The following is a 57,671-nucleotide window of genomic DNA, read 5'->3' on the forward strand; positions in this document are numbered from 1 at the left end:
TGTTCGGTCTTGCCGGACCCAGCCCGCATCCGCAGCGTTGCCGCCTGCTCCTCCGTCAACTCAACCTTTACCCGAGCGCCCATCCTGACCTCCTAAACTGGAGGCCAGTATATAGATTTATTTCAAGGACGCAACACTAGAGGGGCATCGTCAAGCATGGCAGCAAGCGGCCACGGCTTGGTGGCCAAAGAACTCCCTGGCCCGAGGTAAAGTCCGCAAGGCCCTGAGGGGCGTAGCCAAAACCGAACCGACCAATACCCCGGACGACGCCCGGGATCTGGACCTGCTCATTGGCGTCCGGGACCTGGACGCCAAGCTCGCCGCCTTCGAGGACCTGAAGGATCCTGCCGTGAATGCCTGGGCCTGGAGCGAACGCCAAACGTCCTGTCAGGCCGCATTCGACCGCTTTTGGCAACGGTTGAATCGAGCGGCCGTCGTTTTTAATGTCCTGATCAAGATACGGGACCTGGACACGAAGCTCTCGACCTATGTCGGGCTGGGGCAGACGACGTGCGGACTCTGGAAAGGAGCGGAGACTAGGGCCGAGGACCTCGTCCTGGCCCGTAAGTTGGGGGAAGGGTTCAAGGACAGCCTCGCCGGTCTCTATGACCGTCCCGAGGCGCTCAAGGCCGGCGTGGAAGCCCTCCAGCAGCTTGTTGGTGAAAATAACCTTCTGCTTTCCCCTTCCGGCGCGGTGGCACGGGCTGGCATCGATTTCGCGGCCAAAGTTGCCCGTATGCGGACCGTCCTTATTACGCTGAATGAGCGACTTGGCAGTGACACAGCTGGTACGCGCCGCCTGGACGCCCGGACTCCCTCTCGGCTTGCTAACTGTTGCCGCGATATCTTGGCACGCCCCCAACTATTGCACCTCTGGTGCGCCTGGAATCGGGTCGTGGAAGAAGCGCATGTCGTCGGGCTGGGTGTGTTGGCCGAAGCCCTGGAAAAAGATTCCATTGCTGCCAAGCAGGCCAGGGAGGCCTTTGCGGTCAATTATTGCCGCTGGTGGCTGCGAGCCGTGGTGGACGGCGATGCCTTGCTCCGACGCTTTGTCTCGGTGGAACACGAACAGGCAATTGAGGATTTCCGTCATCTGGACCGGGTATTGGCCGACCTGGCTAGGGATTGTATTCGGGCCATTGTCCGCAAGGATGTGCCCGAGGCCGAGGAGACCAAACGCGTCTCGGAATGGGGGGTATTGCGCCGTGAAATGGCAAAAAAACGCCGTCACTTGCCCCTGAGGCAGCTTCTCGAACAGTTGCCTACAGCCTTGCCCCGGCTGACGCCCTGTCTCTTGATGAGTCCGCTGTCCATTGCCCAGTACCTGCCGCCAGGCCGAGCCCTGTTCGATCTGGTGGTCTTCGACGAAGCCAGTCAGATTCCGGTATGGGACGCCATCGGTGCCATGGCCCGAGGGAAACAGGTCGTGGTCGTGGGTGACCCCAAACAACTGCCGCCTACCAACTTCTTCAACCGGGCCGAGGACGAGGATGCTGACGATACCGTGGAAATTGGCGGCGACATGGAAAGCATCCTCAACGAGTGCCTGAGCGCCGGCCTGCCCTGCCAACGCCTGAATTGGCACTACCGCAGCCGTCACGAGAGCCTCATCGCCTTCTCCAACCGCCGCTATTACAAGGGCACTCTTGTCACCTTTCCTTCTCCGGTAACCGACGACTGCGCGGTCTCCTTGCATCTGGTAGATCACGGGCAATACGACAAGGGGGGCAGCCGCACGAACCAAATCGAAGCTAAGGCGGTCGTGGCGGATATCGTCAGTCACCTTAAGGACCCAAACTTTGTGGCCAGCGGCAAGTCCGTCGGCGTGGTGACCTTCAACTCGCAGCAGCAAAAGCTGATCGAGGACCTTCTCGACGAGGAGCGTCGCCGAGACACCGAGCTGGAAAGGTTTTTCTCCGAAGATCTGACAGAACCGGTCTTCGTGAAGAATCTGGAAAACGTCCAGGGTGACGAGCGCGACCTGATCTATTTCTCCATCACCTACGGCCCGGACCTGTCTGGCCGGGTGTCCATGAACTTCGGGCCCCTGAACAGAGACGGCGGCGAGCGGCGACTGAATGTGGCCGTCACCCGGGCCAAGTACGGGTTGCGGATTTTTACAAGCCTCTTGCCAGACCAGATCGAGCTGGCGCGCGCGCCGAAGGCCAAGGGAGTGGCCGACCTGAAGGTTTTCCTCGATTATGCCCAGCGTGGCATCAGGGCCTTGGCCGAGGAGACAACCGTTCCACGTGGTGACTTCGATTCGCCTTTTGAGGAAATTGTGGCTGCGGCTCTGTCCCGTCGGGGATGGACGGTTCACCCCCAGGTGGGAGTCTCGGCTTTCCGCGTGGACTTGGGTGTGGTCGATCCCGAACGGCCCGGCCGATATCTGGCTGGCGTTGAGTGCGACGGCGCGACCTACCACCGAGCGGCTACGGCGCGGGATCGTGACTGGCTTCGCGAGCAGGTTCTGCGGGGTCTGGGCTGGAGGATCGTGCGCACCTGGTCCACGGACTGGTGGCACGACGCTGAAACGGCAGCGAAGAACGTCGACACCAAGCTGAGAAAACTCCTTGAGGAAACTCGGGCGGAGCGGGCCAAGGACGAGTTGGAAAGAGCCCGTCAAGAGGCAGCCCGACGTGAAGCACAAAAGACCGCTTCAGACGAAGTGATGGCATCCCCAACGGGTGAAGACGACAACCCGCGCCAGCATGCTGTTTTCCCGTCCCAGACAGCGGACATGGCATCTGAGTCTGCTCCCGAAGCGGCTTATGCCTACCGTAGCGTTGCTCAAGAGACAGGCAGCGCAGCTACTCTGGAGGCGACGACAAGTCCAGACCTCCTGGCCGATGGTCAGGAAGCAGCACTTGCCGCCGCCATCCGGGAAATTGTGGCCGTGGAAGGTCCTATTCGGGGTGATGTCCTGGCCAGGCGCATTGCCAAAAGGTGCGGACTCTACAAGGCCGGCAGCAAGATTCGGGAGAAGGTCCTTAATGTTGCATCTCGGGAATTTACGGGCGTCGCAGAGGAAGACGGTGTCATATTTTTCTGGCCTGCCGGCACTAATCTCGGCCAGTGGGACCGTTTCAGGATGGAGGTGAACGGTGAGTCCCGGTCAGCGGACGAAATCAGTTTGGCCGAGCTCGCCGCACTCGCACGTGTTGTCGCCGCCTCCCTCGCCCCGTCTGAAGACCCTGTAGCAGTCATGGCACGCACCATGGGATTACAACGTCTTCGCACAGTTACTAGAGCCAGGCTTGAACGAGCTTGGGAGACGAGGTGATCGATACCTATTTTGTGATTTATATCGACAAGATATATTGTAAAAGTAAGTATTTTAATTGGATTCAAGTCAATCGTACAGCAGAAATTTGTTGCAATTTTTCCAAGTAAGACTTTGGTCGCAGAAGGAATTGCTTGAGCAGCTATTCTCGACGCACGATAAGCTCGATGAAGATTTGAAGGCCGAATTTACGTTGAAGTGGATATGGACTGTTACTCCTCAAGATCAATAATGATGCTCTCGGAGTTCAATACTGAGAAGTTTGTGGAGGTTCTGCGAACTATTTTTTTAGATTTTCCCGTAAAGAGCGCTGCAATCTGGACAACCCCTGGATAGCCTGGAATCCCCTGGGCACTGTTATTTTTGTTGGGGAGATGCTCTCTTTTTTTAAAAAAGTTCAATAAAATTAGGTGAATAAGACTTCCCTGGCGGCTGCACCTGGAGGATGCTGTGCAGTTGATGAGTCGTCGTGGGGCGAGGCAGGGCAGGGGCCCTGGCCTTTTCCCCTGGGCCGACGCTGCAATATGGATAACCCCTGGAGAACCGTTCCCCTTCGTCGCCAGGCAGGGTATGTCCGGGGGGGTTATCCGATCATCTTAAAAATATTAGTAAATTCAGATGGATGCTGGGTTAAGAATGGCCTTCTAAGCAGACGGCCGCAGGTTCGAATCCTGCCGGGCGCACCAAAAAATAAAATCAAGGGGTTAGGTCGCATTGGGCCTGACCCCTTTTAGCATGTGGATAACCGGGTGGGTAACTTGAAGTAAGGCGGTCGAGCTGCCTGCTTCATCTTTCAGTCCTGCTTGATGCCGCAAGCCGCTAGCCTAAGCATATCGCGGCCCCATCGGGCGTTTGCCCGGTGCATAGCCTCCATGAGGCGTTCTGCTTTTGACGTGGCGGCGTTCCTCGGGGCATCCCATTCAAGAAGGCGGCTCCCCGGTTCAGTCGGTGCCGATCATGCTGTCATAGCCGTGGCGTCATTATATGCCGGGACACGGCTGGGGCACACCTCATTGCAGAGCCCGCGCCAGCGGACCGGGCCTCCCGCCGGCCATGAAGCAGCAGGCTCGTCATGTCCTATTTTCTGGACAGCAGCCAACCGAACAGCAGGCCGGCGAGGCAGGCCCCGCCCATGGCGTAGTATGGTCTCTCGCGGATAACCGCGTCCGTTGCCCGGACTTTTTCAAGAAATCGGCCTTCAGCCCGGCTGACGGCATCCTTTGCGGACTCCAGTCGGCTGGCCAGGGCATCCCGGGCGGACTTGATCCGGGACTCCTGCTCCCCGGCGGTCGCATCGACCAGGGCCTGAGCCTGGTCCAGAAGGTGATGGATTTCTCTGGCCGCGGTCTTCGAAACATCTTGAACAAGAGCCATAAGATACTACTCCCCTTGCATCGAGTTGCAAAGAAAATCCCTTCAAGATCGACTGCAAAATTGAGGGATTTTTCAAACAGTATCACTGGAGAATCCTTTGTGTCGAGGGTCTTCGCCATATTTTGTGCATATCAACAAATATAGATTCCAACGTGCTGCTATTGTTTGGTAAGTTTATTGAGGCGGTGTGGGCTTGTCGATTGTGCAATGCTTGGCTGGTTTTTAGGCACGGCATTGACAAATGGACCTAACTCCTCGGTGAGTCAGGAGATCGACTGAGCGGCAAGGCGTCTCCGGGTTTGGCGACGCGGATGAGCGCCTTGCAGACCTCCCGCGGCATGGGGAAGCCTCCCCCGGGAAGGAAGACCGGTGACGCAAAGACGAGTCGGGGCATCCCAAGCCAACCGGACGATTCTCCTGCCCTGCGCGGCCCCGCCCTTCGGGTGGGGGAGCCCCGGGTTCATCCCGGGCCTTGCCAGCCAATGCGAATCCCTACGAATCATGCTTCGCCCAGACTCTTTGGGATTAACTTGCCGACAAACGGCTTTTCTGCTGGCAAAATTTCAAAGGATGAGTATAACAGTTTTTGTATGGATTTCTGTTTCTCCATGCAATTGCGCAAAACAAGTATGTTTTCTGCAGTGCCATACCCAACCTTGCAGCAAGCATAGACTGTGACCATGAAGAATCATCCTGAGAATGATGCCGAAAGATTGAGGGCCGTCATCGAGACTGTTGGCAGTATTATGAACTCGATATCTGGCCCCCTGGCGCTCCTGAATTCCGATCTCGTCATCGTCAAAGCCAACGTATCGTTTTGTCATACGTTTGGCCTGCCGCAGAACAAGGCAGAAGGAACATCAATACTCGATTTTGGCCAGAGTGATGGCGAACGCAAGCGACTCAAGGAGTTATTGGATCGTGTCCTGAAAGGAAAAGCACAATTTCAGTCCATTGATGTTCCTTATTATGCCAAAGGATCTGGTCATAAAATCATCCATTTGAGTGCAAATGTCGTTCACAAAACAGAAAACTGTTTGCATCTCATCATTGTTTCTGTGGATGATTTGACGTATATAGAGCAACTTAAAGAAGACAGCCTGACAATATCCAAAAAAATTTGCTTGAGCGTTGCTGCATCACAGGAAGAATCAGAGAAAAGACAAGCTTCTTCCGATGCGGCGTTTGCAGAAATTAAAAAGCTTAAGGATCAGCTCGAAGCCGAGCGAGCCTATTTGCAGGACGAGATCAAACTGGAATACAATCATGACGATATTGTCGGCAAAAGCGATGCCGTCAAAAGTGTCTTCTATAAGGTCGAAATGATCGCCGGGACAGACACCAACGTCCTGGTCCTGGGCGAAACAGGCACGGGCAAGGAACTGGTGGCCCGGGCCATTCACAGCCTGAGCCTGCGCAAGGACCGCGCCCTGGTCAAAATGAACTGCGCCGCCTTGCCTTCCAATCTGATTGAAAGTGAACTTTTCGGCCATGAAAAAGGCGCTTTCACTGGCGCGTATTCCAAGCGATTGGGCCGTTTCGAGGTGGCCAACGGCGCCACCCTGTTCCTGGATGAAATCGGCGAACTGCCCCTGGAACTCCAGCCCAAGCTGCTTCGTGTAATACAAAACGGCGAGTTCGAACGACTCGGCAGTTCCAGCACCATCAAGGTGGATGTCAGGATCATTGCCGCCACCAATCGCGATCTCGAAGAGGAAGTGCGGAAAGGCCATTTTCGCGACGACCTTTGGTACAGACTCAATATCTTCCCCATCACGGTGCCCCCGCTTCGCGAACGCACCGAAGACATACCACTTCTTGTGGACTACTTTGTCAAAAAAATTGCCAAACGGCTTGGCAAATCAATCGAATTCATACCACTCAATGTCATGGACGCCTTGCAGAACTATCACTGGCCAGGAAACATCCGTGAACTGGAAAATGTCCTTGAGCGCGGCGTCATCAATTCTTCAGGACCGAAACTGCGACTCATTGATGAGCTCAAGAAACCCTTTAAATCCCTGCCCAGCAACCAGAGGACCCTGGAAGCGGTCGAACGGGAATACATACTGCTGGTGCTTGCCCAGACCAACTGGAAAGTCGGCGGCAAGGACAGCGCCGCCGAAATACTTGGACTCGACAGAAGCACCTTGCGCGCCCGTATGCGCAAGCTCAATATCCATAAGCCATGACGCCGCATCCTCCCGTCCTTCCGGTTCCTTGCCCTGGCCCGTGCCGACGCGCGCACGTGATGGTTGCAACGTCGCCTGTCGCGGCGTCGCCCTGTCTTGGGGCCCCCACCCGCAGGCAGCGCCACCTTGCCGTTGGGGCACACCATGACACGCCCCCCTGGCCCGCCCGACGCTGATCCTGCCGGACCGTCGGCATTTGGCGCAAAGGCGGCAAAGATCCTGCGCGTTCGGCGGGCCATCAGAAGAAAGGACAAAGACAATGAAAAGCGCAGCAAACCTTATGAAGCGCATCCGTTCGATGCCGCTCCGCGGGCTTGCCGGGGCGCTGGCCGCAGCCGTCTGCCTGACCGGGGCCTTTTTCCACACTCCGGCCGCCCTGGCCGCCACAACGCCCTTCACCCTGGAAAATGTGGAGCAGGCCGCCAGGGAACTGGCCGCGGTTCCTTTCCAGGCGCCGCCGCCCATTCCGGAAGCCCTGCGCAACCTCGATTATGACGCCTGGCGGAAAATCCGCTTCAGGCCCGACCACGCCTTCTGGGCCAAAAGCGCCTCGCCCTACCAGCTCCAGTTCTTTCATCCGGGCTTTCTCTACGACCGCACCGTCAAGCTGCATGTCGTCGACGGCAACACGGTCGTCTCCCTGCCCGTGACCAAGGACATGTTCGATTACAGCCAGGTCAAGGAACTTCCGGAAAAGCTTCCGGCGGAAATCGGGGCTGCCGGCTTCCGCGTCCATACCGCCATCAATACCAAGGCCTATCTCGACGAGTTCGTCGTCTTCCTGGGCGCCTCCTACTTCCGCGCCGTGGCCAAGGGTCAGGTCTACGGCCTGTCGGCCCGGGGACTGGCGATCAACACCGCCGAAGCCGTGGGCGAGGAGTTCCCCTGGTTCCGCGAATTCTGGATCGTCAAGCCGACCCCGGGCAACGCCGCCAAAGGCCTGACCGTCTACGCCCTCCTGGACAGCCCCAGCCTGGCCGGGGCCTTTGCCTTCACCATCATGCCCGGCCGGGAAACCGTCATGGACGTCGCCTCCCGGATCTACCTGCGGACTCCGGTCAAGAAGCTCGGCATCGCCCCCCTGACCAGCATGTTCCTGTATGGCGAAAATTCCCTGCCGAGCGCCGCATGGACTGGCGGCCCGAGGTGCATGATTTCGACGGCCTGCTGCTCCATTTCGCAAGCGGCGAATGGCTCTGACGACCGGCCCAGAATCCCGCCAATCTCCTGGTCGGCAGTTTTGAAGCGGATGCCGTCAAAGGCTTCGGGCTGCTCCATCGCGACACGGATTTCAACAGCTACCAGGATACCGAGGCCCGCTACGAGAAGCGCCCGAGCCTTTGGATCGAGCCGCGCGGCAACTGGGGAGCGGGGCGGGTGGAGATGGTGCTGATCCCGTCCGAGCAGGAAATCCACGACAATGTCGTGGCCTATTTCAGCCCCAAGGAACAGGCTGCGCCAGGGACAGCCATGCGTTTTGACTACCGCATGCGCTGGCTGGACGCCCCCGGCGGACTGCCGCCCGGGGTGCGGACCACAGCCACCCGGTCCTCCCAGCCCGACAAGAACAGCCGCCAGTTTGTCATTGACTTCGCGGGCGGCAAGCTGCCCGCCCTCAAGGCGGACGCCAAGGCCGAAGCGGTCGTCAGCGTCGGCCCGGGAGCCACGCTCCTTGAGCAGCAGTGTTTCCGCAATCCCGTCACCGGCGGCTTTCGCTTGACATTTAAAATCGGTTTCGACGGCGGCTCCACCTTGCAAGGCATCCTGCCGGAAAAACGCGGTCCCATCGAGCTGCGGGCGTTTTTGAAGTTCGAAGACAAAAGCGTCAGCGAGACCTGGAGCTACGCCGTAACGCCGGGGAAATCATGAGCCGGGGCGCGATTCCCCCGCCCGACCAGGCAAAGCCCTGGCTCGACGGACTGGGGGCGCGGCTGGTCGCCTATGCGCGCCGGCTCCCCCTGTCCGAGGCGGCCCGGCTGGAGACGGCCCTGGACACCCTGGGCAGGCTCCCGGTCGGACCCGGCGATCCCGACACGGCGATCCGGCTGGCCATGACCGATCTGATGACGCGCCTTGACGCCCCGCGTCCCGATCCCGAACTGCGTCCCACGCCGGTCCTTTTGCGTACGCCCATGGCCCCGGAAGCCATGGGGCTGCGGGTCTGGCGCAAGGCCGTGGCCAAGGCCGTGGGCAAGCCGCCTCCTCGGGAGGGACATGCCCCCAAAAGCTCCACGGCGCCCCGCGCAGCTTCCAACCAGGCCTGGAGCGCCGTCGCCGGCCGTCGCCGCGTCGTGCTCGCCTTTCTCGTTTTCCTGCCGACCGCGTTCGCGGTTCTGCGCATGGCCTCGGTCCTGCCCCACGAAGGCGGCACGGTGCTGGAAAAAATGCTGCTGGCGGTCTTCGCCATGCTCTTTGCCTGGATTTCCGTCGGGTTCTGGACGGCCATGGCCGGCTTCGCCACCCTGGTCAAACGCTTCGACCGCTTTGCCGTCACCCGGCCCCGGCCATCGGATATGCCGCCCCGGCCGGATGCGCGCACGGCCATCGTGTTCCCGGTCTACGGCGAGGACATGGACCGGGTCACGGCCGGCATCGAAGCCGTCTACCGCTCCCTCGAGCGCGACGCCGACATCGGCCGGTACGATTTCTTCATCTTGAGCGACACCCGTGACCCGGAAGCCTGGGCCGAGGAGGAAGTGGCTTGGGCCGCACTGCGGGAGCGTCTGGACGCCCCGGAGCGCGTCTTCTACCGCCGTCGCCGGGTCAACACCAAGATGAAAAGCGGCAACATCGCGGACTTCTGCCGCCGCTTCGGCGCGCACTACATCTACATGCTGGTCATGGACGCCGACAGCGTCATGAGCGGCGAAACCATCGCGCGCATGGTGGCCGTCATGGAAGCCCGGCGGGAAGTGGGCATCCTGCAGTCAGTCCCGGCCATTGTCGGGCGCGAGACCTTTCTGGCCAGACTGCAGCAGTTCGCCAGCCACCTCTACGGGCCCATGTTCTCGGCGGGCCTGGGCTTTTGGCTCCTGGGCGACGCCCAATTCTGGGGCCACAACGCGCTCATTCGCATCCGTCCCTTCATGCGCCACTGCGCCCTGCCCCGGCTGTCCGGCAAGCCGCCCCTTGGCGGCGAAATATCCAGCCACGACTTCGTCGAGACGGCGCTTATGCGCCGGGCCGGCTGGAGCGTCTGGCTGGCCTATGATCTGCCCGGGAGCTACGAGGAAGCGCCGCCCAACCTGCTGGCCGAACTGGCCCGGGACCGGCGGTGGTGCAAGGGCAACATGCAGCATCTGCGGCTGGTCTTCACCCGCGGCTTCATTCCGGTCCACCGGGCCTTGTTCCTAAACGGCGTCATGGCCTATGGTTCGGCCCTGTTGTGGTTCCTTTTCCTGGCCGTCTCCACGGCCGAGGCCATCATCGAGTCCCTGACGCCGCCCACCTATTTTCCGCCAACGCGCACGCTTTTTCCCGACTGGCCGATCTGGGAGCCGTGGTGGGCCTTGAGCCTGCTGGCCACCACCGGCGTGCTGCTTTTCCTGCCAAAGGCGTTTGCCGCCCTGCTCGTCCTGTTCAAGGGCCGTCTCCGGTTGTTCGGCGGCTTCTGGCGACTGCTTGGCAGCATGGCCATCGAGGTGTTCGTTTCCTCGCTCCTGGCTCCCATCCGGATGCTTTTCCACAGCAAGTTCGTCAGCATCACTCTGCTTGGCCGGGAGACCACCTGGGGCCGGCAGGCGCGCGACGATCGCTCGACGGCCTGGTCCGACGCCATCCGCTTCCATCTCGGCGGCACGCTTTTGGCCGCGCTGTGGGCCGGCACGCTCTTCCTGTACAACCGGGAATTCTTCTGGTGGGTGTGCCCCGTTTTCGGGCCGCTGCTCCTGGCCGTTCCCCTGTCCGTGGTCACGAGCCTGCCAAGCCTTGGCCGGTGGCTCAAACGCCTCGGGCTGCTGCTTATTCCCGAAGAAGTGGACCCGCCGCGCGAACTGGCGGAGCTGGCGGCCTTTCATGAGCGAAACGCCCTGGCTGCCAGGCCCCTGGGCATTCCCCGGGAACGCGGCGTGGCCCTGGCCGTGGTGGACCCGGCCGCCTGCGGCAGGCGTCTGGCCCTGCTTGGCCGACCGTCCCGGACGGCGCGCGTTGACGCCACGGTGCGCCAGGCGTTGGTGGACAAGGCCCTGGACCTTGGCCCGGCCGGCCTCACCCGAGCGGAAAAATCGGCCCTGCTCGAGGATCCCGCCGCCTTGACGGCCGTCCACCGCGCGCTGTGGCGGCTTCCCGAGCATGCCTTGCGGGAGCGGTGGTTTGCGAGTTGGCGCTAAGTCTCTTGCCCGGCTCCTCCGGCAGCACCGCCCCAAACGATCGCCAAGAGCGGCGACGCCCTGGCTGTTTGACGCCTTCTCCCTCCCTTGACCTGACGGCGCAAGCCCGGTCCGGCCGGACAGGTTCTTCCTGCGCCGTTTGCTTCCTCTTGCCCGAAGTGCGGTTGAACAAGCGCTGACATCCCGCCGCGCCGGTCCGTACATGGCCTTTGCCTCGCAGCGGCATCCGGCCCCGGATCACGAGAGCCGCCTTGTCGGGTTCATCCGGCGTTCGCCCGCAGCAGGTCTTCGGAGTCACGGACGGGATGGAAGGCCAGCCCGACTGCGCCATTCTCCTTTTCGTCGAGGCCTCAGTGTCCCCTGCCACTGGACGCGCCTTTATATGCGTCGGCGGTCATATATGACCTTTGGTCAAATATGGCCGCATTCCCGTGGCAGACCGTGGAGAAGCTCGGCAAGTTGATCTTAATTGTCTCGACAAAACAGGGGGCTGTGCATTTATGAAAATAAAAAAGGACGTGGCACGCTAATTGTATTGAGTTTATCGAAAGCAGCGAATGGTGCTGTTGAAGAGTTGCACGGCTTCTGGGGATGCTGGCGCATGAAACATAAGACTTGCACTGGCAGTTTGGTAGTGGCCGCAATAATTGTTGCCATGTCGAGTGGCAGATCGTTTGCCTCAGGCGAGGATGATCATATTGTTGCAATGGCTAAGCAGTCATTCGTCTTTGAAACATATCTTGGGAACGACGGCATTACTGTGACTGCAAACGACGGGGTGGCACCCTGACCGGGACCGTCTCCGATGAGTCCGACAAGACGCTGGCCAAGGAAATCGTGATTGGCCTGCCCGGAGTCAAAAGCGTCGACAACCAATTGGCGCTGCGCGGAGATGGCCAAGACTCTTATTCGGAAGCATGGCTCATTACGAAAGTAAAAGCAACACTGCTGTATCATCGTAGCATCAACGACACAGCCACCGAGGTGTCCGCAGCCGATGGCGTAGTGTCTTTGTGTGTCAAAGCCACAAGCACGGAGAAAAAGGATTTGACGACAGAATATGCCATGGATGTAGACGGATTCAAAAGAGTTCTCAATGAAATGGCCGTGAAAACGGCTCAGGAAATCCAAGATAAGCAGATAAAGGGTGACAAACTGATCGGAGAAAAGACCATGGGCAGGAGATGGATGTTATGAACGGAGCGATCGACGACGCCTTCATCAGTGCCCTGGTCAAGACGACCCTGCTTTTGCACCGCTCGACCAACGCTCTCAACGCAACAGTGAATACGAAAGACGGCGTGGTCGCAGTGGAGGCAAGGTGCTCAATGCCGCGGAAAAAGATTTGGCGACGAAACTGGTGCGCGACGTCCGCGGCGTCAGGAGGGTGGTGAACAATATGACCGTCGCCGGGAGGACCAAGACGGCCGAGATCGGCAGCAGCGGCAACTCGTCCGATGAGGCGGCCATCGCCCCAACGTCATGGCAGGGAGCATTGGCGGCCCGGCGCGCAAAGTGTCCCGGTCACCCTCCGGTTGCCAAGGAGCAGTCGTGCGACCTGGCTGCATCGTGGGCTCAAGCTTGGCCGTGAAGCAAGCAGTGAATGAGGCGGCCGCAGTGAAAGGTGTCAAGTCGGTAACAAACAATCTGATGACGAGATAGCGATTCAGCTATAACGGAAATACGGGGAAAACACCATGTCAATAGGAACTATTCTTCTTATTGTCCTTATCCTTGTTCTTCTTGGTATGATACCAGCATGGCCGCATAGCCGGTCGTGGGGTTATGGCCCAAGCGGGATCGTAGGCACAATAATAATTGTTCTTCTGATATTGCTCTTGATGGGCAAGCTTTAGGCGTCCTCAGATGCGACAGCTTGGATTCGCAAGAATGCAGGCTGGTGTTTATAAATAATGGAACAGCTCAACCAAAATACATTTCAGGAGCGTATTCATGAAGTCCAGCACAAAAAACATTGCTGAGGGCAAGTTGCACCAGGCCAAGGGCAAGGTCAAGGAGGTCGTCGGGGCTGCCATAAACAATCACGACCTGGAGATCGAGGGGAAGGGCGAAAATCTCGATGGCAAGATACAGGAAAAGATCGGCAAAATCGAGAAAGACATCGAGAAATAGACCAGCCGTCAGGGCCGTGCCCCCTCCCTTGGATGGCCGTAAGCCGCCTGGAGGAGCACGGCCCGCAACGCCGTCGAAGGGGGAGCCGGGGATAGTCCTGGCCCCGGGACGAAACTTCCTCTGGCAAGGCGGCGCTTCGCATCCCATCGGCAACGCCATGAACGCACACAGCCCGCCGCTGATCCTGGCACTCGCGACAATCCTGCTTGCGACGCCAACTCCGGGGTTTGCGCAAGTCAGAACGGATCGGTCACGACATGAGAGCAGGGGAAACGACGATACGACAACGCCCGTCCGCGTCCAGCGTATCGGCAGGACAGATATATACCATTTTGAAAACGCTGCATCCGTCTATTTCTTCGAGGCAAAAATGGTCATTAACGCCGACGGTGCGCCCAAAGCCTATCACAGGGACACGGGGCGCGGCGTCGACCATCTCGCCAACGCGGGCAGCACGGGCAACTGGTGGGGAATCGTCACCGATACGGGCGATTCTGGCGGCAACCCCATCCTGCAAGGCGCAGGCGATCCCGCTCCTGGTTTCTATGTCTCGGGAACTGCCCTGCAGGACAGCACCAAGTCCAACGGCGACCAGAACCGATATGTGAATTCAGAAACAGTTCCATTCTATGTTCTGCCAAGAAGAATACATCTTCCGGTAAAAATAGGCGATTTCGGATTTGTGATCAACCAAAGAAACAACGCCAGTTCCGGATGCATCTTCGCCGATATCGGCCCTGAAGACCGCATCGGCGAGGGCTCCATCGCTCTGGCCAAAGCCCTAGGCATCCAGAGCGACCCGAAAGCTAAAGGTTCAGAGGATACGTATGTCTATGTCATCTTCTCCAACAGTGCCATGGGTTGGCCGCTTGATCTGGAGTTCATCAACGTACACGCCAAGGCGCTGTTCGAAAAATGGGGAGGTATGGAGCGATTGCAACAGGTCCTGCCTCTGGCCGTGATGTGTGCAGGCAAGCGTTACAAATGGAAGAATTACGATAGTGTGCATTCAAAGCCGAGACAGTATGTTGATCGATAGATATTTGGCCTGAGAAGATCGTCCAATGCATTTATAAATTCTATGCGAGCTTGAGGCGCGATGCAAACAGAAAATATGGTGCAAGAATATTGAACGGACAATACGGAACACTCTAACATTTAAATATGGAGGAAGCTATGATAAAGCAAAACTTCTTGTTACCCATGTTTATAGCTGCATTCATTTTCATCGGGGCCGACGCCGGCTTTGCGCAAAAGCAAGCGGACCATCCCGCTCCGGATGTCGACGGCGAGATCTGGATGAAATCGTCCGACCTGGAAAAGAAGGCGTTCCTGTATGGAGCGGGAAGCGCCCTTGTCCTGGAATACCATCTCCGTCAGAAGCACGGGCAAGATGCATCAAGGCTCGTCAAAGGATGGGTTGACGGACTCAAGGACATGAGTTGGTCGGATTTGTCCAATCATGTCGACGACTATTACAGGCAGAATCCAGACAAGATGCAGAGGAATGTGTTCGATGTCATCTGGCATGAAGTCATAGCCAAAAACCAGAAGAACTGAGGACACCATCATGCAATCCATAGCGATCTCGACACTTATTCTCCTGTTTCTGAGTCTCTCCGCCTGTACGCGCATGACGCCCACCCAGCAGGGGGCCCTCTCCGGTGCGGCCATTGGCGCTGGCGCGGGCGTTGGCATCAGCGCTTTGGCCGGCGGCAACCTTGGGGTCGGAGCGTTGGTCGGCGGCGCACTGGGCGGCGTTGCCGGAGGACTCTACGGCAACGAACAGGAACAACGCGACAGAGCGGCGCAAAATGTCCGTAACCAAGATAAAGCCAACAGCATCAAGAAGCACCAGCGGGATATGCGTAAAAGACAAATCAACCAATTCAACAAACAAGAAAACAACAGCGCCAAGAATTATTGATTCCCGCTGCGTCGCATTTGAGCTGGATTCGCCCGCTCTCCCGCGGCCTGCCTGTAATACCGCCGGAAACGGGCCCAGCCTCCGCTTGGTCATGCGCTGAGAGAGCGGGGCATTCGATGTTGAAAAAAATGGATATATCTTGAGAATTCTCCGCTCTCGGGCATATCGACCAACATGACCTCGTCGCCCGAGACAGCCATGGGGGGGCGCTTCAGCCCCGGGCTGCCTCGGCCGCGACCTCGGTCATCACCCAGCAGCGCAGGACCTCGGCCACGCTCCAGGCCTGGGCGATGCAGCCTCGGGCCAGATAGGGCGGCTCGGCATCGAACACCTCGTTGATGGATCCGACGCAGGCCGCGTCCAGATTGCTCATGAGACCGGTCAGAAATCCCCGGGCCTCGCCTTGCCGACCCGGATGGAGCTTGAGCCAGGCCTCCACGTAGGGGCCGATGAGCCAGGCCCAGACCGTGCCCTGGTGGTAGGCGGCGTCCCTGGAACGCAGATCGCCGTAATACTTGGCCTTGTAATCCGGATGCCCGGGAGCCAGGGAGCGCAGCCCCACGGGCGTCAGCAGTTCCCTGGTCACCACCTCCATCACCGACGGCCACCGGGACGCGTCCAGAACGGGATGATCCAGGGAAATGGCCAGCACCTGATTGGGACGGCAGGCCGCGTCGTCGCGACCGTCCTCGCCGTCGACCACGTCGTAGAGATAGCCGCCCGATGCGTGCCAGAAGCGGGCGTTGAACGCGTCCCGGACCTGGTCGGCCCGCTGGCCGATGTCCTCGGCGGCCGGGGCGTCGCCGGATTGCGTGAGCCAGCCCTGCAGCAGACGCAGGGCGTTGTACCACAAGGCGTTTATTTCCACGGCCTTGCCGCGTCTGGGCGTGACCACCCAGTCATCCACTTTGGCGTCCATCCAGGTCAGCTGGTAGCCCGGGGCTCCCTGGCGCAGCAGACCGTCGCCAGGGTCCATGCCGATGCCGAAATCCGTGCCCCTCATGTGCTTTTCGATGATGTCCCGAAATTTGGGAAGCAACAGCCGCAAGGTGGCCTGGTCATTGGTCGCGCCCAGGTAGCGGTGGAAGGCGTGGAAAAACCACAAGGTCGCGTCGGCGGTATGATACAGCCCGTCCTTCTCTCCTTCGGGAAACATGTTGGGAATAAGTCCGTTTCGGACGTATTCGGCGAAAGTCCGCAAAATCCAGCCGGCTTCGTTGATGCGCCCGGTCAGCAGGGTCAGCCCTTCGAGGCTGATCATGGTGTCGCGGCCCCAATCGGTGAACCAGTGATACCCGGCGATAATCGTGCGCACGTCGTCGCCGGCGGCCTTGGCCCGCACGACGGCCTGGATGCGTCCCACCGGCGTGATCAGAAACTGGTCCGCCGCCAGGACCAACTGAGCGGCAGGGCCGCTTTTCAGGGCCGGCGCGGCCAGACGCAGCAGGCTGTCGCGGCGTTCGGACTCGGACCGGTAGGCCGACTCCGGGGACTGGGCCTGGATGGCTTCCCAGCTTTCCGTGGAGGCCACCAGGGTGGTCTCCTGGCCCAGCGTCAGATCGGTGCGGAAGTAGCCGGGGCTCCACAGCGACCCCTTCCAGGCGTAGCCCCGGTTGCGCTCCGTGCGGTAGGGAATGGCCGCCGTCACCTTGCCGTCGCAGGTAAACGCTGTGGCTTGGCCGTGCAGCTGCAGGCGCAGGACGGGATACTGCGGCTCCCCGGTGATCTCGAACTGGTCTTTGTAGACCGACAGCCGATAGGCGGCCGAGGGCTCCGGGCAGACCAGGGCGTCGTGGGAACGAAACTGCATGGCCGGGCGCAGGTTCAACCGCAACATTCCCTCGCCGCGCAGCAGTCGGTAGGTCACATGAACGGTATTTTGCTGGTAGGGCATGAGCAGCCGCTTTTCCAGGACAAAACCGTCGATTTCATAGAGCCAGACCGGCAGGCCGTGGTCCAGGCGAAAGGCGGTCAGAGGGTAGACGTTTTCCGGGGCGACGCCGGCCAGCTCTTCCGCGCCGGTATGGACCACCCGGCGGCAGGGCAGGCGCAGGCGCTCGGACAGGCCGTTGAGCATCATCACCCGGCCCAGGGGATTGGGCAGGGCCGCCACCAGCAGGCCGTGATAGCGCCGGGTGATGGTTCCGGTCACGGTTCCCGAGGCATAGCCGCCAAGGCCGTTGGTGACCAGCCATTCCCGCAGCAGATGCGGGTCCTGGCCGGGGGTCGTCTCATGGTGGTCAGTCATCCTTACGTTTCTCCCAGGGGGCCGGGCGCAGGGCCACGGCGGCATGGCCCGGAATGCGCCAGTTGTCCTTGGTGTCGAGAGGGGGCGTCCCGGTGCCGCCATAGCGCGGGTCCTCGCTCGACCACAGAATCTGCCAGGCGTGGCCGACCGGCGGAGCCAGCAGCGGCTCCGGGGCCGAGATCAGGTGCAGATCCCGCCCGAGATTGACCAGCAGCAGCCGGTCGTCGTCGCCCTCGCCAAAAAACCGCAGCAGCAGACATTCGTCCGCCAAGACCGAGCCGTCCAGGCCGCCTGGTTTCTGGGCGGCAAAGACGGTGTCTTCACGGCGTAGCCGCAGCAGATCCTTGTGCAGATCGTAGATCGGGCGGTTACGCTCGCGCTCGCTGAAATCCAGCTTGCAGTGGGCAAAGACCTCCGGATCGCCGGGATCCGGTGCGTGGGCCCGCATCTCCCGGGTGGCCAGGCTGCGAAATTGCTGCAATGCCTTGGCCCGCCCTTTCCGGACCAGCCGGGCCAGTTCCGGTTCGTGGTCGGAAAAGAAATGAAAGGGGGCCGAAGCGCCGAATTCCTGTCCCTGGAAGAGCATGGGAGTGCACGGGGCCAGCAGCAACAGCGCGGTCATGGCCCGCAGACGGCCGGGACTGGTCAGAAACTGGATCCGTTCGCCGCGTCCGGAATTGGCGATCTGGTCGTGATTTTGGATATAAACGACGAAGTGCGCCGGCGCCAGATGCAGGCACGGCGTGCCGCGACGCTGTTTCTGCCAGGCATAGCGTTGTCCCTGGTAGAGATAGCCGTATTTGAGCATGGACAGAAATTCCTGCGCTCTCCCCGCATAGTCCGAATAATAGGCTTCGCTGCGCCCGGTCAGGGCGACCGTGGCGGCGTGGTGGAAATCGTCGTTCCACAGGCCGTCCAGGCCGCTGCCGCCCTCTGCGGCCGGGCGTGCCAGATTTGCGTCCTGGGATTCGTTTTCAGCCACGACAATGGTCTTGCGACCGCCTGCCGCCTGCCGCACCCGCCTCACTATGGCGGTTACGATGTATTCCGGCGAATCGTCGAAGATCTGCTGGGTGGCGTCCAGGCGCAGGCCGTCGATGTGGTATTCCGCGACCCAATAAGCGGCGTTGATCAGGAAAAATTCCCGCACCGGTCCGGAATGTTCGCCATCGAAATTGATGGCCTGCCCCCATTCGTTTTCATACTTGCTGGTGAAAAAGTCGGCCGCGAACTCGCTGAGATAATTCCCGCTTGGCCCCACATGGTTATAGACCACGTCCAGGATCACTCCCAGGCCGCAGTGATGGGCCTCGTCCACGAAACGGCGCAAATCATCCGGTTCCCCGTAGATTCCAACCGGTGCAAAGAGACCGACTCCGTCGTAGCCCCAGCCGAAATGGCCGGGAAAATCCGCCACCGGCATGAGTTCGACGACAGTGACGCCGCACGCCGCCAGTTCGGCCAGTTCCCGCCCGGCCGCAGCCCAGGTGCCTTCCTGGGTGAACGTCCCGATGTGCATTTCATAGATGATCTGGCCTTCGATGCCGACTCCGGGCCAGTGGCCGTCACGCCAGGGAAAGGCGGCTGGATCCACCACCTGGGACGGCCCATGGGGACCGTCCGGCTGGAAGCGCGAGGCCGGATCGGGAAAGGCGTCCTGGCCGCTCAAGCGGTAGCGATACCGGGTGCCGGCGGCGGCCTGGGGCGCCAGGACGGCGTGGTACCCGTCGTCCTGCAGGGCCATGGGGATTTCCCTCGTCGCGCCCGGCCCGGACTCGAGGACAACGGCAACCGACCGATGCCGGGGAGCCCAAAGGCGAAAATGGACCCCGCCGCCGGGCAGGATTTCGGCTCCGATGGGGAAGCGCCGTGTTGGCATAACGTTCATGTAGTTGCTCGCAGGTTTTTCCCAGCCCCCTAAAGCGACATAACAACAGGGCTGGCTCTTTGGATCAACACCATTATTACAGGCCAGAGTTCCAAAGCGTCAATGCGGATTTTGCAAAAGTAGGGGCCTGTCAGCCCTGTCTTCGGCCGCATCCCCCCAGGGAAGGGGGCAAACTCTTGAGTCTACGCCAATATTCCCATTTCTTGCAACGCAAATATCGCCAGCCAGTATTTTCAAAACGCTTGAGAGCAGACAATCTGCGGTCATATATCACCAATGGTGATATATGACCGCAGATTGGGACCGCTTATTGGAGGCTTCCGTTCCTGGTGATATAAAATTAATTAATGATATAGATAGAATAATCCTGACTGACCAGAACGCTTTTGCATGGCACGGAACATGAAATGAAGAAAGAGTGTTTTACGAAATCCAAGTGTGTCCATGGGAACGGGCGTCCTCCTGGACTGGCTCCGGACAAAAGGCGCCGGCCTCCAGGACATCTGCTCCAGCTAGAGGCCAGCGGCTTTGGGCGGCAGTGGCCTGCAGCGGGATGCCACTTGGATACTAACTGTAACCGAGGAGTTCTTCATGTCTGTTGCGCCTAAGATTCTTATCGTTGCCATGGCACTGTCCCTGAGCCTGATTGCCGGTGCGGCCCTTGCGCAAACACCGCCGGTCGTCGGCACCATCGGTATCACCAGTGAGGAAAGCAAACTGCTCGCCAAGGGCTGGAGCATCAAGAAGGACATCCTGGGCAAGGACGTCTACAACGATGCCAATGCAAAAGTCGGTGTTGTCGAGGACATCGTTGTGACGCCAGACAAGGCAATGTCTTATGCCATCGTCAGCACCGGCGGCTTCCTGGGCATGGCCAAGCATGACGTCGTCATCCCGGTCAACCAGTTCAAGATAAAGGATGCCCGCGTCTCTTTGCCAGGAGCCACCAAGGAATCCGTCAAGGCGATGCCAGAATTCAAGTACGCCGACTAACCGTTTCACCAGATGCCCCTGGCCAGCGTCCAGCCAGGGGCATCTTGCTGGGATGTTGCAACGACGTCCAAAACAGGCTGCTCTTTTTACGCAACACCTGCCTTTACGACATGCCCCATGCGCACTGACAATCAGGCCATGGCATACGCGGATTCCTCAAGTCGAATGAGTCCGAAAAGGATGACAACCATCTGCCCGTTCAGGGGAATGCTTATGACTACCAGCTTGACCAGTACACTGGCCAGAATCCTGCTTATCGCTTCGTTGCTGCTGCTCGGCACGGCATGCCAGCCCCAAAACAGACGGTACGAAACCTCTTTCCGTCAGGAGGGGTACGTTCCAGAATCAACCAGCGTCAGGAGATTTGTCCGAACCGATTCACAACAAGACTATTACGTCGATAGCAGGGGCGGAATGCACCTCGTGACCAGACAGGTGGCGCAACCGATCAGTCCGAACGGCATTCTTTACTATGTTGAAGACGACGATCGACCCTATTCCCTTGATGAGAACCAGAGGCTCTACACTCGGGACCAGTCCGGTCGCATGTATTATATCGAAGACGTAAGGCCTGGGCGGAGCGTTGAATCCCAAGTCATTGTCTACGAAAGGGCGCCCTACAGGGATATGATGCCGGCTTATTCGCAAGAGTCATGCGCCAGCCAGTACGAAAAGTGCATGTCCGGCTGCCAAGGCTTGTCTCGCCGGGAAGCGTATACGTACCAGACATGCGTCAATAATTGCGAGACCATCAGAAGCGGCTGCAGCGGACGCTAGGTCGCGGAGATATTTATCGTAGCCCGCAAATCCTCCGGCTCCCCTGGCCAATGGTCGTTGCCAGCCGCGGCTGGATGCGACGCGGCAGAGGGGACGAAAGGATGGCGGCTGACGCCAAGAGCCGGAGTGAAGGTGGTAGCAGGCGCTCAAGAAAACCGCTTGGCGTGGGTGGCGGAGGCATGGACCTCGTCGGCGATCTGGGCGTTGTCGTCAAGGCCGAGCAGCAGCAGACACTGGTGCTCGACCGGCAAAACGGCAAGCAGCGCCTGATCCAGCAGGCCCACGCCGCAGGAGACCGGCAGCGCCTTCCTGGGGTCGGCCGCCAGCCAGGCGGCGCAAAACGTGCCGGGACTCCCGGACGTCGTCGACTCCTTCCTCGTCGCAGTCGCTGGACTCGGCCCACTCCAGGCCGATGCTGCCCGGAAACGCGTCGCATATGTCACGCGCGTCGTGGCCTGGATGAGCGACGGGGCATTCTTTTCGGCCTCCTCGAAAAGTCCCCGGTACGAACTCGCCAGCCGGACATGCACGCCGTTGGCCGTGGTCATGGTGGGCAGCCTGATGCCAAATCCCTCGGCCTCGCCGCGGGCCATGAGGGCGTGGGCGGCGAGCCGGGCGGCCTCGGTCTTGCCCGCGGCGTTCGTATTCACGAAGAGGCAACGGCTTGGCCCGCTTTCCGATCAGGCCACCGCCCCGGCGTGTGGGCCGGGAGCGGCGTCGGGGCGCATTCCTTCTCGATATGCGGCAGCAGCTCGTGAAGGCCGCGCTCACGTCGCGCCGCCTCGGACAGCGGATTCCACATGGAGCCCAGTCGCCTGGTGTGCACGTTCTCGTGGCTCGTCTGGGGGGAAATGAAACGGCCGGACGACTGGCCGTCGCCCGGCCTCGGGACGTCGGAAGGTCAGAAGATGTTGTTGGTGTTGACCCAGCCATACATGTTGAGGCTCGGCACATGCACCAAGGCCCAGCCTTCGAGGTCGTTGACCAGGATCTCAACCGGGGTTCCGAGCGGCATCTTGGCCAGGACGCCGCAATACAGCCCTTCGCAGTTGCGAAGGGGCAGGTCGGTCATGCTGGCCCGGGCCGTCGCCTGAGGGGTCAACGTCCAGGCCTCGGCCAATATGGCCTGCTGCTGCGAACTCATGACCATGGGCGGGGTCCCCATGGGAGTCCTCGCTGGATTTTGCTGCATGCTTTGCGGCGCCATCTGGGCCTGGGCCACGGCGGTGAAAGCAACGATCAAGGCCGACAAGAGCATAAGGGCAAACATCAGAAAGACGAGGCGGGTATTCATAACAACTCCTTCATGTTGAGCCGCGCCGGCCTGCGGGCGGCAGTGTCGATCCTGCTCCCCGAGGGAGAGGACCCCACGCTATTTTCGTTATACTCCTCAATTCTTGTCCGTCAACGTCTATTGTTCCAATTTCCGACTTCAAACGTATCCGGCAGGCCGGATTTTAAACAACAGTAAGCAATTGTTGATGAAATTGAAGTCGTGGCGAACATATAGGATTTAATCTTTTTATTCCCGCGGGTGATAGTCATGCATCCATGCTGCAAAGCTGTTTCCGCCTTTGGTCGAGGCAAAAGTGTGGCCATGCATTCCCATGAGCCGTTCCATGCCTTGGCATGACGTCCGGTGTATGATTGTCGTTGAGCCCAATCTGCGGGAGGCCATGGCCGCCATCGGGCAGGCGACGTCAAGGGGACGGGCTGTTTTTGCCTGACCCCTTGTCCGTGCGGATGACCGGGCAGGATGACCTGGAGCCGGATTGATAAAAAATCTAAGAAGTTAAGCGAGATGTTGGATGGAAAACAGGATGCGGGGCTCGACGCTGGGGCGAAGAGCGAAAGCTGTCGGCAACAAGGGGGGGGCCGGGGCGGGGAGGCCCGCAACAATTCAGGGGGAGTCAAAAACTGACGCTGACTCCCACCTCGCCGCCGTAGCTGACGGTTTGCGAATCAAAGGCCATGGCCGAGGCCGAGCCCCGCACCATCACCCGTTCGCTGATCTTGTAGGAAGTGCCCACGCAGGCCGTGGCCCAGTCGGATTTCACCGGGGCGGCGGCCATGAAGTAGGCCGGGGCAGTGGTCGAAGTGAGGGCGTCCTTGACCTTGCGGCCCGCCGACGGAGGCCAGATAGTTCTGGATCTGCTGATCGGTGGCCACGTTCGTCAGCGCAGACACGCCGGAAAGAGCGGGGTCGTTGTCGGAAGCGCGCAGCGGCGCGGAAAAGGCCCCGCCGTTGGCGAAGTTGAAACCGCCGCCTCCAATGGGCCTGCCGTTCAGGCCGAACCGCGCCGCCAGCATCGTGGAATTCATCACGCCTGGCCCGACGAACGCACCGCTGGCTCCGGCCGCCACGGCGGCGGCGATTCCGCATCCTGTGTCGCACTGCCTGTCGTATTGTAGCGGAAGTAGCCGCTGTCCAAGGTGCTGTCGCCGAACCCTGCATATTGGTTGAACAATCCGGTCGCGCCGGACGACACGGGCCTGCTGAGGACCGCGATAGAAAGGAATGCGACAGCCAGGGCGAAGCGCTTTATTTTCATGAGGGCGCTGTCCTTGGATCACTGTTTGCGAGTGATCTTGCTTCAGAGCCATCATGCGCCCTGATTTGTAACACGCGCTGACTGGATAAATATAAGAACTATCGTGGCACGGCAAACAGTTATCAGATACGGTCGACTCAAAAGACGGTTCTTTGCGTCATGGATTCGTCTGAAAATCAAGTCTGTTGTTGTCGCCCTGATGCTCCGAATAGAGTCAAATACGACTTTCGGCTTATTGGTGGGAACTCTCGCCAAGTTCAAGTACGTCAGACATCTTTGTTTCTTGGGGCGTCATAAAGTAAATATACAAAAGGAAATTTTAGTAGATTTTTTAGAGTAACGATTTGAGTGAGTAAAAAGTTGCTCGACAAGTTGTGCTTGCTATGCCGAGGACTCGATGCATGTTCCAATACTTGACTTTACTTGAGGTGAATGGAGACTGTCATTGCCAGAACCCATAAAGTAATACTTTTAATCCAAGAAGCAGTATTTCGCTGGCTTGGCCATGCAAGCTTCACGGGTATTTTCAACGTGGCCCGTGCGACAATCGCAAGAGTCTCTGGAGAATCGTTTTTATGCATCATCAGACAGGGGCTGTCGGCAAATGTCGTCCAACATAAAAAATTATTTAGTAAATTCAATATGTAGGAGTGCGCGGAATGGCCGTCCAGGCAGACGGCCGGGGGGGGGGGGCCGCGGGCGCACCGGAAGGGATTTCAAGGGGACAGACGGAGTCGGCTGCCCCATTCTTTTTTTGCCTGTGGACAGCGGGGGGCGACATGTCGGCCGGGCCGACGAAAAAGCGGGGGAGCGACCTGCGAGAATGACGCACGGTCACCGCTCGTCGGGCAGGGGCCCGGTATGCGGCACCGCGTGGCGAGAGGATGGAGAGGACAAAAGGAGCGCGGATTCGCACCGCGCTCCTTTTGCCGAGGAAACCGGCGTCGAAACGGCGTTTACTTTTTAAGGTGCAGATGCACGCCCATGCCGCCGGTGAAGCAGTCCGGCGTGCACAGGATGCGCGGGTTGGCCCCCACGTGGCGCTTGGCCCGGGCCATGGCCTCCTCGAAGGTGGCGGTGGGGGTGAAGCCCATGCCGCGGGCGAAGCGCGGCTGCTTGGCCCCGGCCACGTACACGGCGCTGGTGCGCAGGGCGGGCACGCTGCCGCCGCTGATCATCGACATGGCGTGGTAGGGGTGGTAGGTGTTGTAATTGGAGTACTTGTAGCAGTACTCGGGGTGGGCGGCCAGGGCGTCGGCGTCCTGGGAGGCCAGGAATTCCGCCGGGGTGCAATACTTCTGCAGGGCCTCGTAGGTCTCCTCGTAGGACGGGAACCAGTTGGCGTTGAACCAGCCGTCGCACACCGACACGGCGATGATGACGCCGCCCTCGCGGAAGGCCCCCCAGCAGCGCGAGAGCTGGCCGCCGATGGCCAGGCTCATGAGGATGGGGTTGGTGCCCATGCCCGGGCCGTAGTGGAAGTTGCGGGGCACGCCCATGATGAGCACGTCGGCCGGCTCGGCCATGTCGATGGCGTAGTTGGTGCGTTTTTCCGCCAGGGGCCAGGTGGCCTTTTCGATTTCGCCCAGAAGGCCGGCCTGCACGTCCAGGACCTGCGCCCTTTTGCCGATGACCGCGTCCACGCCGAAGATCTTCTTGCCGATGCCTTTCTCAATGGCCTCGCCGATGGAGCGGAACTGGTGGCGCTGATGGGAATGGGGGGAGGCCCCAAGCCAGTCGTCGCGGTGCATGGTCTTGGGGCAGTGGTGGGAACTGATGCAGCGCCAGGTGGTGTGGCCGGTGACGAGCATCTTGTAGCCGCCGGAAAAGCCGCCGTAGGGGTTGCCGGCGCAGTGCCCGACCACGATGGGGAGATCCGCCTCGGCCAGAAGCCGGCTCACCTGCACGATGTTGCCCATGGCGTCGCGGCCGAGGTCCACGATGTCCGGGGATTCGGCGTCGTGGTTGAGGAGCCTGTCCGGCCAGAACATGTCCACGATCTTCTTGCCGAGGTACCAGTTCCACTCCTCGAGGGTGTTGTGCCGGTGCAGGCCCGGGGCGCACAGCAGGGTGATGTCCTCCAGGCGCACGCCGGCGGCGAGCAGTTCCTCGACGATGATGGGGATGGCCACCTTGCGGTGGCACTGCGGCCCGGCTCCGCCCTTGACGCGGTCGGGGAAGCCGATGACCACCTTCTGGCCGGGCTTGGCCAGCTCGCGCAGGGGCGGCGTGCCCAGGGGGTTGGCCAGGGCCCGTCGCGTGGCCGCGGCCGGGTCCACGGCGGGGGGATCGGTGTCCACTTCGGCCAGACGCAGCACGGTCGCGCCGTCCGGCAGTTCCACACGCATTTTCGTATCGCCGTAGTCCAACAAAACGTCTTGCATGACCAGTCACCTTGGTTTGCGTTGTCCGGCAAGAAGCCTGCCGATGCCAAAGCGGCGCGCAGGGGCCTGCGCTACCACCACTTGATTTTTTCCGTCACGTAGTTGCGGATGGCCACGAAGTCGGGATCGTCGAAACGCCGCGGCCGCGGCAGGTCGACCACCACCTCCTCCTTGACGGTCGTGGGCTTGGTGGAAAGGATGAGGATGCGCTGGGCCATGTACACGGCCTCTTCGATGTTGTGGGTGATGAAGACCACGGTGGTGCCCAGCTCCTGCCAGAGGCGGATGACCTCGTCCTCCAGGAAGAAGCGCAGCTTGACGTCCATCTGCCCGTAGGGCTCGTCCATGAGCAGCAGGTCCGGGTGCATGGCGAAGGCCCGGCCGATGATGATGCGCTGCTCGGAGCTCACGGAGAGCTGGTGGGGGTAGCGGTCGCGCAGGTCCTGGAGGCCGAGCATCTTGATGATCATCTCCACGCGCTCGTCGATGACGTCCTTGGCCAGCTTCTTGATCTCCAGGCCGAAGCGCAGGTTTTTTTCCACCGTGAGCCAGGGGAAGGCCGAGGGCTCCTGGAACACGAAGGCCAGGTTGTGCTTTTTCGGGTCGGCGGACTCGCCGTCGATGAAAAGGTCCCCGCGCGTGGGGCTGTAGATGCGGGTGAGCAGGTTCAGGAAGGTGGTCTTGCCGCAGCCCGTGGGGCCGACCACGCAGACGAACTCCCCCCGCTTGATGTTGAAGGAGATGTCGTCCAGGACGTGCAGGCGGCCGAAGTACTTGGTCAGGTTCCTGACTTCGACCTTGATGTCGCTGTCGGGGGTGCTCATGCGGCGCTCCATGGAAGACGACGCGCCTTGGCGCGCCTGATCGTTATGGCGAAGGTCTGTCCGGGGCATGGCGTTCTCGCCTCCCTAGATCGCCAGATCCATGTTGTCGGCGATCTTCTTGCGGATGGCCAAAAAGTCCGGGTCCGTCATGTGGCGCGGGCGCGGCAGGCCGATCTCGTAGATCTCCTTGATGTGGGCCGGCCCGTTGGAGAGCAGCACGATGCGGTCGCCGAGGTAGACGGCTTCCTCGATGTTGTTGGTCACGAAGAGCACGGTGCGCTTTTCCTGCTGCCAGATGCGCTGGATCTCGTCCTCCATGGCGTAGCGCGTCTGGGCGTCGAGCTGGCCGAAGGGCTCGTCCATGAGCAGGATCTCCGGATTGCCGGTGTAGGCGCGGGCGATGCCCACGCGCTGCTTCATGCCGCCCGAGAGCTCGAACGGGTAGCTCTTCTCGAAGCCCTGCAGGCCGACCAGGTCGATGTACTTCTGGGCTTCGGCGCGCCAGACGGCCTTGTCCGTGCCGGCGATCTGCGGGCCGAAGGCCACGTTGTCGAGGACGGTCTTCCAGGGCATGAGCGCCAGCTTCTGGAAGACCATGGCGATGCGGGGGTCGCTGCCCTCGATGCGGCAGGCGTCGAGAAAGACCCCGCCGTCGATGGGGCGTTCCAGGCCGCCGACGATGTTGAGCAGCACGCTCTTGCCGCACTGTCCGGGGCCCAGGATGACGAGGAACTCGTTGTCGAAGACGTCGAGGCTGACGTCCACCACGGCGTCGCGCACCGCGTTGCCGACCACGTAGCTCTGGCAGATGTGGCGCAGGCTCAGTTTGACTGTTTTCGCGTCCATGGGCACAGCAGCAGCTCCGTAAGTTGGGTGATGATCGCGAGCAGGGCTCCGACCAGACCGATGAAGATCATGGAGAGCAGCACCAGCGGCATGTCCAGGGAGTCCATGCCCCGGATGATGAGAAAGCCCACGCCGGATTTGCCGCCGAGCATCTCGGCCGCGAGCACCACCATCCAGGCCGCGCTGGTGGAGGTGCGGATGCCGGCGAAGATGGCGTCCAGGGCCGAGGGAATGGCGATCTTGAAGAGTTTCTGGCGGGCGTTGGCGTTGAACATGGTGCCCACGTCCAGGTAGATCTTCTGGACGAAGCGCATGCCGGCGTGGGTGTTGACCACGATGGCCGGGATGGAGCCGATGAAGACCAGCAGGATCTTGGGGAATTCCCCCAGCCCGAACCAGATGGTGATCAGCGGGATCCAGGCCAGGGGCGGCACCGAGCGGAAGGCGGTGAAAAGCGGCGTGAGCAGGGAGTCGCTTTTCCTGTACCAGCCGGTCAGGATGCCGAAGGCGATGCCGAACAGCCAGGCGCAGATCAGGGCGATGCACACCCGTTGCAGGCTGGCCCAGACGTGGCCGAAGATCGTGAGCCCCTTGATGGGGTGCCGCATGATCAGGAGGAACCGGTCCCAGGTGGCCCCGGGCGAGGGGAACCGGGCGTTCTCGCCCTGGGAGACGTACACCCAAAGCGCCAGCAAAAGCCCCAGGGACAGGAAGGGGAGCACCCTGTGGATGCGCTTCCACAGGAGCTCGCGGCGTTCCATGTCGCTCATCACGATTGGCTGGTTCATTGCTTCTTCCACCCCAGGACCCTGTTTTCCACGACGTTGAGCAGCGCCACGAACAGGGTGCCGATGACGCCGATGACCGCGATGCCGAGGATGACGATGTCCGCCCGGGCGAACTGGCGGCCCATGATGATCATGTAGCCAAGGCCGCTGTCCGCCGCGAGCATCTCCGCCGCGACCAGGGTCGCCCAGGAGTTGCCGAGCGCCACGCGGATGCCGGCGAAGACCATGGTCATGGCCGACGGGCAGCCCACCTTCCAGAAGATGGTGAAGTTGGACGCGCCGCAGGTCTTGGCCACGTTGATAAGCACGGGGTTCGTCTGGCGGATGCCGGTGTAGGCGTTGATCAGGCACGGCACGAAGGCGGCGAAGAACACGATGAAGGCCTTGGCCTTGAGGTCGATGCCGAGCCAGACGATGGTCAGGGGAATCCAGGACACGGGCGGGATGGGCCGGATGATCTCGAAGACCGGGCGCATGAAGCTGTCGAAGGCCCGGTACCAGCCCATGAGCAGCCCCAGGGGGATGCCGATGACGATGGCCAGGCCGAACCCCGTGAGGGCGACGGTCAGGCTCGACAGGATGTTGACCCCAAGCACCGCGCCGTCGGGGCTCGGATCGACCAGCTTGACGAAGAACAGGCCGACGATCTCGAGGGGCGAGGCCAGGAAGCGTTCCGAGAGCAGCCCGGAGGCGGCAATGGCCTGCCAGAGGAGCAGGAAGCCCAGGATGCCGAGGACGGACAGCGCGGTCGCCGTGCGTTTGTCCCGTTTCTTCTGGCGCTTCACCAGGGCGACGCGTTCGGCTTCGCTGAGCCGTGCCGTGGACGGTGGTTGTGTCATGGCCGTATTGCCCCCTGCGCCTCTCCCGCGCCTAGTCGCGGGAGAGGCCGGATGGTTGGGTGGACGCGTGGTCGCCGGGCGACCCTTCGGCGGCGGGGACGCGCGATGCGCCCCCTGCCGGGCCCTTCGCGGCTACTGCGCGGCGAGCCCCTGCGCCTGCATCACCTGCTTGGCCGCCTCGGCGATGGCCGGGTCGATCAGGTGGTTCTTGATGATCTTCTCCTTGTCCTCCCCGGAGTACTTGTTCTGGGAGATGAAGAAGTCCATGCCGGCGAAGATCTCGCGCTCGGCCTGGGTGAGGGGGACGCCCTTGTAGGGGCCGCTCTCGTCCGTGGTGGCCACGGTCATGATGTCGATGGACTTTTTGAGCGGCGGCCCGGCGAACCACTCCATGACGCGCTGGGCGATGCTCGGCGTGCAGGCGATGCCCTCGTCCTGGCAGCTTTCCAGGAAGTGCTGGGCGGCTTTTTTGAGGTTGGCGTCGTTGGCCTTGATCCACTGGCAGGTGAGGTGGAAGACGAGGTAGGCGGTGGTGAGCAGTTCCTTCTTCTCTTTCAGGGACGTCTGGGTGGCCAGGGTGCCGCAGGGGGCCACCACATCGAGGTTGCGGCCGTCGGCGATGCGCACGAAGCCCTTGTCGTCGGCGGTGAAGGCGATGGCGTTCCACACGGCCAGGCCGTCGCCCTGCTTGCCCATGAAGCCGGTCAGGGCGCTGGCCACGTCCATGTTGATGGATTTGACGTCCTTAAGCCCCAGGCCGACGTTTTTGAGCGCCGCCACCAGGGTGGCCTGGGCGGTGGTGCCCAGGGGATAGAGCCAGGTCGTGCCCTTCCAGTTGTCCGGGTTCTTCATGTCCTTGGACAGGGGGCTGCCCGGGCGCACGAAAAGCGCCAGGTTCTTTTCGTAGTCCGAGATGCCGATGACCCGGATGTCGTAGCCGACCATGCCGGCCAAAAGGCCGCCCAGGCCGCAGCCGGCGATGTCCCAGTTGGCGTTGGCCTCCATCATGGCCGGGCCGTTGGTGAAGGTCTCGTACTTGAGCTCGATGTTGAGCTCCTTGAAGAAGCCTTCCTTGTCGGCGATGTAGAAGGGGATGGACAAGGGCGAACCGGCGAAGAAGCCAACCCGCAGCACCTGCTTTTTGGCGAAGGGCTTGAGGCCGAAGGTGGTTTTGGCGCCTTCCGCCGCGGGGTCGGCGGCAAAGGCGCCGGCGCAGGCCCAGGTCAGCGTCAGCATGCCGCACAGAACCATGGTCAGGAAACGGTGTGTTCTTGTCATCGTTGCCTCCTTCTTCGGGTTCGCTCGTCGTGATGGCGCGCCGACAGGCCCCGCGTCCGGGGATGCGCCGTTCGTTGCCATTGCCAGACGTCGCCCGCTGCGGCGGGCCGTTTATCCGTCGCTTCCGGGGGCCATGGCCCCGCTCATGGCGTTGCCCTCGCAGTCCCTGGGGGCGGGCACGCCGAGGATGGCGGCCAGGGTCGGGGCGATGTCGATGATGTTGGCCGGGATGTCGCGCTCGCCCGGGGCCACGCCCGGGCCGTGGGCGACGAGCAGGCAGTGCATGTCCGGCTCGTGGGGCAGGGCGGTGTGCACGCCCGTGAAATGGCGGCCGAGCACGGCCGGCTCGAACATCTCCGGGCTTTCCACGATGCGCTCGGTGCCGTCGCGGTACTTTACCGCCGCCCGGTAGACGAAGGGGCAGTTCATGTAGCGGCGGCGGATGGCGAAGAGCACGTCGCCCACGCGCTCGAAGCCCTTGCGCTCGTAGACGCCGAACTGGGAGGCCAGCTGGCGCGGCAGGGCGACCTCCACCACGCGCTCGCCGGTGTCCGGGTCGCGCCAGGCGAGCAGGGCGTCGATGATCTCGTTTTGCACCTTCTCGTAATCCGCCGGATCGACCGAGCCATGGGGATCGCGGCCGCGCAGGTTGACGAAGAGGTGGGCGTGGCAGGGCTCCAGGGGGAAGCACTTGGTCCTGCTCCAGTCCACGACCATCTCCCCGGTGGCGGGGTCGATCTCGTAGGCGAGCAGTCCCGCCTCCTTGAGGAACTTCTTCATGTAGGGGCTCGAGGCCAGGGCGGAGAAGCCGTGGTCCGAGACCAGGACCACCAGGGTCTCGTCGAGGTCCACGTCCTTGAGGATGCGGCCCACGGCGTCGTCCACCTGGGCGTAGCCCTGGCGTAGGACATCGGTCCAATACTCCAGGCGCTCGGGGTCGTAGTGGGGCGAGGTGGGGTCCAGGGCCCCGTACATGACGTGCTGCAGGTGGTCCACGGTGCCGACCCAGGCGTAGACGGAGTCGATGTCGGCGCGCCCGAGGGCGTACTTCGTGGCCCCGGCCCACCAGTCGGCCAGCTGGCGCAGCTGGTCCATGTAGGTGGGCAGCTCCACCCAGCCGTCCATGAACGACCAGGGGTCGTCCACCTCGATGTAGGGGCCGGCCATGGCCTCGACCTCGGGCGTGATGGACGGGGGCAGGGTGTAGGCCTCGGCGCTGTTGACGGCGCTGGCGTACAGGCGAAAGGCTTTGGCGTCCGGGTCCAGGGCGGCCAGGTGGAGGCGGAAGCGGCCCCGGCGGGGCTTGCCGTCCTTGTCCGTGAAATCCTCTTCGATCCAGCCGCTCCAGCCGCCCGGGGACAGCACGGCCACGGCCGCGGCCGCGTCCTTGGCCGGGGCGATGGTGGCCGTGTCGTAGCCGCCGGTCGCGCCGGCCGTGAGGGCGACCTGGTAGCGCGGCCCGTTGGCGTAGACCGGGGGCACGTCGATGGCGAATTCCAGGGGGGGCAGGGCGCTCGGGGGAAGGTTCGTCCAGCCCGCCGCCGGCGCGGGCGCGACCTGCACGGCCCGGCCGGGCACCTGGTCGCAGGGGAGCTTTTCCGTGGAGAACACGGCGCTGCCGGCCACGTCCCAAAGCGGCATGTAGAAATAGCGGAAGGGAGGGTTCAGCGAGGCGGCGATCTGGATGCCGTGCTCCTCGGCCAGGTTCATGGGCCAGGTGACGGGCCAGTTGACCAGGGCCACCCGGCGGCCCACGGCGTTCTCGCTTTCCCAGAGGGTCTCGGCCAGGAGCAGGCGCTTGTCGAAGGAGGTCTGCCAGGAGTCGAGGGCCTCGCCGGGCATGCGAACCATGAGGCTCGGGATGCCGCAGGTGCCGGGGCCGGCCCCGGTGACGATGGCGCACCAGGCCGCCGCGGTGAGCGGCGGAAAGGTGGGGATGACGCGCGTGCTGAAGCCGCCTTGCATGAGGCGCGCGATGTTGGGCAGGCTTCCTTCCTTGGCGAACCGCTTGACGTAATCGGGCAGGGCGGCGTCGACGCCGAGCATGAGGAGTTTTTTCGCCCGGGCCATGCTAGTGTCCTCCCTTCCAGAGGTTGCCCATGCATTTCCACATGACGGAGGTGTCCTCGCCGCCGAAGCCCTGGGCGCAGGAGGTCCGGTTGAGGAAGTCCACGGCGCGGCCGAGAAGCGGCGGCGCTCCGGCCCCTTCGGCCATCTCCACGCCCAGGCGGACGTCCTTGGCCAAAAGGGCCACGGTGAAGGTGGGGTCGTCGTAGCGCTCGTCGCTCACGCGCTGGCCGAGTTCGCGGAAGAGGTTGCTGACGGTGCCGGCCTGGCTGGCGGTGATGACGTCGTAGAGCCGGTTCGGGGCGACGCCGACCTTCTCGGCCACGGCCATCATCTCGGCGGTCATGGCGTTGATGGCGCCGAACATCATCTGGTTGAGGAGCTTGACCTTGTGGCCGGCGCCGCTGTCGCCCATGTGCACGACGTGGGCGGCGACGAGGCGAAGCAGCGGCTCGACCCGGGCGCAGGCCTCGGCGTCGCCGCCCACGGGTAGGGCCCATTTGCCGATGGTGGCGGGGCGGCCGAGCACCGGGGCGTCCAGGTAGGCCACCTCCCACTCCAGGGCGGCCTCGGCCATGGCCCGGGTGGTTTCCGGGGCGCTCGTGCACATGTCGACGATCACGGTTCCGGGCGCGGCCGCTTCCAGCAGGCCGCCCGTGCCGAGCACGCAGGCGGCGATCTCCGCCGGCCCCGGCAGGAACAGGATGATGCAGCCGCTGGCCCGGGCCAGGGCCTCCAGGCTCTCGTGCATGGTCACGCCGAGTGCCGCGGCCTTGGCCACGCAGGGGGCGAAGGCGTCGTAGCCGTGGACGGCCAGGCCGTGTTCCAGGAAGGTCGCGGCGACAGCGCGCCCCATGACTCCGGTGCCGACAATGCCTACGGTTTTCATAGCGATCCTCTGTGCTCCATCGTCGCCGGCGAACGTGCCGGCCCTGCGCCCGACGCCCCGCCTTCCCCACGGCGCGCCGGACTATGCCTGGCTGCAGGACTTGCGCAGCATCAGCTGGGTATCCAGACACAACCTCCGTGGCACGCCGTCGCCGGATTCGATCATGTCCATGAGCAGGCTCACGGCGAGATGGCCGATATCCCAGCTCGGGACGCGCACCGTGGTCAGGGGAGGGGACGTGTAGTTGGTGAATTCGATGTCGTCGAAGCCCATGAGGGAAATGTCCTCGGGCACTCGCAAGCCGCGCTCCCGGACGGCGGCCATGGCGCCGATGGCCATGAAGTCGCTGGCGGCGAACACGGCCGTGGGGGGCTTGGGCAGGCGCAGCAGGCGGGACATGGCCTCCTTGCCGTTGAGCATGGTGGGATGGCGCTCGATGACAAGCGCGGGATCGCAGGGGATGCCGCGCGCCTCCAGGGCCGCCGCGTAGCCGTCGTAGCGCCGCCTGGCCCGCAGGATGCCCGAGCGCGGGCCGACGATGAGGCCGACGCGGCGGTGTCCGAGTTCCAGCAGGTAGTCGGTGGCCTCGAAGGCGGCCTGGTAGTTGTCGATGCCCACGTAGCTCAAGGGGACGGTTTCGGGCAGGATTTCCCAGGCGACCAGGCAATGCAGGCCCTTTTCGGCCATGGACAGGATGAGCTCCTCGTTGGCCTGGCAGTAGCCGGTGAGGATGACGCCGGCCATGCGGCGCTCCAGGCATTTGTGCAGCAGCACGGCTTCGATTTCAGGATCGTAGCGGGTGTTGCTGACCATGACGGGGAAGCCGCGTTCGTAGGCGTATTCCTCGATGGCCCCCACGGTGCTGGCGAAGACGGTGCCGCCGGTGGTGGGGATGAACACGCCGATGACCGAGGATTTCCGCCGGGAGAGGTCGGCGGCGGCGGCGTTGTAAATGTAGTTGTTTTCGCGGATGATGCGTTCGATGTTCTCCCGGGTCGCCTTGCTGACGAGGTGGGGGGAGTGCAGTGCCCGGGAGACGGTGGCCGGCGAGACTCCTGCCATCTGGGCGACGTCCTGGATGGTGATCTGCGCCATGTGACTCCCTGTGCCTCGTTGTCGGCATGGGCTGGCCGGCGCGTGTGCGGCGGCGTATTTCCCATGCGGCCTTGCTGACGTTGCCGGAAGAACGCATTGAATGAAACCGATTTCATCCAGCCCGGACGAATTGTCAAGAAAAAGCACGCAAACACCTGAGTTCATACGAAATTTATAAAAGTATCTCTTTCATGTCACGTTTTCTTTTGGTAATCATGTTTTAGACATGCCTGTTGCACAAATAATGGTGAAATGCCTTTCCGGTCGGCCGGCGACCGGCCAACTGCGCCTGGCGGGGCGAGCATGGCCGAGAGACCGGCATCCGGGGGATGCGGGCCCTTGACAGGGGCCGGCCGTTGCGGAATGAAAGCGATTGCAGTGACGGTCGGAGCAATGACGGCTCCGGGAAATGCCAGCCAGGAGGCGGACCATGTGGCTTTTGGCGGCGACCGTGCTGGTCGTCGGCGTGCTGACCGGCCTGACCGGCGTGGGCGGCATCCTGGTCATCCCCGTCCTGCGGAGCGCCGCCGGGCTTTCCGTGCAGGCCGCCATGGCGACCGCCTTGTGCAGTTTCTTCTTCGTGGGGGCCGTGGCGGTCTGGCTGCAGCAGCGGCGTCAGGCCATAGACTGGGCTCCGGCCCTGCCCCTGGCCGCGAGCGCCGCCGTGGCCAGCCCGCTCGGGGCCGTGGCCAACGCCTACGCCCCGGTCGCCCTGTTGCAGCTGGTGCTGTCGCTGTTGATCGTCTTTGCCGGGACTTCGGCGCTTTTTCCGCCCAAGGCCGGCGCGCTGCTTCGGTTTGACCCGGCGAGCAGGCGGCACAAGGCGATCATGGTCGGCATCGGCTCGGTGGTGGGTTTCTTCTCGGGGCTGACCGGCGCGGGCGGCCCGGTCCTGTCGATCCCCATCATGGTGGCCCTGGGCTTTCCCCCCCTGCTTTCCATCGCCGCCGGCCAGGTGTTGCAGGTGGCCGTCGCGGCCTGCGGCACACTTGGCAACCTGTTCTACGGCGTGGTCGATTTCCCCGTGGTCGCCTGGATCACGGTGGTGCAGATCCTCGGGCTCGTCGTCGGCATCCGCCTGTTCCCCCTGGTGTCGCCCCAGCGCCTGCGCCGCCTGGTCGCCTCCATCTGCCTGCTCGTGGGGGCGTATGGTTGCTTGCGCGCGCTCCTCTCATCGTAGCACGGTCGCGCCAGGCCGCCAGGCGCGCGGGTGCGGATGGCCCTGAGATGGTGCCGGCAGGTGGGACAGGTTGACGGCGCGGTTGGCAACCTGTCGAAAAAGGCCGTGAGCTGCCCGAAAACGCGAAATCGCCCTCGCGATTGCCCTGGCAAGAGAAGATTGCCGCGCCGGAGCTTTTCCGCGGCATGTCGTCCGTGGGTTATTTGGTCTGGAAAAATTGTTGGCGCGCCGCGTCGCTGTCCGGTATCGGCATGACGCCGGTCTTGCGCGCCGTTTCATACGCCGCCGCCAACTCCTTCTCGCCGACCGAGGCCGCCTCCTCGAAAGTGGAATCCTCAAGCATGGTGGTTTCGAGATACAATTGCCGCTTGCCAGCGGGGTCGAGCGAGACGCCGACGAGCATGTGCCCGGGCAACAGGACCAGCGACGTTTCCAGGCCGATCTTGGCGAATACTGAGGCAAGCAGGCAACTCCCCTCCACGCAGTTGGCCTGCCGGCCTCCCAGGGCCTCGCTGATGAAGCGCACGTTTTGCACCCAGACGCCGTTGGGCTCCACCGACGGCGTGGGCAGATGCGAATAGCGTATGCCGCGCCGTCGCGCCGAGGTCGGCCATGAATGCGCCAACGCCTCCGGGTCGGAGGCTCCCATGTTCGGCGTTGCGGCGAAGCGGTTTCCTGGCCGGTCCGTCGCCCCTCGTCGTAACCATCGCGCAGTCTGCCCTTCTGTCGCGCCCATGCGGCGCGACCCACGCTCCCCCTCCCTGCAGCGGCTCCAGCATGCCGCGCCGCATCGGCGCAGGGCCGTGTCCCTTGCATGTCGCGCGACAGGCGTTTTCCTGGGTCGCCGACGCATCGACGCCATTTTCCCAAGGAGAATCACCGTATGAGACGAGGCATTTCGACGATGTGCATTCTGGCCCTGACCCGGAAGAGGCCCGGTTCGGTCGGACAGGTTGGCGGCGAGGTTTAGCTATGGTCCCGGTGGACGCCCATGCCGCCTTGAAGGCCGTTTGGGAGAGGGGCCGAAAACGGTGTAAACCCCCCTGTTGACGTTTCAGCAGAAGTAGTCCTTCAACCTGTCCTGGAAGGAGACCGAAAGCTGGGCCATGATCTCCGACCGGTTCCTCGTTCTCACGGTCCATCGCTTCGAGGCCTTGGTGACTGCGAGATGGAGCGCCTTGAACAGGGCGATATCGGTCGGAAAGACGCTTTTGCCCTTCATGGTCTTTCTCGCCCGGCTGTTGCGGCTCTCAATGGAATTGGTGGCGTCGATCAGCCGTCTCAGAACATCAGGATACTTGAAGAGAGTGGCCAGTCGTCCCTCTTTCGCTTCCTGGACATGATCACATGCGGGTATTTCCTGCCCCCACGTTTCCTCGAATTGGGCCAGAGCCATGAGGCCTGCGTCCTCCGTGGGAGCCGTGTAGATCGAGCGCAGGCAAATGCAACCTCCTTGCGTTCCTCCAGGTCGATGCCCGCCACCAGGGAGGCGGCCACGTTCTTGACCCGGCCATCCCGTCGGAACTCGAGGAACAGCGCGTCCATGAACACGATGGCGTACACCGGCTCCTACGGCCGGTTCGGCCATTCCTTGGCCTTGTCGATGACGGCGTCGGTGATCCGACTGACCGTCTCGGGCGAAATGTCGTGGTTGTAGATTCCCTTGGCCTCGTGCTGGTTATCAGCGATGCTCATCCCCTTGGCATACATGGAAAGGATGCGCTTCTCGAAGCCGGTCATCCCGGCTCCCGGAGCCGTCTCGACCACGCCCTTGATCATCGAACGGAGAACGCCATTGAGGTCCTCCTGGCTGGTGATCTCTCCCCCGAGCATCATCCTGGCAAGCTTGTCACGGTTGAGCAGCACGAAAAGCTGCCGGGACTTTCGCCCATTAGCGGATGCTTACACGGATTTGGTTACAGACTCTGCCAGCTATGTCTCGTATACATCCCCTTTCGGCAGGCGTTGGTGGCAGTATCCCGGAGTTTCCCCCTATTTCTGGAATACAATTGATGTCATCCTGGATCGAGCCGGCGATACGGATAGCCCTCATGTGCTCTTCAATCCATGCTGGTCGTTCCATCGTCAGTCTGCTAGTAAGTCCGAGGGCAATAAAGAAAATTGTGTTAGTCTGGAGAGCATTTTTCGAAACATCGTTTATGTGACGCCATGGTAAAGTTTTGGAAGCTATACCTCGTTATATTGTAATTGAATGTCACGAATCACGACTCCCAGGATGCGATTGTCTGTTGAACATGGATCGATCTCCGAGGGAATGAAAGTTGAGTCGCAGGACAACTCGAAGGTTGTCGTCTCACCATCTCGTGTTATTCCTTCCAAAGGAATGCTTAGAGAGTATTCTCCGTTTCCAGAGAAATTGTAATTTGCCAACAGCCTTCCATTGCTGTGAATAGTTATTGCTAGCGGCATGTCGATAGGGCGCGCGTGCATAATAGAAAAGTGAATGGTATTGAAGTGACATTTCTTTTTTACGACTATGATGCAGCGCGTGCTTGTCCAGCCGTCGTTCGTTACATCGACAGTCAGAAAATCAGAGTTCAATGCCAGGCGGCGATCTTTCCGAAGGATGCTCTTGATGGCGGCTCTTTCTTTTTTGTCATAATAGCGCATGGCTTTTTTGATTAAGCCGAGTGCCTTTTGTTTTGTATAGAATTCTCTTGTTTGTTTTTGTTTTTCAAGTGTTTCTTCAATATAAGAAACTATCCAATCCACTGGAGTGTTTGAGAAGTGACGGTTCACAACCGCCATGCTTTCTAAAAAAACAAGTTCTCGCTGGGCAACAGTCTTGCAGTCGTCATGCAGACGGGAGAGCGCCAAACATTTCGGCATGTAGCCTATGCGGTCGGGAAAGGTTTTGAAGGCACGGATCCAATAATCATAGTCCATAGCTGTGACGAGACTGGGGTCCAGCAAACCTATCTCTTGGATGATGTCGGAACGAAAAAAAACAGCCGGCTGACAGAGGAAGCATCCATTGCGCAGGGCATATGCTTCCCCGGGCGGGCGGACTGGGTAGGCTCCGAGCGCCAAGCCTGCTTCATTGATCCACATCGCATCGCCGTAGACCATGATGTGGTCAGGATTCGTCGAAAAATAGGCAACAATTTGCGATATGGCACCAGGCAATAAGATGTCATCCGAATTCAACCAACACAGGATGGACCCCTTGGCCGTGCAAAAACCTTGATTTATCGCCATGGCCTGCCCGCCATCCGGCTGAGATGTCCAGCGAAATATTTTGGGCCATGGAGCTTCTGTGTGCGATAGAATTTCTATGGATTGATCGGTTGAGCCGCCATCCATGACAATATGCTCTATCAAGCTATAGTTTTGGCTTAGTACGCTTTCTATAGTTTGGTCTATATATTCGCCTTGGTTAAATGAAGGCGTGACAACTGAAACAAGTGGTCTGTTAGGAATAAGTGTCAGCATTTTCATTCAAGTATTACTTTTTCAAACGGCCATATAGTAGATAGAGTTATTTTCAAACGACAGACGATTCGTACGCCGTTCTCTGCCTCAAGTTCAGTCTTGCCTGTCAGACTTTATTTGAACGGTTTCATCCCCGCCTGCTCACACAACGATCTCCCGTTGTCCAGTCAATCTCGAGCACCGTGACGTTCGCCATGTTCCCATGTGCTATCCGGCATAGCATTATAGATGCTTTCGTAAGTCAATGGCGCCAGCTGTTGCCGTGCAGTCGAGCGCGGATCGGCATCGATTTGAGGCCCGATATGTCGCTCGATAGATACAAATAATTTATCCCGTGTCGTCCGAAATCATTTGCTTGGCAAGACGGCGAGCCTCGACAAGGCCCGTCGGATAATGTTCTTCAAAGATCGTGTCTTCAAAAAGGCCTGCCAGCGCTATGGAATTTGCTCTCTGATTGTTTGGGACGGGCCGTCGGTGTCGTATCGCACCATGAGTGAACCGTGGCGAGCTGAAATCCTGTCGCATTCGTCTTGTCCTGGAAGCTGGAATGGATTTGAATTGATGACGCTCGGCCAAGTCGCTGTGTTTGCTTTCTACATGTGCTTCATCGACGACAGAGTTGGTTGGAGTTTTGACGAGTGTAAATAAGTCTCAGTATTTATAATAAACTTCAATGCCGCGCAAGTGGGATTCGCAAGGCCCAATTCGATGATTTGGTGCGGCAGAATTCTCCGCGGGCAAATGACGGGAGAGGGTCTCGCCTGGAAGGTGACCGTCAAGGATACGAACCTGTATTCTCGGATTTTGGGAATGAACGAATCGCGGCCTGTCGTGATGCTCCACTGGACGTGGCGAACGGTCGAGGGGATGTCCCTGTCGACCATTGCGCTGGCGTCCGATGGCGCTGCCCGTGCCGCGGTCGCGAACCGGCTTGCCGGGCCCATGTCGAGCCCGGGGGGGCGTCGCTCGACGCCTGCCCGTTCAAGACCTTCCTCCATGCCGGGTTGTTCGCATGGAGTGTCCGCAGCGCGCATGCTTCCGGTCGATGCGACCTGGCCGAGCCCATGGACGCTTGGTCCCCAGGTGTTGCCGAGTGCTCCGCCGTGGCCGGTCCCTCTTGAAGGGCCAGCGCAGAAGTGCGTTCCTCTGTGGCCCGAACATCTTCGAGCGCAAAACTGCGGGGTGGTCCCATGACCAGGCGTAGGGAAACAGCGTCGGCCGGGGAGCCCTCCATGACAGGCTCGATCCGCTGCCGGGCAAACTAGCCGGCCTGCGGGCCCAGGACTCGGGGAACGCCCCCCCCCGGCGACGGGCCGCGCTACTTGATCGGGGAAAACGAAGCGGCGCGCAGTATCTTGTTCTCCTGCTTCTCCAGCAGGGGCATGACCCTGGGCAGGAACTCGGCCTGCCATGTCGGGTCGGCGTAGAGGGCCGCCCGTTTTCGCGTGCGGTCGTCCAGGCTTTCGTAGGCCCAGATGTGCGTCACCTGGTTCAATGCCCCGATCTCCGTGTACCAGAACCCGACGAGCCTGGCGTACCGGGAAAGGATGGGCAGGCCGGTAGATTCGAAGACGTCGAGGTACTGCTGCAATACGCCAGGGCGCAAAGTGTAGGTCCGCATTTCGAAATACATGATGCCGACTCCTCGTATCGCGTTTGGCTTGAACCGTCCGATCGGCGCATTCCCTTGCCAAGCCTTGGGCCGCGACCCGCCAGGACGCGCCAGGCCGGGCTACAGCGTCTTGGCGAGCATCTCCATGTGGCTGGCCGACAGGCCGAGCTGGTTGGGATGGCGCAGGATCTTGGGAAAGAGCTCCTCGCGCAGCCATTTGTGGGCCGGATCGTTCTGGAAGCACTCGTGCCACCACAGGGAGATCTTCACCTTGGACGCCTCGAAGGGCAGGGGCAGGGCGACGAGACTGTCCTCGTTGCGGCTGTTGCGGACCACGTGCCAGGGGATGACCGCGATCAGGTCGGTCTGGCGCACCACGCCGAAGGCCGCGCCGTAGGAATTGACCGTCAGCTTGACCGTGCGCTTGAACCCCATCTCGCGAAGGGGCTTGTCCACGATCTCGTTCCAGCCGCCTCCGGTCACGACCACCACCTGCGGATAGGCGATGAAGTCCTCGACCCGGAACGTCTCCTTGCGGGCCAGGGGATGCTCGCGCCGGACGACCACGGCCAGCCGGTCTTCGTCCACCACCCGTTGGTACATGTTGCCGGGAAATTTGTTGTCGATGCTGATGGCCAGATGGATTTCCCCGGAGATGATCTGTTCCTTGGCCGCGGCGTCCCAGTTGCGGATGGTGAACTGGAGCTTGCTTTCCATGGAGAGAAGAAAGGTCAGCACGTCGCACAGCACGTACTGCACGACGTAGTCCGGAGCCGACAAGATGAACTCTCGCGTGTGCATCCCTGGCTGAAAGAAATTCGAGAAGAGGGAATCGATGCCGTCCAGGACAAAATCGAGTTTTTCCTTCAGGCACTTGGCCGGCAAGGTCAGGATGTATTCCTTGCCGGAACGCACGAGCAGGGGGTCCTGGAAATACTCGCGCAAGCTGGCCAGGTTGCGGCTCATGGTCGGCTGGGTCAGGTTGAGCTTGACGGCCGCATTGCTCACGTTGCGTTCGTCAAGAAGGGCCTTGAGCGAAATCAAGAGATTGAGATTGAGCTTGGACAGGTCGACAAGGTGATGCATATCCACCCCCCCGCTGATTTACAAGCTACAGGCCTCGGGACGGAAATCCTCCGCGCGGCTGCTCCCGGACCGCCCTCCGAGCGGAAATCCGTCGCGGCGGCACGAAAGAAGCGTTTTGCCCAACAAGCTGATATATTTAACTTTTGCCTTATTATCCTATAAAGCAAACTGCGACAAGGTCTCGCACCATTGTCTTTTTCGATGCTCGTTATGCATAATATGAAGCAGCCGCTTCATTGCCCTTCCCTCCCGCCCGCATCGCCCCTGCCGTGACCGAACCTTCGGTTGGTTGTTCGCCAGAAGCATCTATACGAATTGTTGATACCGACCTTTCGCAAATTGGCCTTGAAAAAGGCCGCGCCGGTTGCGTTATAAAGAGCTTGCGAAAGGCTTTCCTGCATGACCTGGAATCAAGTCATTACTTACGCTACGGCAGTCGGCACTCGAGTGCTTGTTCGAAAGAGGAATCGACATTCTACATTTCAAAGGAGGAGGTCGTGGGAAAGAACAAAAGTCTCATCGGATTCGTAGGCGGCATTGTCCTTGCGTTGCTTGTCTGGGCAATACCAATGGAGGGATTGGCTCCCGAAGGAAAGAAGTGTCTGGCGCTCAGCCTTCTGGCCGTCGTCTGGTGGGCCATGAGCGTCGCCCATCCGGGATACGTGTCGCTGTTTCTGCTCGGCAGCTACGTGGTGCTGGGCGTGGCGCCGGGCGGCGTCGTCTTCGGCCTGTGGGGCACGCCGCTGGTCTACCTGGTGGTGGGCGGCTACCTCATCGCCTCGGCCGTGCGGGACAGCGGCCTGGGCAAGCGCATCGCCTACCACTACATCCTGCGCTACATCAATTCCTACAACAGCATCGTCGTCGGGGCCTATGTCCTCGGCTTCCTGCTGAGCTTTCTCATCCCGCATCCCTGGCCGCGCAGCTTCCTGATCATGTCCGTCATGGCCATGATCATCCGCAGCGCCAACCTGCCCCTCAAGGACGCGGCCAACATCGGCCTGGCCGTGTTCGCCGGCTCTGCGCCCACCTCCACCATCCTGCTCACCGGCGACAGCATCATCAACGTCGTCACCGTGGGCATGTCCGGGGCCAACGTCAGCTGGCTGGGCTGGCTGTGGTACATGGGCATCCCGGGCATCATCGCCTCGGCCCTGACCATGTTCCTGCAGCTCATGCTCTATAAGCCGACCTGCCAGTTCTGCCTGGACAAGGCGGCGGTGGCCAAGAACCTGGCCGACATGGGGCCCCTTTCCCCGACCGAACGCCGCTGCCTGTTCTGGGTGGGACTGGCCATCGTGGCCTGGGTCACGGACAGCGTGCACCACATCCATCCCGGCTGGGTCGCCCTGTACGCGGCCATCGCCATGAGCCTGCCGCGCATCGGCGGCGTGCTCACCCCGGCCTCGTGGAGCGACGTGCCCATCGCCACTCTGTTCTTCCTGACCGCCGCCCTGGCCATCGGCAAGGTGGGCGACCACGCGGGCATGAACCAGTGGCTGGCCTCGGTCCTGCTGCCGAGCCACGCCCCGTCCAACCCCTTCCTGTTCGCCGGCTTCGTCTCCATCATCGCCGTGGCCCTGCACATGTGCCTGGGCAGCGTGCTGGCGGTCATGGGCATCGCCATCCCCACGCTCATCCAGTTCGGCACCACGGCCGGCCTGCCGCCGCTGGTCCCGGCTCTGCTCGTCTTCACGGCCATCTCCATCCACTTCGTGCTGCCCTTCCACCACATGAACGTGCTGGTGGGCCTGGGCGAGAAGCAGGGCATGTACGGAGACCGCGAGGTGATCAGGCTGGGCGTGCCTTTGACGGCCGTGGTCTTCATCGTGACCATGCTGGTGCAGATCCCCTGGTGGAAGCTCATCGGCCTGCTGTAGTCCGCAACCAACCGGGAGAACACGCCCATGCACGCGAAAAACCGCCTGGTCGTCGGCATAAGCGGCGCAAGCTGCGCCAACCTGGGCATCATGCTGCTTCAGGCCATGCGCCAGGTCGAAGGCTGGGAGACCCATCTGGTCTACAGCCAGGGCGCCAGACGGACCATCGAGCACGAAACGGACATGACCTGCGCCGAGGTCGAGGCCCTGGCCACGGCGGCCTATCCCATCGAGGACGTGGGGGCCACCATCGCCAGCGGCACCTTCGTCACCGCCGGCATGGCCGTGGTGCCCTGCAGCATGAAGACCCTGGCCGGCATCAGCCACGGCTATTCGGAAAACCTGCTCCTGCGCGCCGCGGACGTGGTTCTCAAGGAACGGCGCAAGCTCGTGCTGGCCGTGCGCGAGACGCCGCTGAACCTCGTGCACCTGCGCAACATGGTCGACCTGGCCTCCATGGGTGTGGTCATCATGCCGCCGGTTTTGACCTTCTACAACCACCCCAAGACCCTCGAGGACGTGCAGCGCCACATCGTAGGCAAGATCATGCACGAGTTCGGCCTCGAGGCCCCGGGCTTCAAACGCTGGAACGGACAGCAAATCCGGGAGCGATGACATGATCGAGATCACGGATTTCCGCGACCGCCTCCTGCTGACGCTGAGGGCCGTGCCCATGGGAGAGGACTTCTCCGTGGCCCTCTACGGCGGGGGCAGGGCGCACATCGGGGCGGTGGCCCTGGCCCTGCCCCGGCCGAGCCTGGCCGATTCCCGGACGGGCAGCGCCACGGCCTCGGTCCTGGCCTCCCCCGGCCACAAGGAGGATCTGCTGGCCCGCGAACTGGCGCTGAAGCTCGCCAGCGAACTCGGCGTCACCGTGGCGGTGGCCTGCGGCATCCACCTGGACGCCGCCACGGAAACGGAAATCCGGGAGGTGCGCTCCCTGGCCCTGGAAATGGCCGAGAGCCTGACCGCCGAAATACGACTGCTCCGTCAACCCTCGTCCCGGACGCCTGGCGAGCCCTGAGCCCGCCTTGGCTCCGGACGACGACCGACCCGTAACCTGCAACGCGAACCCGCAACGAGGAGGTTCCCCATGTTCAAGGATTTGCGGCAGTTCCTGGAAAAACTCGAACAGGAAGGGCAACTCGTCCACTACACGGACGAGGTCATGCCCGAACCGGACATCCGGGCCATCAGCCGCGCCTCGGCCGACATCGGCCCCACCGGTCCGGCCGTGCTCATCGAGAACGTCAAGGGCTACAAGGGCAAGAAGATCGCGGTCAACGTGCACGGCTCCTGGGCCAACCATGCGCTCATGCTCGGCATGCCCAAGACCACCAGCCTCAAGGAGCAGTTCTTCGAGCTGGCCAGGCGCTGGGACAGCTATCCCGGCGAGGTCAGGTGGGTCGATGATCCGGCCTGCCAGGAGGTCATCCTCGACGACTTCAACCTGCTCGAGCTCCTGCCCGTCTACAAGGTCAACGAGAACGACGGCGGGTTCTACCTGTCCAAGGCTTCGGTGGTGTCCAAGGACCCGGACGACCCCGACAACTTCGACAAGCAAAACGTGGGCATCTACCGCCTGCAGGTCCAGGACGCCAACACCATCGCCATGCAGGGCCTGCCCTTCCACGACATCGCCATCCACATGCGCAAGGCCGAGGAGCGCGGCGAAGCCCTGCCCGTGGCCATCTGCCTGGGCGTGGATCCCATGCTGTCGTTCATGGCCAGCACGCCCATCGCCTACGACCAGTCCGAGTACAAGTACACCGCGGCCATAAACGGCGTGCCCATGGAGCTGGCCAAGACCACCGACGGCAAGCTCGACGTGCCGGCCGGGGCGGAATACGTGCTCGAAGGCGAGATCGTGCCGCGCGTGCGCGTGTGCGAAGGCCCCTTCGGCGAGTTCCCGGGCAGCTACTCCGGGGCCCGCAAACAGGTCATCATCAAGATCCACCGGGTCACCCATCGCCGCGATCCGATCTTCGAGAACCTCTACCTGGGCCGGCCCTGGACCGAGATCGACACCCTGCTGGGCCTTAACACCTGCATCCCGATCCACAAGCAGCTGCGCGAGACCATGCCCGAGGTCAAGGCGGTCAACGCCCTGTACCAGCACGGGCTCACGGTCATCATCGCCATGGAGAGCCGGCTCGGCGGCTACGCCAAGTCCGTGGCTTTCCGGGCCGCCTCCACGCCCCACGGCATCTCCTACGTCAAAAACATCATCCTGGTGGACGCCGACGTGGATCCCTTCAACCTGGTCCAGGTCATGTGGGCCATGTCCACCCGCATCCGCGGGCCGCAGGACGTCATCGTCGTCCCGTCCACGCCGGGCATGCCGCTCGATCCGGGTTCCGAACCTCCCGGAATGGGCTGCAAGGTCATCATCGACTGCACCACGCCGGTGGCCCCCGAGCCCAAGATGCGCGACGTGAAGATGGTGGAGCTCATCCCCGAGTCCGCCGCCTTCCAGAAGATCCTGTCGGACATGCACCAGAAGATTGCCGCCCGCTAGGTGCGGCAAAGGAGAAAGACATGAAATGCATTCGCTGCCTCGAGGGTGAGGCTTCCGTGGTGGCCAAGGCGCCCGACGGAAGCGGCGCCTGGGAAATATACAAGTGCGCCCGCTGCAACTACGGCTGGCGCAACACCGAACCGGCCAAGATGCTCGATCCGGCCACCAGGGACCCGTTCTTTCAGATGGTCAACGTGGACCTGGACAAGCTGTTGACGCCGTGCCCCATCCCGCCGCTGCGCAAGTAGCCGCCTGAACACCGAGTCCGTGCCGGACTCCCCGCCGCAGACGGAGCGCGCCGCCAGGCGCGCTCCGTCGTTGCGTTTGGCCGCCCGGCGTCGTCGCCACGGATGTTCATGAGGCCGCTGCGCTGGCGGCGCGCCGGAAGGACGGCTTTGTTCGTGCCGCCTCGCTCGCCCGATCGGCCGGCCGAGTCAGCCGCACCGTCGCCCGCGTCGCCCCTCGACGCTTCCCGGGGAGCCGTCGGCGTTGCCGGGCCGGGTTATTCCGCCGTCTCCGCCAGCCAGTCGCCGCGACATTGCGCCCCGGGGCAAAAGCGTTCCTCCACGGAAGGCGCGGCCGGGCGGACGGAGCCATGGGAGCGTTCGGCCGACAGGCCGCGATGCTTGGGATGGCCGAGCAGCTTCGGGAACAGGACCTCGCGCAGCCATTTGTGGGCGCAGTCGTTGTGATGGCTCTCGTGCCACCACAGGGACATCTTGACCGTCTGGGTCTCGAAAGGCAGAGGGAAAAGCTTGAGATCCCGGGCGTCGGGGCTGTTGCGGGCCACGTGCATGGGCACGACCGCCAAGAAGTCGGTGTTCTCCACCACGTTGAAGGCCAGGCGGTAGGAAGGCACCCGCAGCTTGACGTTGCGGCGAAGCCCCAGATTGTGCAGCGGCCGGTCCACGACCTTCTCCCAGCCTCCGCCCGTCACCACGCTGACGTGGGGGTGGGCGACGAAATCCTCCAGGCGCAAGGCGTCCTGGCCGACCAGGGGATGCCGGGCCCCTGCCACGCACACCAGGTAATCCTCGTCCACGACCCGGCGGAACATGTTGGAAGGGAACGTGTCGTCGATGCTGATGGCCAGGTGGATCTCGCCGGCGATCAGCATCTTTTTGGCGAAGCGGTCCCAGTTGACGATGGTGAAATTGATCTTGTCGAACTGGGCATTGATGAACATCAGGGAATCGTTGAGAATATAAAGAGAGACGTAGTCCGGTGCGGCTATGATGAATTCCTTGGTCTGGCGGCTCGGCACGAAGTTCGAGGAGAGCATGCACTGGATGGAGCCCACGAACTCGTCGAGCTTGGGGACCAACTCGTGGGCTTTGGCCGACAGGATGTTGCCCTTGCCGGAGCGTACGAGCAGGGGATCCTGGAAATACTCCCGCAGTTGGGCGAGATTGCGGCTCATGGTCGATTGAGTGATGTTCAGGCGCTGCGCCGCATTGCTGACATTGCATTCGTCCAGCAGCGCCTTGAGGGAAAGCAGGAGATTCAAATTGATCTGTGCGAGCGCGACCAGGTCGATCATACTGCAGACTCCCCGTCAGGGACGGCGGTCAGGACTGCCGGCCCTAAAGCCACAAAGACCACGATATTCAAACGACTTCTTTTTTATAACAAATCAGCTCTCGGCTTTCAAGAAACATTATCCGCCGCTTTTATAGGCTTTCGGCGGCGTGTTTCTTTCATGACTGCATGCAGCCCTTTCATACTCAAGCAGCGCAAAGAGGACCCGCCGGGAAGGCGGGTCCTCGTCAGACCGTTCGGGTCCGCGGCGTCTCCGACGCCGCGCCCCTGTTCCGGAATGACCCGCCTCCAAGCGGGCCTCCAAGCTGGCATGCCGCCAGGTGCCGTTTCCCTCAAAACACGGACGTACGCTGCAAGGGTGGCAAGGCTAGCCCTTCAGGAACCGGGTGTAGTCCACTTCCTTGAACGGGGCGCGCTGGAACCTGTCCTTGAGGGCGAAGGGCACGGTGCAGTCGAAGATGGCCTTGCAGGCGATGCCGTTGCCGCGGATGGACGGGCTCATTTCCGGAGTTTGGGACGGGTCGAGGGGGTGGCAGCGCACGCCCGGGATGGGCACCACGTCGACGTCGGCCTGGAACCGGGTGGTCATGGCCCACAGCACGTCGTTGGTGTCGAAGGGGTCCACGTCCTCGTCCACGAGGATGACGTGCTTGAGTTCCGAGAAGGCCGAGAAGGCGAGCAGGGCGGCTTGCCGCTGCCGGCCCTCGTCCGGGGGCGCGGACTTCTTCACCTGGAGCACGGCCAGGTATTTGCCGCCGCCCGAGGGATGGGCGTAGACGTTCTGCAGGAATCCCGGCAGGGCCCGGCCGACCATGCCGATGATGCTGGCCTCGGTGGGGATGCCGGCCATGCTGACGTGCTCTTCGCTGGGGCCGATGCAGGTCTGCATGATGGGGTGCGGGCGGTGGGTGACGGCCTTGACCTTGATCACGGGCAGGGCCGGCTTGGCCGGGCCGTTGTAGCCCGGGAACTCGGGCATGGCCTTGCCGGTCTTGGAAAACTGGTCCTCGGCCACCCGCACGTCGGGCAACAGCTCCCCTTCGATGACGATCTCGGCGTTGGCGATGGCCTTGGCGTCCACGGTCAGGCATTTGGCCAGTTCCACGGGCGTTTCGCGCAGCGCGCCGGCGATGCCGAGTTCGTTGAAGCCCAGCGGCGTGGACGGGGCCTCGAAGCAGGCCGCGATGTGGACCGCCGGGTCGAGGCCTATGCTGATGGAGATGGGCTGGGGCTTGCCGGCCTTTTCCGCCTTCATGCGGAAGGCGTCGAGGTGGCGGCCCGGGACGAAGTACATGGAGATCTCGTCCGCGCCCTGGACGCACAGGCGGTGGATGGTCACGTCCTCCTCGCCGGTTTCCGGGTCCGCGCCGTAGCACAGGCCCATGGTGATGTAAGGGCCGGCGTCCTCGGGCGTGTTGGTGGGGGCGGGGATGAGCTTTCGCAGGTCGAAGCCCGGGTCCGTGGCGTAGTGGACCACCTCCTGGCAGGCGGCCTTCTCGCGCGCCACCATGACCGGGGCCACGGGGTGCTCGAGGGCCCGGCACATGTGGGAGCCGAGCTTTTCCGGCGCGGCGCCGAGCAGCATGGCCACGCGCTTGCGGCTGGCCAGCATGCCGATGACCACCCGGGCGTCGTCGTAGCCCTTGATGTTGGTGAAGACCATGGCCGGACCGGCCTTGGTGGGACGCATGACCGTGCCGCCCGCGCCCACGTAGCGGTAGACGCCGGACAGTTCGGCCATGGGATCCACGGTGACGTCGGTGGTCAGCAGTTGCCCCTCGACGCCTTCGAGCAGGCGCAGGGCGGAACGCAGGTCGGTGACGGCGACCTTTTGCGAAGCATCGGACATTGCAACTCCTCCTGGTTTCATGCGTATGTCTGCGGCCGGTGCCGGCCGTAAACGGTTGTTGCCCGCCCGTTACAGAAGGCCGATGATCTTCCACCAGGGCACGACCACGGCCAGGGGCAGGATGAAGACGATGGCGGTCAGGGGGACGCCGAAGCGGATGACGTCCTTGTCCGTGTACAGACCCTGCTTCTCGCCCAGACCCACCAGGATGTTCATGTGGTGGAAGGGCAGGATGTAGTGGATGAAGATGGCGATGTAGACGAGCAGCGACGGCACCAGCGGGTTCATGCCGGCCGAGTCGCCGAACTGGATGAGCGTGGGGATGGCGATGCCCATGACGGCCATGACGCTGCCCAGGCACATGTGGATGGCCAGGGCGATGCAGGTGACGAACAGGGCGAACAGGAAGGCGTTGGCCGGGGCGGCGGAGGGCAAGAGCACGCTGGCCACCCAGGCGTTCATGCCGGAGACGGCCCCGACCCGGCCGATGGCCAGGGCGGCGGTCAGAAAGAAGGCGGTCTCGATGGGCACGTCGCGCCAGGAGCTCGGCTTGAGCACGCCGCCCACCTTGGGCAGGGCCAGCCCCATGGCCACGACCAGGGCGATCCAGCCGCAATGGATCTTGTGCAGGCTGTCCGTGGCCCACAGCACGATGGCCAGGCCGATCCAGAGGATGCAGCGCCACTCCGCGCCGGTCAGGGGGCCGAGGTCGGCCAGGAGCTTGCGCATCTCCTCCTTGTTCACGTGCACCTCGGCCGTGGGCTTGTAGAGCATGAGCTGCAGGGCCAGCGTCAGGATCGTGGCGGCGATGCCGGGCAGGCCCATCATCCACAGCCAGCCGAGCCAGCTGACGGCCTGGCCGGACATCTCCACGGCCACCGGGTTGACCGTGGCGTCGCCCGTGAGGAGCACCATGGAGGTGGGCACGGAGCCGGCGAACACGGCCAGGCCGATGTTGACGGCGTCCTTCACGGGGATCTTGGCGCTTTTGACGATGATGCCCACCACGGACATGATCAGGAAGCTGCGCGGCCAGGGATGGGGGATGATGAAGCTCAGCAGCAGCCCGAGCACGTACATGCCGACGATGATGCTGCGGTAGGAATTGACGTACTTGATGATGTAGGAATAGGCGATGCGCTTGCCCAGGCCCGACTCGTTCACGGCCGATGCGATGAGGTAGGCGCCGATGATCATGTAGATGATGGGCGTCGTCCACAGGCCGAACACGATGTTCGACGGCGCAACGCCGAGGAGGACGTACAAGGTCAGCAGGATGACCGAGGTGTAGCCGGGATGCATGACCTTGGTCGCCCACCAGATGACGGCCAGCAAGCTGATGGCCAGGCATCGCTGCCCGGCGGGCGCGATGTCGCCGAGTGGCAATATGCCGACGAGCAGAGCCACAATGATGCCGCCGATGAATCCGATCATACTGATGTTTTTCGCCATCCCTCTCGTGCTCCTTCCTGAATGAGTATTTGTTCAATTCATCATGCTTCTCCGGTCCGGTGTCCATCGCATATTCCGCATCGCCAACGTGCATGATTTGCAAGTCCGTTCCTGTCGAAGCGCAGTAGGGGCGGCCTGCGTCCCCTACGGTTTCGGAGTCGTCCGACCGGGCGCGAAAGAGGCCCCTTGCCGGCGAGCCTCGCCGGCAAGGGGCCTGGCGGCGCGGCCGTGCCGGGCGGGGCTACTTCCCGGCGTTCCCGACGAGCCGCAAGGGGCCGGCCGCGGGCAGGCCCGGCAGGACATCGGTGGCGGACTGCATGCCGTCGATGAGGCTTCTCAGGCGTTTGGTCTGGCCGGCCAGCTCGGCCACGACATTTGCCGAATGGTGCTGCGCCTGCGCGGATTCCCCGGCCAGGCGGTTGATGTCCGCGATGCTGCGGTTGATCTCCTCGGTGGTGATGGACTGCTGCTCGGCCGCCGTGGCGATGGCCCGGACCTGGTCCGTGGTCCGGTCGACCAGGCCGACGATGGCGGCCAGGGTTTCGCCGGACTGGCCGGCCAGGGCGGTGGCCTCGTCGATGCGCTTGGCCGCCAGTTCGACGTTGTCGATGTTCTGGCGGGTGCCGTGCTGGATGCTGCCGATGGCCTCGCCCACCTCCTTGGTGGCGGCCATGGTCTTTTCGGCGAGCTTTCGCACCTCGTCGGCCACCACGGCGAAGCCGCGCCCGGCCTCGCCGGCCCGCGCCGCCTCGATGGCGGCGTTAAGCGCCAGCAGGTTGGTCTGGTCGGCGATGTCCGAGATCACGGACATGATGCGGCCGATGCCCTCGGCCTGCTGGCCCAGCTCGCGCATGTCCCCCTTGAGGGACAGGGCCTTGGCCTGGACCTCGCCGATGCTCCGGATGACCCGGGTGACGATGTCCGAGCCGTCGCTGGCCGTGCGGCGGGCCTGATCCGCGGTTTCGGCCGCGTCCGAGGCGCTCTGGGCCACGGCCAGGACCGTGGCGTTCATTTCTTCCATGGAGGTGGCCGTCTCGCCGATGCGGTTGGACTGTTCCTGGGAGCCCTGGCTGGACTGGGCGAGCTGGGACGAAATGTCCCCTGTGGCGGCGTCGACGGCCGAGACGATGCCCTCGAGCTGGTCTGCGGCTTGGAGCATGCCGGCCTGGCGGGCGTGCTCGGCCTGCCGCCTGGCCTCCTCGGCCTCGGCCGTGGCCTGTCGAGCTTTTTCGGTCTCGGCCGCGGCCAGGGATTCCTTGGATTCGGCCTCGCCGATCTTGCCCTTGAGGTTTTCCACCATCTTGGCCATGGCCCGCTGGAGGGAGCCGATCTCGTCGCGGCGGTCGGCCCCGAGGGCGGTGTCCAGGTCGCCGTCGGCGATGCGGCTGGCCGCCGCGACCAGCGCGCCGACCGGCCGCAGCACGTTGATGGACAGGATGGCCCAGACGCCGCACACGAAGATCAGGACGATCCCTCCGGACATGGCCAGGATGGCGAGGCCGAGATGCCTGGCGTCGGCGAAGGCCTCGTTGGCGTTGACGACCATGCCCACGACCCAGCCGGTATGTTCCGACCGCTTGAAGAGGATGATCCGGCGCTGGCCGTCCTCGACCACGTCGAGGGAGCCGGCCGACTGGGTGGCGATGCGGCTGCCGTAGGCGGCATCCTTGAAGATGTTGCGCTTGCCCACGAATTCGCGCTGGGGGTGGGCCAGGATCAGGCCGTCGGCCGAGGCGACGGAGGCGTAGCCCTTGGCCGAGGTCAGGGGATCGACGAACTCCTTGGTGAAAAGTCCCAGGCGGATGCCCGCGACCAGCACGCCCAGGGGCTTGCCGCCGTCGCCCACGGGCACGGCGACCACGAAGACCGGCTCGCCCTTGTCGGCGCTTAAAAGCGGCGAGGAAAGATAGGGCCGCCCCTCCATGGCCTTCCTGAAGTATTCCCGGGCGGCGAAGTCCTTGCCGGTGAGGGAGTCGTTGGAACTGGTCAGGATGACGCCCTTGGCGTCGATGAGGAACAGGTTGTCGTAGTTGGGGTGCCGGGAGACGACGTCGGCGAGCAAGGCCCTGGCCGCGGCCAGGGCCTCGCTTTCGGAGGCGGACTGCTTCGCGGCCGCGACGATGGTGGCCGTGTGGCTTATGGAAAGAACCTCGTTGCGCGTGTCCTCTATCCAGAGGTCTACGGTGGACAGGAGCGAAGCCAGATTGGTTCTGGCCATTTCAAGGGAGATCTCTTGCAGCGAATCGGTGCTTCGCTGGTAGGTGAACCAGGTGGTGATGGACATGCCTGCAATGATGAGCGCAATCGTAGGCAATATGAATTTGGCCTTCAATTTCATGTTGCACCTGCTTTAGATGATTTTCTCTCACATGGTGTCGACCGGTCTGCCTTCCTTGTCCTGTTTTGCGGCGAACATCTTCTGCATTATATGTATTCAAGGGTAAATTTACCGGTCAAGGCGATTGCATTGCATTCTATGCATATCGAGTATGCCGAAGACGAATGCGGCGTCCGCAAGGCGCATGCCGCCGGTGTCGCTTGTCGGAATGAAAAAGCGGCCCGCCCCGACCTCGGGACGGGCCGCTCCCCGGCGGCCGCGCGGCGGCGGACGGCGAATCCGCGACGCGAGGCGGATGCGCGAAGCCGGCTCAATACTTGTAGGTGAAGCCCAGGGCGACCTTCCAGGAACCGCCCATGTCGTCGACTTTGTGGACCAGGCGGCGTCCCCAGACGCTCTCCTGGAAATCGCCCTTGGCCCAGCCGGTCTCCATGCGGATCTTGAGATTCTCGTAGAGGGAGTATTCGCTGTCGAGGTTCACGGCGAACTCGTGCTCGTTGCTGGTCAGGTCTCGGCCCATGCTGAAATACGGGTTGCTGCCGGCGTAGAGGTCGCCGGCGCCCAGGTAGTAGTTGAGGAAGCGCACGGCCTTGGGCGAGTTGTTGCCGTGGATGTAGGCGAAGGTCAGGGTGTTGGAGAGTTTTTCGACCAAGGAGATGTTCTTGAGCGACGCGGCCAGGCCGTAGGTGCCGACCGGATCCACGCCCATGTTGGAGTTTCTGCCCAGCGCCTGGCCGCCGTCAAACAGGAACGAGCCGCCGCCGGGTCCCCAGGCCGGGCGGGAGTGGGGCATGCGCTCGGAGCCGTTCATGGTGGAGGAGTCCTCGCCGGTTCCCCACCAGGCGAAGAGTTGCGGCGTGAGCAGGTCCCAGCCGGTGAATTCCGTGCCGAAGTCGATGAACCAGCCGCCGCGCTTGCTTTTCTTGCGGTCGTCCGTCGCGCCGCCGCCGTACATCACATCGGCGTAGAAGCGTACCGGATCCAGGGCGTTGACCTCGAACGCGCCGCCGCCCCAGTAATAGAGGTTCTGCTGGTTCTTCCATTTGGTCGGCGTGACCAGGGTGCCGGCGGACAGCAGGTCTTCGGCCACGGCGGCCTGGAAGAAGGTGGAAGCGTAGGTGGTGTAGAAGGCGGTGCCCTTGCCGGCCACGCCCAGGATGGCCCAGGGGGTCACCTTGAAGCCCGGCGTGGTCACGGGCAGGGTCAGGAAGTACCAGTCCAGTTCGTCGTCGGACTGGCTGGTGGTGGTGTCGTAGGTGCGGTTGGTGTCGATCATGCGGGCGAAGCCGGCGTTGAGCGAGAGGAGGTCCGGGATCAGCGGCGCGCGCACGGTCAGGGCGGCGGCCGTGTCGTCGAAGAGCAGACTGCCGGAGAAGATGGGGCTCTGGGGAAAGCTCAGGTCCTGCAGGCCGGCCGTGACCTCGACGTCGCAGCCCGGCCATTTGAATTGCAGGAAGGCCTGGTAGACCAGGATGCCGTTGGCGTCGGGGTTGGCCGCGGTGTAGGTGCCGTTGCCCCAGGCGTTGTCGATCTTGATGCCCAGGCGAAACTTCACGGCCTCGTTGGCCACGAAGTCCGTGCGCACGCGCAGGCGCTGCCAGACCTCGAAGGTGTCCTCGGTCTTGGTGCCGGCCTTGGTCCAGGTCGGCGTGTTGGACGTCCAGGCGCCGTTGTTCCAGCCGGTGAAGTTGTGGCCGCTGAAGTAGACGCCGTAGACGCGCGCGTCGCCGACGAACTTCACTTCCGTGGCCGCCCGGGCCGGACCGGCCGCCAGGACTATGGCCAGCAAGACAAACACTGCGGCAAATCGCATCGTTCCTCCCTTCGTTACAGGTTGCGCAACAGCCGATTGACGTTCCCTTTTCTCGCATCCCGTCGGGATGTTTCTTGATGCCCATGGTAGAAAAGCGCCCGGGGCGAGATCGCAAGAGAACACCCCCGGACACGTGCAGCAATGAAGCGGCAGTCCGCCCCCCGTAGCGGAATCCCGGATCGAATTTGCTTATAGGTCGTCAACAACAGAGAACTGTTTGAATTTATGCCCAGCCGACTGACGGGCTTCAAGAGCATTTTCTGCAACCTGACTATACCGAAAAAGCATCATTGCCCCTGTCGGCCGAGAGGAAAGGCGGCTGTTGTTTGAAAGGTCTTCCCTGGATGTCGATTACTGCGTCGCCGCCTCGGAAGAGGCCTTGAACCGCTCTGGGGCGCGGGGCATCGGCAACTCGGATCTGGGAGCGGGCGGGGCAGCCGTTCCAGCCATTGGACCGGAGTCGGCATTTGCCTCTCCGCGGGAACAACGATAGAAACAGGTCGCAAGGTTATCCGCCGGCCGGATGCGCGAATACCCCGAGGCCTGCCCCGGCCGGCCGGGCGTGTCCCTCCCGGGGCGGCGCAGGTCGCGCTTGCCGGGCCGGCGGAATCGGGTGCGGCGCGGCCGGCGCGACGATCGCCCCTCTCCGCTTTGTGGGTCGAGGACCGAAACGAGGCGCTTTATCCGGTCGCAGTCACCCCCGACACCCGACGGCATGCGCATGATGAGCATTCTCCGGCCGATGCCGGCCGTCCTCCTGGCGCTTGCGCTCCTTGCCCCTGTCCTGGGATGCGCCCGGTCCTCCGACGAGACGCCCGGAGCCAGGAGGGGCGTGCTCGACCTTTCGGGGTGGGCTCCGACCCGCGACGGCCCGGTCGCCCTGGCCGGAGAGTGGGAATTCTATTGGGACCGCCTGCTCGCGCCGGAGGATTTCACGGCCGGCCTCGCGCCGCCGTCCGGGTACATGCGCTTTCCCGGCTTCTGGAAGGGACAGGCGCTTGACGGCCAGCCTTTGCCCGGCGAGGGGCAGGCCACCTTCCGCCTGCGCCTCGCACCCGGCACGGACGCCGGTCCGCTGGCCGTGCGCATCGTCGGCGTTTCCGCCGCCTACCGCTTGTGGGCCAACGGGAAGCTCGTCGCCGCAAGCGGCGTGGTGGGGGAAAGCGCCGCCACGGAAACCCCGCACCGCTCCCTGGTCCTGGCCCGGTTCGAAAGCGACGGCTCCCCGGTCGAACTGGTGCTCCAGGTGTCCAACCACTATTACGGCCGGGGAGGCATGCAAAATCCCCTCAGGCTGGGCCTGCCGGAGCAACTCGAAAAGGAGCACATCCGCATCTGGGCCTTCGCCATGTTCTTCGTCGGCAGCCTGCTGGTGATGACCGTGTATCACTTCGCCCTGTATTTCCTGAGGAAGAAGGACGCCTCGCCTCTGTATTTCGGCTTCGGCTGCCTGGTGATCATCGGCGTGTACGTGACGCTGGACGCGTCCGACTGGCTGGTCGAACTCTTCTTGCCCCAGGCCGATCCCCTGGTCGTCGGCAAAATCGCCCTCATCTGCTTCGCCGTCCTGGCCTCGGTGCTGTACCGCTTTTACCGATCGCTCTATCCGGATGAGTTCATTGTATTCATCCAGTATGTCTGCGACATCAGGAGCGTGGTGTTTGTTTGCATCATCCTGACGCAGCCGGGCATCGTCATCTACGGCGCGATGCGTTGGCTGGCGGTCGTCACCATTTTCCTCAACGCCTGCTTTCTGGTCATGCTCGTCCTGTGTCTGAAGCATGGCCGCGACGGCGCACGGATTCTTTTTCTCGGCTACATTCTCTTGTCCGTAACCTCGCTGAGCGACATCTATCGGAATCTCTTCACCTTCAACACGATGCACCTCCTGCCCGTCGGCATGCTCGCCTTCGTGCTGTCCCAGGCCCTGGCCATGGCCCAGCGTTTTTCCACGGCCTTCAAGTCGGTGGAAAACCTGTCCCAGGCCCTGGAGGCCAACAACGCCGTCCTGCTGGCGGAAATGGACGAACGCACCCGGTTGGAGCGGGAGATCGTCAACGTCAGCGAGGAGGAGCGCCGCCGCCTGAGCCACGATCTGCACGACGGCCTGTGCCAGCAGCTTTCCGGCGCGAGGTTGCGCTGCTCGGCCCTGGAGCGCCGATCCATCGCGGAACCGGGCGTGGCCGAGGAAGTTTCGGATCTTTCCCTGCTGCTGGAGGACTCGGTCAGCCAGGCCTACGACCTCT

General features: G+C 62.2%; 47 protein-coding genes and 2 pseudogenes (1 of these 49 running past the window's edge). 20 read left to right on the plus strand and 29 right to left on the minus strand.

Features of this window, described 5'->3' with window-relative positions; translation table 11 throughout:
- The first annotated feature begins 349 nt into the window (after positions 1-349).
- Positions 350-3,283 carry a DUF3320 domain-containing protein gene (locus tag Q1K70_RS14035; protein WP_300160805.1) on the plus strand — a complete coding sequence of 978 codons (2,934 nt, stop codon included), beginning with the start codon at positions 350-352 and terminating at the stop codon, positions 3,281-3,283.
- A 793-nt stretch (positions 3,284-4,076) separates the two neighbouring features.
- Here Q1K70_RS14035 and Q1K70_RS14040 read toward each other — a convergent pair.
- Entirely contained in the window at positions 4,077-4,157 is an 81-nt protein-coding gene (locus Q1K70_RS14040) for a DUF4113 domain-containing protein (protein WP_300160901.1), read from the minus strand.
- A 203-nt stretch (positions 4,158-4,360) separates the two neighbouring features.
- Complete coding sequence (locus Q1K70_RS14045; protein ID WP_300160807.1) at positions 4,361-4,657, minus strand: hypothetical protein; 297 nt, start codon at positions 4,655-4,657, stop codon at positions 4,361-4,363.
- A 680-nt stretch (positions 4,658-5,337) separates the two neighbouring features.
- Between Q1K70_RS14045 and Q1K70_RS14050 the strand changes: the two genes are divergently transcribed.
- The 11 genes and pseudogenes from Q1K70_RS14050 (at position 5,338) to Q1K70_RS22165 (ending at position 15,237) form a co-directional block, all read left to right on the plus strand.
- Positions 5,338-6,849, plus strand: a complete 1,512-nt coding sequence (locus tag Q1K70_RS14050; RefSeq protein WP_300160903.1) for a sigma 54-interacting transcriptional regulator — start codon at positions 5,338-5,340, stop codon at positions 6,847-6,849.
- A 298-nt stretch (positions 6,850-7,147) separates the two neighbouring features.
- Positions 7,148-7,903: pseudogene (locus Q1K70_RS14055) on the plus strand (glucan biosynthesis protein); the annotation flags it as partial.
- A gap of 173 nt (positions 7,904-8,076) precedes the next feature.
- Positions 8,077-8,718, plus strand: coding sequence for a glucan biosynthesis protein (locus Q1K70_RS14060; RefSeq protein WP_300160905.1), 642 nt, complete (start codon positions 8,077-8,079; stop codon positions 8,716-8,718).
- A complete protein-coding gene (gene mdoH, locus Q1K70_RS14065) occupies positions 8,715-11,177 on the plus strand; it encodes a glucans biosynthesis glucosyltransferase MdoH (protein WP_300160809.1) in 2,463 nt (820 codons plus the stop codon). The genes Q1K70_RS14060 and mdoH overlap by 4 nt, the downstream gene beginning before the upstream one ends.
- A 786-nt stretch (positions 11,178-11,963) precedes the next feature.
- Positions 11,964-12,374 (plus strand): BON domain-containing protein, encoded by a 411-nt coding sequence (locus Q1K70_RS14070; protein ID WP_300160907.1) that lies wholly within the window; start codon positions 11,964-11,966, stop codon positions 12,372-12,374.
- A gap of 124 nt (positions 12,375-12,498) precedes the next feature.
- Positions 12,499-12,768: a BON domain-containing protein gene (locus Q1K70_RS14075; RefSeq protein ID WP_300160811.1), complete on the plus strand. Its 270-nt coding sequence runs from the start codon at positions 12,499-12,501 to the stop codon at positions 12,766-12,768.
- Between the two features lie 112 nt (positions 12,769-12,880).
- Complete coding sequence (locus Q1K70_RS14080; protein WP_366521708.1) at positions 12,881-13,033, plus strand: DUF3309 family protein; 153 nt, start codon at positions 12,881-12,883, stop codon at positions 13,031-13,033.
- 97 nt (positions 13,034-13,130) lie between these two features.
- The gene (locus tag Q1K70_RS14085) at positions 13,131-13,310 is read left to right on the plus strand and encodes a CsbD family protein (RefSeq protein ID WP_300160815.1); all 180 of its coding nucleotides are present in this window, start codon (positions 13,131-13,133) and stop codon (positions 13,308-13,310) included.
- Positions 13,311-13,467: 157 nt separating this feature from the next.
- A complete protein-coding gene (locus tag Q1K70_RS14090; protein WP_300160817.1) occupies positions 13,468-14,349 on the plus strand; it encodes a glycoside hydrolase family 75 protein in 882 nt (293 codons plus the stop codon).
- A gap of 137 nt (positions 14,350-14,486) precedes the next feature.
- On the plus strand, positions 14,487-14,870 hold the full coding sequence (locus Q1K70_RS14095) for a hypothetical protein (protein WP_300160819.1): 384 nt from the start codon (positions 14,487-14,489) through the stop codon (positions 14,868-14,870).
- Positions 14,871-14,880: 10 nt separating this feature from the next.
- Complete coding sequence (locus Q1K70_RS22165) at positions 14,881-15,237, plus strand: hypothetical protein (RefSeq protein WP_366521707.1); 357 nt, start codon at positions 14,881-14,883, stop codon at positions 15,235-15,237.
- Positions 15,238-15,448: 211 nt separating this feature from the next.
- Here the strand turns inward: Q1K70_RS22165 and Q1K70_RS14105 are convergent, their stop codons facing one another.
- Together Q1K70_RS14105 and treZ are read right to left on the minus strand one after the other, a co-directional pair.
- Complete coding sequence (locus Q1K70_RS14105; protein WP_300160821.1) at positions 15,449-17,485, minus strand: amylo-alpha-1,6-glucosidase; 2,037 nt, start codon at positions 17,483-17,485, stop codon at positions 15,449-15,451.
- Entirely contained in the window at positions 17,478-19,373 is a 1,896-nt protein-coding gene (treZ, locus tag Q1K70_RS14110; protein ID WP_300160823.1) for a malto-oligosyltrehalose trehalohydrolase, read from the minus strand. Before treZ ends, Q1K70_RS14105 begins: the two co-directional genes overlap by 8 nt.
- A 591-nt stretch (positions 19,374-19,964) precedes the next feature.
- Between treZ and Q1K70_RS14115 the strand changes: the two genes are divergently transcribed.
- Positions 19,965-20,366 carry a PRC-barrel domain-containing protein gene (locus tag Q1K70_RS14115; protein ID WP_300160825.1) on the plus strand — a complete coding sequence of 134 codons (402 nt, stop codon included), beginning with the start codon at positions 19,965-19,967 and terminating at the stop codon, positions 20,364-20,366.
- A 923-nt stretch (positions 20,367-21,289) separates the two neighbouring features.
- On the opposite strand, the gene Q1K70_RS14120 is transcribed toward Q1K70_RS14115, so the two are convergent.
- The 14 genes and pseudogenes from Q1K70_RS14120 to Q1K70_RS14185 form a co-directional block, all read right to left on the minus strand.
- Entirely contained in the window at positions 21,290-21,793 is a 504-nt protein-coding gene (locus Q1K70_RS14120) for a hypothetical protein (RefSeq protein WP_300160827.1), read from the minus strand.
- 251 nt (positions 21,794-22,044) lie between these two features.
- On the minus strand, positions 22,045-22,437 hold the full coding sequence (locus Q1K70_RS14125; protein WP_300160829.1) for an SH3 domain-containing protein: 393 nt from the start codon (positions 22,435-22,437) through the stop codon (positions 22,045-22,047).
- Positions 22,438-23,053: 616 nt separating this feature from the next.
- Entirely contained in the window at positions 23,054-23,215 is a 162-nt protein-coding gene (locus Q1K70_RS14130; protein WP_300160831.1) for a hypothetical protein, read from the minus strand.
- 249 nt (positions 23,216-23,464) lie between these two features.
- Positions 23,465-23,695: a hypothetical protein gene (locus Q1K70_RS14135; RefSeq protein ID WP_300160832.1), complete on the minus strand. Its 231-nt coding sequence runs from the start codon at positions 23,693-23,695 to the stop codon at positions 23,465-23,467.
- Positions 23,696-24,651: 956 nt separating this feature from the next.
- The gene (locus Q1K70_RS14140) at positions 24,652-26,079 is read right to left on the minus strand and encodes a lactate racemase domain-containing protein (protein ID WP_300160834.1); all 1,428 of its coding nucleotides are present in this window, start codon (positions 26,077-26,079) and stop codon (positions 24,652-24,654) included.
- A 71-nt stretch (positions 26,080-26,150) separates the two neighbouring features.
- Positions 26,151-26,903 carry an ABC transporter ATP-binding protein gene (locus tag Q1K70_RS14145; protein ID WP_300160836.1) on the minus strand — a complete coding sequence of 251 codons (753 nt, stop codon included), beginning with the start codon at positions 26,901-26,903 and terminating at the stop codon, positions 26,151-26,153.
- A gap of 84 nt (positions 26,904-26,987) precedes the next feature.
- The gene (locus tag Q1K70_RS14150) at positions 26,988-27,749 is read right to left on the minus strand and encodes an ABC transporter ATP-binding protein (protein WP_300160838.1); all 762 of its coding nucleotides are present in this window, start codon (positions 27,747-27,749) and stop codon (positions 26,988-26,990) included.
- Positions 27,725-28,537: an ABC transporter permease gene (locus Q1K70_RS14155; protein WP_300160840.1), complete on the minus strand. Its 813-nt coding sequence runs from the start codon at positions 28,535-28,537 to the stop codon at positions 27,725-27,727. Before Q1K70_RS14155 ends, Q1K70_RS14150 begins: the two co-directional genes overlap by 25 nt.
- On the minus strand, positions 28,534-29,376 hold the full coding sequence (locus Q1K70_RS14160) for an ABC transporter permease (protein WP_300160842.1): 843 nt from the start codon (positions 29,374-29,376) through the stop codon (positions 28,534-28,536). The genes Q1K70_RS14155 and Q1K70_RS14160 overlap by 4 nt, the downstream gene beginning before the upstream one ends.
- Before the next feature lie 132 nt (positions 29,377-29,508).
- Positions 29,509-30,654 carry an ABC transporter substrate-binding protein gene (locus Q1K70_RS14165; RefSeq protein WP_300160844.1) on the minus strand — a complete coding sequence of 382 codons (1,146 nt, stop codon included), beginning with the start codon at positions 30,652-30,654 and terminating at the stop codon, positions 29,509-29,511.
- A 111-nt stretch (positions 30,655-30,765) separates the two neighbouring features.
- Positions 30,766-32,724 carry an alkaline phosphatase family protein gene (locus Q1K70_RS14170; RefSeq protein WP_300160846.1) on the minus strand — a complete coding sequence of 653 codons (1,959 nt, stop codon included), beginning with the start codon at positions 32,722-32,724 and terminating at the stop codon, positions 30,766-30,768.
- Position 32,725: 1 nt separating this feature from the next.
- Complete coding sequence (locus tag Q1K70_RS14175; protein WP_300160909.1) at positions 32,726-33,136, minus strand: NAD-binding protein; 411 nt, start codon at positions 33,134-33,136, stop codon at positions 32,726-32,728.
- Between the two features lie 6 nt (positions 33,137-33,142).
- A pseudogene (locus Q1K70_RS14180) lies at positions 33,143-33,619 on the minus strand (NAD(P)-binding domain-containing protein); the annotation flags it as partial.
- Positions 33,620-33,691: 72 nt separating this feature from the next.
- The gene (locus Q1K70_RS14185) at positions 33,692-34,705 is read right to left on the minus strand and encodes a LacI family DNA-binding transcriptional regulator (RefSeq protein WP_300160848.1); all 1,014 of its coding nucleotides are present in this window, start codon (positions 34,703-34,705) and stop codon (positions 33,692-33,694) included.
- 430 nt (positions 34,706-35,135) lie between these two features.
- Between Q1K70_RS14185 and Q1K70_RS14190 the strand changes: the two genes are divergently transcribed.
- Positions 35,136-35,885 (plus strand): sulfite exporter TauE/SafE family protein, encoded by a 750-nt coding sequence (locus tag Q1K70_RS14190; RefSeq protein ID WP_300160849.1) that lies wholly within the window; start codon positions 35,136-35,138, stop codon positions 35,883-35,885.
- Between the two features lie 199 nt (positions 35,886-36,084).
- Here Q1K70_RS14190 and Q1K70_RS14195 read toward each other — a convergent pair whose 3' ends face one another.
- From Q1K70_RS14195 to Q1K70_RS14220, 6 genes are all read right to left on the minus strand, one after another.
- On the minus strand, positions 36,085-36,621 hold the full coding sequence (locus Q1K70_RS14195; protein WP_300160851.1) for a hypothetical protein: 537 nt from the start codon (positions 36,619-36,621) through the stop codon (positions 36,085-36,087).
- 318 nt (positions 36,622-36,939) lie between these two features.
- Complete coding sequence (locus Q1K70_RS14200) at positions 36,940-37,281, minus strand: transposase (protein ID WP_300160852.1); 342 nt, start codon at positions 37,279-37,281, stop codon at positions 36,940-36,942.
- Between the two features lie 173 nt (positions 37,282-37,454).
- Positions 37,455-37,751 carry a transposase gene (locus Q1K70_RS14205; protein WP_300160854.1) on the minus strand — a complete coding sequence of 99 codons (297 nt, stop codon included), beginning with the start codon at positions 37,749-37,751 and terminating at the stop codon, positions 37,455-37,457.
- Between the two features lie 321 nt (positions 37,752-38,072).
- Positions 38,073-39,344: a glycosyltransferase family 2 protein gene (locus Q1K70_RS14210; RefSeq protein WP_300160856.1), complete on the minus strand. Its 1,272-nt coding sequence runs from the start codon at positions 39,342-39,344 to the stop codon at positions 38,073-38,075.
- Positions 39,345-40,656: 1,312 nt separating this feature from the next.
- Positions 40,657-40,971, minus strand: a complete 315-nt coding sequence (locus tag Q1K70_RS14215) for an NIPSNAP family protein (protein ID WP_300160858.1) — start codon at positions 40,969-40,971, stop codon at positions 40,657-40,659.
- Between the two features lie 99 nt (positions 40,972-41,070).
- Complete coding sequence (locus Q1K70_RS14220; RefSeq protein WP_300160859.1) at positions 41,071-42,036, minus strand: LysR family transcriptional regulator; 966 nt, start codon at positions 42,034-42,036, stop codon at positions 41,071-41,073.
- A gap of 497 nt (positions 42,037-42,533) precedes the next feature.
- On the opposite strand from Q1K70_RS14220, the gene Q1K70_RS14225 reads away from it, so the two are divergent.
- The 5 genes from Q1K70_RS14225 (at position 42,534) to Q1K70_RS14245 (ending at position 46,682) form a co-directional block, all read left to right on the plus strand.
- Positions 42,534-43,916 carry an SLC13 family permease gene (locus tag Q1K70_RS14225; RefSeq protein ID WP_300160862.1) on the plus strand — a complete coding sequence of 461 codons (1,383 nt, stop codon included), beginning with the start codon at positions 42,534-42,536 and terminating at the stop codon, positions 43,914-43,916.
- Between the two features lie 27 nt (positions 43,917-43,943).
- A complete protein-coding gene (locus Q1K70_RS14230) occupies positions 43,944-44,531 on the plus strand; it encodes a UbiX family flavin prenyltransferase (RefSeq protein ID WP_300160864.1) in 588 nt (195 codons plus the stop codon).
- Between the two features lies 1 nt (position 44,532).
- A complete protein-coding gene (locus tag Q1K70_RS14235) occupies positions 44,533-44,940 on the plus strand; it encodes a hypothetical protein (protein WP_300160866.1) in 408 nt (135 codons plus the stop codon).
- A 69-nt stretch (positions 44,941-45,009) separates the two neighbouring features.
- Positions 45,010-46,434, plus strand: coding sequence for a non-oxidative hydroxyarylic acid decarboxylases subunit C (locus Q1K70_RS14240; protein ID WP_300160868.1), 1,425 nt, complete (start codon positions 45,010-45,012; stop codon positions 46,432-46,434).
- Positions 46,435-46,454: 20 nt separating this feature from the next.
- Complete coding sequence (locus Q1K70_RS14245; RefSeq protein WP_300160870.1) at positions 46,455-46,682, plus strand: non-oxidative hydroxyarylic acid decarboxylases subunit D; 228 nt, start codon at positions 46,455-46,457, stop codon at positions 46,680-46,682.
- A 254-nt stretch (positions 46,683-46,936) separates the two neighbouring features.
- Here the strand turns inward: Q1K70_RS14245 and Q1K70_RS14250 are convergent, their stop codons facing one another.
- The 5 genes from Q1K70_RS14250 to Q1K70_RS14270 form a co-directional block, all read right to left on the minus strand.
- Entirely contained in the window at positions 46,937-47,974 is a 1,038-nt protein-coding gene (locus Q1K70_RS14250) for a LysR family transcriptional regulator (RefSeq protein WP_300160872.1), read from the minus strand.
- 366 nt (positions 47,975-48,340) lie between these two features.
- Positions 48,341-49,822, minus strand: a complete 1,482-nt coding sequence (locus Q1K70_RS14255; protein ID WP_300160874.1) for a UbiD family decarboxylase — start codon at positions 49,820-49,822, stop codon at positions 48,341-48,343.
- 69 nt (positions 49,823-49,891) lie between these two features.
- Positions 49,892-51,274 (minus strand): SLC13 family permease, encoded by a 1,383-nt coding sequence (locus tag Q1K70_RS14260; RefSeq protein ID WP_300160876.1) that lies wholly within the window; start codon positions 51,272-51,274, stop codon positions 49,892-49,894.
- Positions 51,275-51,515: 241 nt separating this feature from the next.
- The gene (locus Q1K70_RS14265) at positions 51,516-53,612 is read right to left on the minus strand and encodes a methyl-accepting chemotaxis protein (protein ID WP_300160878.1); all 2,097 of its coding nucleotides are present in this window, start codon (positions 53,610-53,612) and stop codon (positions 51,516-51,518) included.
- Positions 53,613-53,922: 310 nt separating this feature from the next.
- Positions 53,923-55,425, minus strand: a complete 1,503-nt coding sequence (locus Q1K70_RS14270) for an outer membrane homotrimeric porin (protein WP_300160880.1) — start codon at positions 55,423-55,425, stop codon at positions 53,923-53,925.
- A gap of 832 nt (positions 55,426-56,257) precedes the next feature.
- Between Q1K70_RS14270 and Q1K70_RS14275 the strand changes: the two genes are divergently transcribed.
- Positions 56,258-57,671: the 5' portion of a sensor histidine kinase gene (locus Q1K70_RS14275; RefSeq protein WP_300160882.1), read on the plus strand. The gene runs 455 nt beyond the window's last position; 1,414 of the gene's 1,869 nt are visible here — the first part of the coding sequence; its start codon is at positions 56,258-56,260; its stop codon lies beyond the right edge, outside the window.

Origin of the sequence: Solidesulfovibrio sp. (assembly GCF_029978005.1) — a bacterium.
Taxonomy (GTDB): domain Bacteria; phylum Desulfobacterota; class Desulfovibrionia; order Desulfovibrionales; family Desulfovibrionaceae; genus Solidesulfovibrio.

Bases quoted from the DNA above. Each gene is read 5' to 3' on its own strand.
- Q1K70_RS14040 (WP_300160901.1), bottom strand. From the start codon at position 4,157: ATGGAGGCTATGCACCGGGCAAACGCCCGATGGGGCCGCGATATGCTT.
- Q1K70_RS14045 (WP_300160807.1), bottom strand. From the start codon at position 4,657: ATGGCTCTTGTTCAAGATGTTTCGAAGACCGCGGCCAGAGAAATCCAT.
- Q1K70_RS14050 (WP_300160903.1), top strand. From the start codon at position 5,338: ATGAAGAATCATCCTGAGAATGATGCCGAAAGATTGAGGGCCGTCATC.
- mdoH (WP_300160809.1), top strand. From the start codon at position 8,715: ATGAGCCGGGGCGCGATTCCCCCGCCCGACCAGGCAAAGCCCTGGCTC.
- Q1K70_RS14085 (WP_300160815.1), top strand. From the start codon at position 13,131: ATGAAGTCCAGCACAAAAAACATTGCTGAGGGCAAGTTGCACCAGGCC.
- Q1K70_RS14090 (WP_300160817.1), top strand. From the start codon at position 13,468: ATGAACGCACACAGCCCGCCGCTGATCCTGGCACTCGCGACAATCCTG.
- Q1K70_RS14095 (WP_300160819.1), top strand. From the start codon at position 14,487: ATGATAAAGCAAAACTTCTTGTTACCCATGTTTATAGCTGCATTCATT.
- Q1K70_RS22165 (WP_366521707.1), top strand. From the start codon at position 14,881: ATGCAATCCATAGCGATCTCGACACTTATTCTCCTGTTTCTGAGTCTC.
- Q1K70_RS14105 (WP_300160821.1), bottom strand. From the start codon at position 17,485: ATGACTGACCACCATGAGACGACCCCCGGCCAGGACCCGCATCTGCTG.
- treZ (WP_300160823.1), bottom strand. From the start codon at position 19,373: ATGAACGTTATGCCAACACGGCGCTTCCCCATCGGAGCCGAAATCCTG.
- Q1K70_RS14115 (WP_300160825.1), top strand. From the start codon at position 19,965: ATGTCTGTTGCGCCTAAGATTCTTATCGTTGCCATGGCACTGTCCCTG.
- Q1K70_RS14125 (WP_300160829.1), bottom strand. From the start codon at position 22,437: ATGAATACCCGCCTCGTCTTTCTGATGTTTGCCCTTATGCTCTTGTCG.
- Q1K70_RS14130 (WP_300160831.1), bottom strand. From the start codon at position 23,215: ATGGCCGCCGCCCCGGTGAAATCCGACTGGGCCACGGCCTGCGTGGGC.
- Q1K70_RS14135 (WP_300160832.1), bottom strand. From the start codon at position 23,695: ATGAAAATAAAGCGCTTCGCCCTGGCTGTCGCATTCCTTTCTATCGCG.
- Q1K70_RS14140 (WP_300160834.1), bottom strand. From the start codon at position 26,079: ATGCAAGACGTTTTGTTGGACTACGGCGATACGAAAATGCGTGTGGAA.
- Q1K70_RS14145 (WP_300160836.1), bottom strand. From the start codon at position 26,903: ATGAGCACCCCCGACAGCGACATCAAGGTCGAAGTCAGGAACCTGACC.
- Q1K70_RS14150 (WP_300160838.1), bottom strand. From the start codon at position 27,749: ATGGACGCGAAAACAGTCAAACTGAGCCTGCGCCACATCTGCCAGAGC.
- Q1K70_RS14155 (WP_300160840.1), bottom strand. From the start codon at position 28,537: ATGAACCAGCCAATCGTGATGAGCGACATGGAACGCCGCGAGCTCCTG.
- Q1K70_RS14160 (WP_300160842.1), bottom strand. From the start codon at position 29,376: ATGACACAACCACCGTCCACGGCACGGCTCAGCGAAGCCGAACGCGTC.
- Q1K70_RS14165 (WP_300160844.1), bottom strand. From the start codon at position 30,654: ATGACAAGAACACACCGTTTCCTGACCATGGTTCTGTGCGGCATGCTG.
- Q1K70_RS14170 (WP_300160846.1), bottom strand. From the start codon at position 32,724: ATGGCCCGGGCGAAAAAACTCCTCATGCTCGGCGTCGACGCCGCCCTG.
- Q1K70_RS14175 (WP_300160909.1), bottom strand. From the start codon at position 33,136: ATGGGCGACAGCGGCGCCGGCCACAAGGTCAAGCTCCTCAACCAGATG.
- Q1K70_RS14185 (WP_300160848.1), bottom strand. From the start codon at position 34,705: ATGGCGCAGATCACCATCCAGGACGTCGCCCAGATGGCAGGAGTCTCG.
- Q1K70_RS14190 (WP_300160849.1), top strand. From the start codon at position 35,136: ATGTGGCTTTTGGCGGCGACCGTGCTGGTCGTCGGCGTGCTGACCGGC.
- Q1K70_RS14195 (WP_300160851.1), bottom strand. From the start codon at position 36,621: ATGGGCGCGACAGAAGGGCAGACTGCGCGATGGTTACGACGAGGGGCG.
- Q1K70_RS14200 (WP_300160852.1), bottom strand. From the start codon at position 37,281: ATGGCTCTGGCCCAATTCGAGGAAACGTGGGGGCAGGAAATACCCGCA.
- Q1K70_RS14210 (WP_300160856.1), bottom strand. From the start codon at position 39,344: ATGAAAATGCTGACACTTATTCCTAACAGACCACTTGTTTCAGTTGTC.
- Q1K70_RS14215 (WP_300160858.1), bottom strand. From the start codon at position 40,971: ATGTATTTCGAAATGCGGACCTACACTTTGCGCCCTGGCGTATTGCAG.
- Q1K70_RS14220 (WP_300160859.1), bottom strand. From the start codon at position 42,036: ATGCATCACCTTGTCGACCTGTCCAAGCTCAATCTCAATCTCTTGATT.
- Q1K70_RS14230 (WP_300160864.1), top strand. From the start codon at position 43,944: ATGCACGCGAAAAACCGCCTGGTCGTCGGCATAAGCGGCGCAAGCTGC.
- Q1K70_RS14235 (WP_300160866.1), top strand. From the start codon at position 44,533: ATGATCGAGATCACGGATTTCCGCGACCGCCTCCTGCTGACGCTGAGG.
- Q1K70_RS14240 (WP_300160868.1), top strand. From the start codon at position 45,010: ATGTTCAAGGATTTGCGGCAGTTCCTGGAAAAACTCGAACAGGAAGGG.
- Q1K70_RS14245 (WP_300160870.1), top strand. From the start codon at position 46,455: ATGAAATGCATTCGCTGCCTCGAGGGTGAGGCTTCCGTGGTGGCCAAG.
- Q1K70_RS14250 (WP_300160872.1), bottom strand. From the start codon at position 47,974: ATGATCGACCTGGTCGCGCTCGCACAGATCAATTTGAATCTCCTGCTT.
- Q1K70_RS14255 (WP_300160874.1), bottom strand. From the start codon at position 49,822: ATGTCCGATGCTTCGCAAAAGGTCGCCGTCACCGACCTGCGTTCCGCC.
- Q1K70_RS14260 (WP_300160876.1), bottom strand. From the start codon at position 51,274: ATGGCGAAAAACATCAGTATGATCGGATTCATCGGCGGCATCATTGTG.
- Q1K70_RS14265 (WP_300160878.1), bottom strand. From the start codon at position 53,612: ATGAAATTGAAGGCCAAATTCATATTGCCTACGATTGCGCTCATCATT.
- Q1K70_RS14270 (WP_300160880.1), bottom strand. From the start codon at position 55,425: ATGCGATTTGCCGCAGTGTTTGTCTTGCTGGCCATAGTCCTGGCGGCC.